This window comes from Paenibacillus sp. FSL R5-0378 (assembly GCF_038009285.1).
In the GTDB taxonomy this organism is placed as follows: Bacteria; Bacillota; Bacilli; order Paenibacillales; family Paenibacillaceae; genus Paenibacillus_AQ; species Paenibacillus_AQ favisporus.
In genome coordinates this window covers 7,100,058-7,157,728 of record NZ_JBBPAY010000001.1, presented here as the reverse complement: position 1 = coordinate 7,157,728, position 57,671 = coordinate 7,100,058, and the positions used below count along the sequence as shown (strand labels likewise).

57 protein-coding genes and 2 pseudogenes (2 of these 59 cut by a window edge) are annotated in these 57,671 nt (G+C 44.0%); 51 read left to right on the top strand and 8 right to left on the bottom strand.

What is annotated here, in order from left to right; all coding sequences use genetic code 11:
- From MKY74_RS33025 to MKY74_RS33010, 4 genes are all read left to right on the top strand, one after another.
- Positions 1–407: the final stretch of an AraC family transcriptional regulator gene (locus MKY74_RS33025; RefSeq protein WP_076177094.1), read on the top strand. 535 nt of this gene lie to the left of the window's left edge; 407 of the gene's 942 nt are visible here — the last part of the coding sequence; the start codon falls outside the window, past its left edge; it ends in the stop codon at positions 405–407.
- Between the two features lie 216 nt (positions 408–623).
- Positions 624–1,592, top strand: coding sequence for an SDR family oxidoreductase (locus tag MKY74_RS33020; protein WP_076177093.1), 969 nt, complete (start codon positions 624–626; stop codon positions 1,590–1,592).
- Positions 1,593–1,738: 146 nt separating this feature from the next.
- Positions 1,739–2,563, top strand: a complete 825-nt coding sequence (locus tag MKY74_RS33015; RefSeq protein WP_076177091.1) for a copper amine oxidase N-terminal domain-containing protein — start codon at positions 1,739–1,741, stop codon at positions 2,561–2,563.
- A 65-nt stretch (positions 2,564–2,628) separates the two neighbouring features.
- Entirely contained in the window at positions 2,629–3,237 is a 609-nt protein-coding gene (locus MKY74_RS33010) for a Type 1 glutamine amidotransferase-like domain-containing protein (RefSeq protein WP_076177090.1), read from the top strand.
- 85 nt (positions 3,238–3,322) lie between these two features.
- Here MKY74_RS33010 and MKY74_RS33005 read toward each other — a convergent pair whose 3' ends face one another.
- Positions 3,323–4,165, bottom strand: coding sequence for an oxidoreductase (locus tag MKY74_RS33005; RefSeq protein WP_076177088.1), 843 nt, complete (start codon positions 4,163–4,165; stop codon positions 3,323–3,325).
- 196 nt (positions 4,166–4,361) lie between these two features.
- Here MKY74_RS33005 and MKY74_RS33000 point away from each other — a divergent pair, with 196 nt between their 5' ends.
- The 19 genes and pseudogenes from MKY74_RS33000 to MKY74_RS32910 all read left to right on the top strand — a co-directional run bounded on the left by MKY74_RS33000 (position 4,362) and on the right by MKY74_RS32910 (position 21,798).
- Positions 4,362–4,865, top strand: coding sequence for a GNAT family N-acetyltransferase (locus tag MKY74_RS33000; RefSeq protein ID WP_076177087.1), 504 nt, complete (start codon positions 4,362–4,364; stop codon positions 4,863–4,865).
- Between the two features lie 254 nt (positions 4,866–5,119).
- Complete coding sequence (locus tag MKY74_RS32995) at positions 5,120–7,441, top strand: helix-turn-helix domain-containing protein (protein ID WP_244169480.1); 2,322 nt, start codon at positions 5,120–5,122, stop codon at positions 7,439–7,441.
- A 295-nt stretch (positions 7,442–7,736) separates the two neighbouring features.
- Positions 7,737–8,594, top strand: coding sequence for an ABC transporter permease (locus MKY74_RS32990; RefSeq protein WP_084204339.1), 858 nt, complete (start codon positions 7,737–7,739; stop codon positions 8,592–8,594).
- A gap of 13 nt (positions 8,595–8,607) precedes the next feature.
- Positions 8,608–9,468 carry a carbohydrate ABC transporter permease gene (locus tag MKY74_RS32985; protein ID WP_076177084.1) on the top strand — a complete coding sequence of 287 codons (861 nt, stop codon included), beginning with the start codon at positions 8,608–8,610 and terminating at the stop codon, positions 9,466–9,468.
- A gap of 65 nt (positions 9,469–9,533) precedes the next feature.
- A complete protein-coding gene (locus MKY74_RS32980; RefSeq protein WP_076177082.1) occupies positions 9,534–11,096 on the top strand; it encodes an extracellular solute-binding protein in 1,563 nt (520 codons plus the stop codon).
- A gap of 32 nt (positions 11,097–11,128) precedes the next feature.
- Complete coding sequence (locus MKY74_RS32975; RefSeq protein ID WP_076177080.1) at positions 11,129–12,223, top strand: amidohydrolase family protein; 1,095 nt, start codon at positions 11,129–11,131, stop codon at positions 12,221–12,223.
- Positions 12,220–12,582 carry a Rieske (2Fe-2S) protein gene (locus MKY74_RS32970; RefSeq protein ID WP_076177079.1) on the top strand — a complete coding sequence of 121 codons (363 nt, stop codon included), beginning with the start codon at positions 12,220–12,222 and terminating at the stop codon, positions 12,580–12,582. Before MKY74_RS32975 ends, MKY74_RS32970 begins: the two co-directional genes overlap by 4 nt.
- A gap of 270 nt (positions 12,583–12,852) precedes the next feature.
- Positions 12,853–13,482 carry a Type 1 glutamine amidotransferase-like domain-containing protein gene (locus tag MKY74_RS32965; protein ID WP_076177078.1) on the top strand — a complete coding sequence of 210 codons (630 nt, stop codon included), beginning with the start codon at positions 12,853–12,855 and terminating at the stop codon, positions 13,480–13,482.
- 68 nt (positions 13,483–13,550) lie between these two features.
- Positions 13,551–13,829: pseudogene (locus MKY74_RS32960) on the top strand (phosphotransferase-like protein); the annotation flags it as partial.
- 91 nt (positions 13,830–13,920) lie between these two features.
- Positions 13,921–14,274, top strand: a complete 354-nt coding sequence (locus MKY74_RS32955) for a hypothetical protein (RefSeq protein ID WP_076177076.1) — start codon at positions 13,921–13,923, stop codon at positions 14,272–14,274.
- 161 nt (positions 14,275–14,435) lie between these two features.
- Positions 14,436–15,386, top strand: a complete 951-nt coding sequence (locus MKY74_RS32950) for a phosphotransferase enzyme family protein (RefSeq protein WP_076177075.1) — start codon at positions 14,436–14,438, stop codon at positions 15,384–15,386.
- A gap of 159 nt (positions 15,387–15,545) precedes the next feature.
- The gene (locus tag MKY74_RS32945; protein ID WP_076177073.1) at positions 15,546–16,247 is read left to right on the top strand and encodes an SDR family NAD(P)-dependent oxidoreductase; all 702 of its coding nucleotides are present in this window, start codon (positions 15,546–15,548) and stop codon (positions 16,245–16,247) included.
- A 243-nt stretch (positions 16,248–16,490) separates the two neighbouring features.
- Positions 16,491–17,060, top strand: a complete 570-nt coding sequence (locus MKY74_RS32940; protein ID WP_076177072.1) for a dihydrofolate reductase family protein — start codon at positions 16,491–16,493, stop codon at positions 17,058–17,060.
- 192 nt (positions 17,061–17,252) lie between these two features.
- Positions 17,253–17,828: a TetR/AcrR family transcriptional regulator gene (locus MKY74_RS32935; protein WP_076177071.1), complete on the top strand. Its 576-nt coding sequence runs from the start codon at positions 17,253–17,255 to the stop codon at positions 17,826–17,828.
- A gap of 267 nt (positions 17,829–18,095) precedes the next feature.
- Entirely contained in the window at positions 18,096–18,947 is an 852-nt protein-coding gene (locus tag MKY74_RS32930) for an SDR family NAD(P)-dependent oxidoreductase (RefSeq protein ID WP_163880773.1), read from the top strand.
- 42 nt (positions 18,948–18,989) lie between these two features.
- Complete coding sequence (locus MKY74_RS32925) at positions 18,990–20,084, top strand: FAD-dependent monooxygenase (RefSeq protein ID WP_341013817.1); 1,095 nt, start codon at positions 18,990–18,992, stop codon at positions 20,082–20,084.
- A 117-nt stretch (positions 20,085–20,201) separates the two neighbouring features.
- Positions 20,202–20,525: a putative quinol monooxygenase gene (locus tag MKY74_RS32920; protein WP_076176551.1), complete on the top strand. Its 324-nt coding sequence runs from the start codon at positions 20,202–20,204 to the stop codon at positions 20,523–20,525.
- 45 nt (positions 20,526–20,570) lie between these two features.
- Positions 20,571–20,903, top strand: a complete 333-nt coding sequence (gene csaA / locus MKY74_RS32915; RefSeq protein WP_076176553.1) for a chaperone CsaA — start codon at positions 20,571–20,573, stop codon at positions 20,901–20,903.
- Between the two features lie 94 nt (positions 20,904–20,997).
- Positions 20,998–21,798, top strand: coding sequence for an SDR family NAD(P)-dependent oxidoreductase (locus MKY74_RS32910; protein WP_076176555.1), 801 nt, complete (start codon positions 20,998–21,000; stop codon positions 21,796–21,798).
- Positions 21,799–22,050: 252 nt separating this feature from the next.
- Here the strand turns inward: MKY74_RS32910 and MKY74_RS32905 are convergent, their stop codons facing one another.
- Positions 22,051–22,635 carry a TetR/AcrR family transcriptional regulator gene (locus tag MKY74_RS32905; protein WP_076176557.1) on the bottom strand — a complete coding sequence of 195 codons (585 nt, stop codon included), beginning with the start codon at positions 22,633–22,635 and terminating at the stop codon, positions 22,051–22,053.
- Between the two features lie 260 nt (positions 22,636–22,895).
- On the opposite strand from MKY74_RS32905, the gene MKY74_RS32900 reads away from it, so the two are divergent.
- The 3 genes from MKY74_RS32900 to MKY74_RS32890 all read left to right on the top strand — a co-directional run bounded on the left by MKY74_RS32900 (position 22,896) and on the right by MKY74_RS32890 (position 25,679).
- Positions 22,896–23,654, top strand: coding sequence for a glucose 1-dehydrogenase (locus MKY74_RS32900; protein WP_076176559.1), 759 nt, complete (start codon positions 22,896–22,898; stop codon positions 23,652–23,654).
- Positions 23,655–23,747: 93 nt separating this feature from the next.
- Positions 23,748–24,647 carry an oxidoreductase gene (locus tag MKY74_RS32895; protein ID WP_076176561.1) on the top strand — a complete coding sequence of 300 codons (900 nt, stop codon included), beginning with the start codon at positions 23,748–23,750 and terminating at the stop codon, positions 24,645–24,647.
- A 99-nt stretch (positions 24,648–24,746) separates the two neighbouring features.
- Complete coding sequence (locus MKY74_RS32890) at positions 24,747–25,679, top strand: NADP-dependent oxidoreductase (protein WP_076176634.1); 933 nt, start codon at positions 24,747–24,749, stop codon at positions 25,677–25,679.
- A gap of 43 nt (positions 25,680–25,722) precedes the next feature.
- On the opposite strand, the gene MKY74_RS32885 is transcribed toward MKY74_RS32890, so the two are convergent.
- A complete protein-coding gene (locus MKY74_RS32885) occupies positions 25,723–25,944 on the bottom strand; it encodes a hypothetical protein (protein WP_341013812.1) in 222 nt (73 codons plus the stop codon).
- Positions 25,945–26,239: 295 nt separating this feature from the next.
- On the opposite strand from MKY74_RS32885, the gene MKY74_RS32880 reads away from it, so the two are divergent.
- The 7 genes from MKY74_RS32880 to MKY74_RS32850 all read left to right on the top strand — a co-directional run bounded on the left by MKY74_RS32880 (position 26,240) and on the right by MKY74_RS32850 (position 30,894).
- Positions 26,240–26,737, top strand: coding sequence for an AAA family ATPase (locus MKY74_RS32880; RefSeq protein WP_076176635.1), 498 nt, complete (start codon positions 26,240–26,242; stop codon positions 26,735–26,737).
- Between the two features lie 110 nt (positions 26,738–26,847).
- Positions 26,848–27,303, top strand: a complete 456-nt coding sequence (locus tag MKY74_RS32875) for a ParB N-terminal domain-containing protein (protein ID WP_076176563.1) — start codon at positions 26,848–26,850, stop codon at positions 27,301–27,303.
- Between the two features lie 151 nt (positions 27,304–27,454).
- Positions 27,455–27,670 carry a hypothetical protein gene (locus MKY74_RS32870; RefSeq protein WP_076176565.1) on the top strand — a complete coding sequence of 72 codons (216 nt, stop codon included), beginning with the start codon at positions 27,455–27,457 and terminating at the stop codon, positions 27,668–27,670.
- A 373-nt stretch (positions 27,671–28,043) separates the two neighbouring features.
- On the top strand, positions 28,044–28,658 hold the full coding sequence (locus tag MKY74_RS32865) for a YdcF family protein (protein ID WP_076176567.1): 615 nt from the start codon (positions 28,044–28,046) through the stop codon (positions 28,656–28,658).
- A gap of 190 nt (positions 28,659–28,848) precedes the next feature.
- Positions 28,849–29,490, top strand: coding sequence for a dihydrofolate reductase family protein (locus tag MKY74_RS32860; RefSeq protein WP_208629402.1), 642 nt, complete (start codon positions 28,849–28,851; stop codon positions 29,488–29,490).
- 24 nt (positions 29,491–29,514) lie between these two features.
- On the top strand, positions 29,515–30,183 hold the full coding sequence (locus MKY74_RS32855) for a Type 1 glutamine amidotransferase-like domain-containing protein (protein WP_076176569.1): 669 nt from the start codon (positions 29,515–29,517) through the stop codon (positions 30,181–30,183).
- A 174-nt stretch (positions 30,184–30,357) separates the two neighbouring features.
- Positions 30,358–30,894: a dihydrofolate reductase family protein gene (locus MKY74_RS32850; RefSeq protein ID WP_076176571.1), complete on the top strand. Its 537-nt coding sequence runs from the start codon at positions 30,358–30,360 to the stop codon at positions 30,892–30,894.
- A 289-nt stretch (positions 30,895–31,183) separates the two neighbouring features.
- On the opposite strand, the gene MKY74_RS32845 is transcribed toward MKY74_RS32850, so the two are convergent.
- On the bottom strand, positions 31,184–31,651 hold the full coding sequence (locus MKY74_RS32845) for a DinB family protein (RefSeq protein WP_076176573.1): 468 nt from the start codon (positions 31,649–31,651) through the stop codon (positions 31,184–31,186).
- Positions 31,652–31,846: 195 nt separating this feature from the next.
- Between MKY74_RS32845 and MKY74_RS32840 the strand changes: the two genes are divergently transcribed.
- From MKY74_RS32840 to MKY74_RS32825, 4 genes are all read left to right on the top strand, one after another.
- Positions 31,847–32,746, top strand: coding sequence for a LysR family transcriptional regulator (locus tag MKY74_RS32840; protein WP_076176575.1), 900 nt, complete (start codon positions 31,847–31,849; stop codon positions 32,744–32,746).
- A gap of 278 nt (positions 32,747–33,024) precedes the next feature.
- The gene (locus MKY74_RS32835) at positions 33,025–34,125 is read left to right on the top strand and encodes a WG repeat-containing protein (protein WP_076176577.1); all 1,101 of its coding nucleotides are present in this window, start codon (positions 33,025–33,027) and stop codon (positions 34,123–34,125) included.
- Between the two features lie 384 nt (positions 34,126–34,509).
- Complete coding sequence (locus MKY74_RS32830) at positions 34,510–35,049, top strand: GNAT family N-acetyltransferase (protein ID WP_076176579.1); 540 nt, start codon at positions 34,510–34,512, stop codon at positions 35,047–35,049.
- Positions 35,050–35,338: 289 nt separating this feature from the next.
- A complete protein-coding gene (locus MKY74_RS32825; RefSeq protein WP_208629403.1) occupies positions 35,339–35,635 on the top strand; it encodes a hypothetical protein in 297 nt (98 codons plus the stop codon).
- A gap of 127 nt (positions 35,636–35,762) precedes the next feature.
- Here MKY74_RS32825 and MKY74_RS32820 read toward each other — a convergent pair whose 3' ends face one another.
- The 3 genes from MKY74_RS32820 to MKY74_RS32810 all read right to left on the bottom strand — a co-directional run bounded on the left by MKY74_RS32820 (position 35,763) and on the right by MKY74_RS32810 (position 37,830).
- Positions 35,763–36,131 carry a hypothetical protein gene (locus tag MKY74_RS32820; protein WP_076176581.1) on the bottom strand — a complete coding sequence of 123 codons (369 nt, stop codon included), beginning with the start codon at positions 36,129–36,131 and terminating at the stop codon, positions 35,763–35,765.
- 23 nt (positions 36,132–36,154) lie between these two features.
- A complete protein-coding gene (locus MKY74_RS32815; RefSeq protein WP_244169460.1) occupies positions 36,155–37,075 on the bottom strand; it encodes a pyridoxamine 5'-phosphate oxidase family protein in 921 nt (306 codons plus the stop codon).
- Positions 37,076–37,206: 131 nt separating this feature from the next.
- Positions 37,207–37,830 carry a CGNR zinc finger domain-containing protein gene (locus MKY74_RS32810; protein WP_076176583.1) on the bottom strand — a complete coding sequence of 208 codons (624 nt, stop codon included), beginning with the start codon at positions 37,828–37,830 and terminating at the stop codon, positions 37,207–37,209.
- A 194-nt stretch (positions 37,831–38,024) separates the two neighbouring features.
- On the opposite strand from MKY74_RS32810, the gene MKY74_RS32805 reads away from it, so the two are divergent.
- The 8 genes and pseudogenes from MKY74_RS32805 to MKY74_RS32775 form a co-directional block, all read left to right on the top strand.
- Positions 38,025–39,005: an aldo/keto reductase gene (locus MKY74_RS32805; protein WP_076176585.1), complete on the top strand. Its 981-nt coding sequence runs from the start codon at positions 38,025–38,027 to the stop codon at positions 39,003–39,005.
- A 200-nt stretch (positions 39,006–39,205) separates the two neighbouring features.
- Positions 39,206–40,144: a phosphotransferase family protein gene (locus MKY74_RS32800; protein ID WP_076176587.1), complete on the top strand. Its 939-nt coding sequence runs from the start codon at positions 39,206–39,208 to the stop codon at positions 40,142–40,144.
- A gap of 347 nt (positions 40,145–40,491) precedes the next feature.
- Entirely contained in the window at positions 40,492–41,427 is a 936-nt protein-coding gene (locus tag MKY74_RS32795) for a copper amine oxidase N-terminal domain-containing protein (protein WP_076176589.1), read from the top strand.
- Positions 41,428–41,676: 249 nt separating this feature from the next.
- Positions 41,677–43,713 carry a DUF5054 domain-containing protein gene (locus MKY74_RS32790; RefSeq protein ID WP_076176592.1) on the top strand — a complete coding sequence of 679 codons (2,037 nt, stop codon included), beginning with the start codon at positions 41,677–41,679 and terminating at the stop codon, positions 43,711–43,713.
- 502 nt (positions 43,714–44,215) lie between these two features.
- Entirely contained in the window at positions 44,216–44,626 is a 411-nt protein-coding gene (locus MKY74_RS32785) for a Mu transposase C-terminal domain-containing protein (protein ID WP_076176594.1), read from the top strand.
- Positions 44,627–44,629: 3 nt separating this feature from the next.
- Positions 44,630–44,980: a TniB family NTP-binding protein gene (locus tag MKY74_RS35755; RefSeq protein WP_076176596.1), complete on the top strand. Its 351-nt coding sequence runs from the start codon at positions 44,630–44,632 to the stop codon at positions 44,978–44,980.
- A 1,135-nt stretch (positions 44,981–46,115) separates the two neighbouring features.
- Positions 46,116–46,910: a hypothetical protein gene (locus MKY74_RS32780; protein WP_076176600.1), complete on the top strand. Its 795-nt coding sequence runs from the start codon at positions 46,116–46,118 to the stop codon at positions 46,908–46,910.
- A 273-nt stretch (positions 46,911–47,183) separates the two neighbouring features.
- Positions 47,184–47,410, top strand: a pseudogene (locus MKY74_RS32775) (3-hydroxyisobutyrate dehydrogenase); the annotation flags it as partial.
- A 1,052-nt stretch (positions 47,411–48,462) separates the two neighbouring features.
- Here MKY74_RS32775 and MKY74_RS32770 read toward each other — a convergent pair.
- Positions 48,463–48,645, bottom strand: coding sequence for a hypothetical protein (locus MKY74_RS32770; RefSeq protein WP_144025542.1), 183 nt, complete (start codon positions 48,643–48,645; stop codon positions 48,463–48,465).
- Positions 48,646–48,792: 147 nt separating this feature from the next.
- Between MKY74_RS32770 and MKY74_RS32765 the strand changes: the two genes are divergently transcribed.
- The 6 genes from MKY74_RS32765 to MKY74_RS32740 form a co-directional block, all read left to right on the top strand.
- Positions 48,793–49,362: an SF0329 family protein gene (locus MKY74_RS32765; protein WP_076176602.1), complete on the top strand. Its 570-nt coding sequence runs from the start codon at positions 48,793–48,795 to the stop codon at positions 49,360–49,362.
- Positions 49,363–49,557: 195 nt separating this feature from the next.
- Positions 49,558–50,739, top strand: a complete 1,182-nt coding sequence (locus tag MKY74_RS32760) for a DUF4317 domain-containing protein (protein WP_076176604.1) — start codon at positions 49,558–49,560, stop codon at positions 50,737–50,739.
- Between the two features lie 230 nt (positions 50,740–50,969).
- Entirely contained in the window at positions 50,970–51,737 is a 768-nt protein-coding gene (locus MKY74_RS32755; RefSeq protein WP_076176607.1) for a DUF262 domain-containing protein, read from the top strand.
- A gap of 545 nt (positions 51,738–52,282) precedes the next feature.
- Positions 52,283–53,845 carry a hypothetical protein gene (locus MKY74_RS32750; RefSeq protein ID WP_144025543.1) on the top strand — a complete coding sequence of 521 codons (1,563 nt, stop codon included), beginning with the start codon at positions 52,283–52,285 and terminating at the stop codon, positions 53,843–53,845.
- An 897-nt stretch (positions 53,846–54,742) separates the two neighbouring features.
- On the top strand, positions 54,743–55,600 hold the full coding sequence (locus tag MKY74_RS32745) for a restriction endonuclease (RefSeq protein ID WP_076176611.1): 858 nt from the start codon (positions 54,743–54,745) through the stop codon (positions 55,598–55,600).
- 91 nt (positions 55,601–55,691) lie between these two features.
- On the top strand, positions 55,692–57,671 hold the 5' portion of the coding sequence (locus tag MKY74_RS32740; RefSeq protein WP_076176612.1) for an McrB family protein. 171 nt of this gene lie beyond the right edge of the window; only the first 1,980 of its 2,151 coding nucleotides appear in the window; its start codon is at positions 55,692–55,694; its stop codon lies off the right edge, out of view.

The following is a 57,671-nucleotide window of genomic DNA, read 5'->3' as shown; positions in this document are numbered from 1 at the left end:
CGCTCGTCATGGACGAGATTTACATCCGGCTTCTCCGCAGCCCCATCGGCGTTAACGTTGCCGAGACGGTTTTTGCAGATTCCGGTGTGCAACGGATTGTGAAAGCAATTGACTGGCTGCAGGCCAACTACTCCCAGCCATTAAAAATCGCAGATTTGGCAGAGATGGTCCATATGAGCGAGTCATCGTTTCGTGAGCATTTTAAGTCGGTTACGGCAATGAGCCCCATACAATACCAGAAAGCTCTGCGCCTTCAAGAAGCAAGACGCCGGATGTTATCCAATAAATTGGATGCGACGACTGCGGCCCGGGCTGTGGGATATGTGAGCGATTCCCAATTCAGCCGGGATTACAGCAGCTTCTTTGGAAGCCCTCCAAGCAGAGATATCGCCAAATGGCGCAAATAAACACAGTATTTGAACGGATCGGGAGGCATCATCGCTTTTTTCCATATATACCCGCGGCCATAAGGCTTAGCGGGTTTTCCCTTCTCTGGAGAGCAGATTTCGTTGAATCAAGCAAAAACTTAAGCGAATAAGGCAAACTTCCGGATGAACAAACTCCTATACTATGGTTAAAGTGAGGTTCAAGAAATCTGTTTATAAATTTGAGGAGGAATTTACATGCATGTTTTTGTTACGGGAGCTGCCGGCTTCATCGGAGCAGAGGTTGTTCGTAAACTAATAGATGCTAACCATCATGTAGTCGGTCTGGTTCGTTCCAAAGAGGCTGGCAGGAGGCTCACTGCTATAGGTGCAAAGGTGCAAATGGGTTCAATAGAGGATATCGAATGCTTGCATAGAGGAGCTGCAGAGGCAGATGGTGTTATTCACTTGGCCTTTTTCCATAAGTTCTCGCATGCCAATCTCCGGACACGCCTTCGAATTTTGCTCGGGGGCAATCCCCGCCTTGCGTCTTTGAGGTTCACAAAGGCTGCTGCAGAGGCTGACAGACGCGCCATTGAGACATTCGGTACTGTGCTTTCGGGCCGCGACTGTCCACTAGTCGTCGCTATTCCAACTATGAGCCTTTCACCGGGTGGACTGGCAACAGAAGAGCATGCACCCGATCCTAACTCCTTAGGAAGCGGACGGGTTCCGTCGGAGATCGCTACACTGGCATTGGCAAAACGGGGAGTCCGCTCCTCAGTTGTTCGTCTTCCTCCGCTTGTACATGATTCTGGCGGTGATAAGAACGGCTTGTTACCGCTTCTGATTCGCACGGCTCGTGATAAAGGCATCTCCGCCTATGTGGGCGAGGGGACCAACCGCTGGCCGGCTGTGCATCGCCTAGATGCGGCTCAATTGTTTAAGCTTGCATTGGAGAAAGCCCCGGCAGGGTCGCGACTCCATGCGGTGAGAGATGAGGGAGTGCCATTTCGAGAAATCGCCGTCACCATCGGCCAACATCTGAACCTCAAGATAGATAGCATTGACGTGGACAAGGCGGGTTCACATTTCGGATGGATAGGAGCCTTCGCGTCGGTGGACAATCCTGTATCAAGCGCAATAACTCAAGAGCGCCTGGGGTGGCGTCCCGTACATCCATCCCTTATTGAGGACATTCATGAGGGACACTACTTCCGCAGATAATTTGATCTTGGCTAGGAGCGGTTTGCCGGCGGCAGCTGCTCCTTTTGTTATTTATCAAGCTCACGAGCAGTTTAGCGCAACATTACTTCACACTTCTCGTCATAATATTAGTTCACTAAAATATGCCAAGAAAGGAATATAATATTATGAAAAAGGTTCTAACAGGAATTTTCGCTGCATTCATTTTAGCTATCTCTTCACCTGCATACGCGGCAGATATGCAAATAAAAGTTGAAGGAATTACTATTGCCTTCGCTGTGAAGCCCGAAATGAAGAACAATCGAACGATGGTGCCTTTGCGTTTTATCAGTGAAAATTTGGGAGCCAAGGTCACCTGGTCGGGTTCGGAAGTTACGCTCGCAAAAAGCGATATGCTGGTAATCTTAAAATTGAAGAGCCGTACGGCGATGAAAAATGGTAAACCTGCGCTACTCGATGCAACCCCATATATCAAGAATGATCGCATCATGGTTCCGCTTCGCTTTATTGCAGAAACGTTTAATTGCAGCGTCGGATTCAGAAATTCGACAGTATCTGTTGAACCTGCCCCATTTGTTCTAGATGGAGTGAAAGTCAAAGCATTGCAATACGAAGTTAACTATACAATGGGCAGCATAGTAAAAGAAATTAATGGGAGTGCTTATATTGAAGCGATTTATCATATTTTTGACAACAAAGGAAGTAAGTCGAATCCCCCTGCCAGTTACACTTCGAGTGTTATAGAGCTTACAAGGGGGGATTATTACATGAGTGGAAAGTTTGATTTTTTGGATCAAAAAGGGAACAGCATGAAACAATTTTATCTCTATACTTTATCTCATTCCGAGGGCAATCCCAGTGTTATGTTATATGATGCGACTGAAAAACAATGGTATTCGTTTACCTACCCAGCATTTCAATCGATTGATCAGTTCATTGAAACTGCAGGGAAGAACGGTTTTCTGACGACGATCAGTGATACAAATCCATAAGGCAACAAATTAGAGGCAGCATTCTCATAGTTCTGAAAATGGCAGTTTTAAGGAGAAGATACAGAATGGACAGAACAATTCTCGCAATTTCTGGCGGTGGTTTTTCCGAAGAAGATCAAGCCTACATTGATGAATACTTGTTAAAAATACCTAGAAAGCAAGAACCATTAAAAATTGCATTTATTGCAACAGCCAGTAATGATGCACAAGGTTATATCGATAAGTTTTATAAGGCTTTTAAAAATGAACAATCAAGCCATCTTACTATTAATGATTTTGACTCACCCCACATTCAAGAAATTGTTAATGATTTAGATATTGTGTATGTAGGCGGCGGGAATACCCAATATATGCTTGAAATTTGGAAAAAAACAGGCTTCGACGTTGTGTTGAGTAATGCTTATCAAAAAGGTGTCATATTAGCAGGTATAAGTGCAGGGGCCATGTGTTGGTTTGAAACTTGTTTTAGTGAGAAAAATGAAGAAGAATTCGGGGAATTTGAAGGTTTAGGATTGTTAAAAGGCAGTCTTTGTCCGCACTATAATGATAAAGAACGTCGTATTGCATTTGATCATTGGGCTTCTACTCAAAAAAACAGCACGCTTTATACTTTATTGGATAATGAGAATTTACACTTTATAAATGAAAAGTTAGTTGCAAAAATAATTACGTGACGCTCTAAAGATCAGTGTAATAACTTAATGTTGAGCAGGCCACAGCAGCCTGCTCATATTAAGCCTGCGGCCATAATCTCCCCTTTTATTCCTCGAAATCGGTACCCATCGTTGTTTCTTTCCAATTTTCAATATCGTTAAGCATGTCACCAAATTTTGCGGTTGCTACCGCATATGCGTCTTTGCCCAGCAATAAACGCAATGGCGGATTAGGGAGCTCGGCAACTTGCATGATCGCTTCCGCCAGCTTGGCCGGATTTCCCATCTCCTGCCCGCTTGGCCTGTTGATCCTTGGTCCGACCGTTTCCATATATGCCGTTATCTCGGTTTTCGTGCGGTTGGCAGATCGTCCGGCCCAATCGGTTCGGAACGCCCCAGGTTCAATAAGCGTAACATGGATTCCAAGCGGCGCTACTTCCTTTGCAAGGCTTTCGGAGATGCCTTCAACCGCGAATTTCGTTGCATTATAATAGCCAACGGACGGGAATGCGGCCAGGCCACCGACGGATGATAAATTAATGATGTGGCCGGAGTTTTGACTTCTGAAATGAGGCAAGACCTCTTGAGTTACCGCCATCAATCCCCAGAAGTTGATCTCGAACATTCTCCGCGCTTCTTCTTCAACGCTTTCTTCAACGGTGCTGAAATAGCCGATGCCGGCATTGTTGACCAGGACATCTATTGTGCCGAATTTCTCCAAAGCCATCTGCACGGTAGCCCGGACTTGAGCTTTGTCCGTCACGTCCAGTTGAAGTATCAATACATGCTCCTGATGCTCTGTGGCCAAATCCTCTATTTGAGCCGGGTTTCTAGCGGTGGCAACGACGTTATATCCTGTAGAAATGGCCTTTTTGGCGATTTCTCGGCCAAATCCGGTGGAACAGCCTGTAATGAACCAGGTCTTTTGTTGCGATTGATTTTCGGTCATTTCACTCCTACTTTCTTATCCGATTTGATCTCTTCGAAAGTCGCGATTACTTTTCTCATTTTATTGGATCAGCAGCTTGATCGGTAGCCTAATACTCGTTCGTTATTGCCTAATCCTACAAAGGTAGATAAAATATTGCGGAACACAAAAATGGTGTTGAATATGGTTTCAAATGTGAGAGGATAGAGGTGAAAAAATGGAGATTCGTATTTTGGATTCACAAGATGCTGAAATATATCGTGAGTTGAGATTAAAGTCTCTGAAGGAAAATCCCGAGGCATTTTTGACTACGTATGAAATTGAAAAAGATAAACCCATTGAGCAGCTACGACGTAATCTCATTGCTTCTGATCATCGATTTACTTTAGGAGCCTTTATCAATGGTGGGCTCATTGGTATCGTAACCTTTGTAAGGGAAAGTAACCCCAAAATCGTACATAAGGGCAATATCTATGCTATGTATGTAACACCTGAATTTCGAGAAAAGGGAATAGGTAAATCCTTGGTTCAAAAATTGATTAATAAGGCGAAACATTGTGAGGGACTTGAACAGATTAACCTCACTGTCATCTCAAATAATAACGCGGCAAAGCGGCTTTATGAGACTATCGGTTTTGTAACTTATGGAACAGAGCAGAATGCCCTAAAGAATGGATATCAATACTGGGATGAAAATTTAATGGTCTTACGGTTGAACTAAAGGGAAAAGGCAGCCAGATTAATCATTTTTAGATAATGAAATATATAAAAAATAGACTGGGGCAAGTGTTCCAGTCTTTTTTTGTTGCAATCATGGCCATGTAACCCAAAAGCGAGGTCCGGCTGCCTTTCAGGCAGAAGCGGTGATATTTTGCAAAGTAAACAAGTACAAATTTAGTGAAAATAGTTTAAGATAGGGGTGAAATAATATTTTGTATTTAAGTTATTTTTATGAAATTTTATTGGAGGGTTGTCATGGTGAACCGTTTCTGGCAAACGTATCGCACAGTGCTGTTTTGTCGGTTATTCGCTAACTACTTCGCACTGATTCTCATCCCAGTCATCGTAGCCGCCGTACTGACCAATTTTTTTGTCGTCCGGTTGATTGAGCATGATGCGGAAAGATTGAACAATACCATCATGCAGCATTTCTCGGAGCAAACCGATGACACCTTCGTCTCTCTCGAACGTGATATGGTGAACATGCTGTCAACTGCAAGCCTCAAGAACTTTCCCGGATCTTCCGGCGATCCGGCCGACCTCACGCAGCACTATGAATGGATTCACTCGCTCATGCAACAAATGAATAAACTGGATTCGGAAGATCTGGTGTACAAATCGTTCCTGTACTTTGCGAGCGAAGATCTTGTCATCGACGGCAATACATACAACAACAAAGACGAGTATTTCCGGGAACAGTATCTGATTAAAGATACGGATATGCCATCCTACTTTGCCAATTTTACTGGCAAGAAATCGATGGTTTTTACAAAACCGCATACCGTATTTGAAAGGCCGCCGTTCACTCGGGACATTGTCTCAACCCACTCGAACACCGCCATGCTGATGAGCTATCCATTCAACAATAGCAATCCCGAAGTCTATTTGGTCGTGAATCTTGATCTTGATAAGCTTCGCGGGCGATTGGGCATTCAGGAGAAGTGGGTAACGGATACGATGCTGGTCAACTCGTCCGGCTCTGTCTTGATCTCGAACGGATCGTCCGAGCTTCAGCCTGATTCATTTGCAGCGATGATCCGTATGAATCCGGAACAGACTTTATTTTTAAACGAGAATAAGAAAGCGCTATCATTTACCAAATCCCGGTTCAACGATACTTGGCATTACGTAAGCATGATCGATCTGCCCACCCTGATGAAGCCGGCAAGCACGATCCGCACGATGACGTTCGTACTGCTTGGCATGTTTATCATCGTAGGCGGCTTGGTTTCTTATTATTTGAGCCGAAAATTGTACAACCCGATTCGCGAAATTAAAACGGGGCTGGAATCGCAGCATCCGCATCTGGACGACGCACCCGGCTCCCACAGCGGCAACGAGTTCGATACGATAAAACGGTTTTCGCATTTGCTAATCTCTAAGAACAAAGAGCTGACACAGACCGTAAACGGCATGTTCCCGATCGTTCAGGAGCAATTTATTGTTCGAGTGTTGTTTGGTCAATACCGCGACAGCTTGTCCATCGAATATTACGCGAAAGAAATTGCCTTCCCGTACAAACCGGTATCATCCGCAACTGTCCTCTGCATTGATATCCAATACTATTCGCCATTCGCGGAACAGCTGTCTGAAACGTCCAAATCATTTATGTTGGCCGAGCTGAAGGAGAAGATTCGCAAGCTGTCCCCGGCGATGATTTGGGTATGTCAAACACGTTCCGAACAATTGTCCTGTGTGTTGCATCACGAAGAGAATGGGCTTTGTGACCTCATGGAAACAGCGAATGTTATAAAGCTGCTCCTGGAACATCCTTATTACAAGGCTTCCATTGGGATCGGGGAAACAATCCATTCCGTCGCCGCCCTCCATCAGTCTTACAACCATGCGCATTCGATGCTCCATTATAAGAGTTTGCACTCTGGTGCGGAAATTTGCAGCGAACAAAGGGTATGGAAGGAGCGATCATCAGGAGACAGTTTCTTGTCTTCTCAAGAAGTGAACCGGATCTTCAATAGGTACAAAGCTGGCGATTACAAAAACTTGCTTCAGTCCGTGTTCGACTTGCTGGACGCAGGAATGCGAAGTAATGCGAACGCAGATCAGATGAAGAACTTGGGCACCGATGTGCTGAATACTTGGGCCAGGGCCATCGAAAGTGAGCAAAACGATTTTGACATCTCGGTCTATTCCGAGTTGTTTGCCTCCATCAACCGCTGTGTAACCTGGGAAGAAATGAGACGAACGTTCCGGGAAATACACGGCGTACTGTTTCGGACGACCGTAGCGCCGGATCGGAAACAACAGTTTGCTGAAATATTGGACTATATTCGGGCCCATTATAACGAAGAGCTCTCCATTGAGCATTTCGCGGAGCAAATGAACATGTCCGCCGGGCATTTCAGCCGCATGTTCAAGGAAGAGGTGGGTGAGAAGTATGTGGAATACATCGCCAAGTACAGGATTTCCAAAGCGAAGCAATTTTTGCTCGAAACGGATATGAAGATCGACGATATTGCCGGGCAAATTGGCTATTGGGGAAGGAATTCATTCATCCGTAATTTTCGTCGTTACGAAGGAATTACCCCGGCTAAATATCGCACGATCCATCAATCATGAGTCTTCTTTTTTTCGAAGTCTCATTTTTTTCACCTGCTTATCATGCGAGTGGCGTTGTCATGCGGTTTGTAAAAATGGAGACATCCCGAAAACATGGTGCTTTACCCGCGGAGTGCCACCACATATAGTCAGAGCAAAGATTCGGCTGGCGTTCAAACGCCTGCCAAAGGAGGTGAAACCGTTGTCATTGGATCGAAGCGACGCCGCGAACGCACAAATACCATCCCGAGATCAAAGTGGAAAGGGCACTTCTCTTCGATTCAAGCTGAAGAAATACAAAACGTTATATTTGCTGATGCTGCCCGGCATCCTGTATTACATCCTCTTCAAGTACGCACCGATGTACGGGGTGATCATCGCGTTTCAGAATTTCTCGATCGGCCGTGGGATCATGGGCAGCAAGTTTGTCGGCCTGCAGCATTTTATTGATTTTTTCCTCAACACGCCGGATGCCTGGAAGTTGGTCCGAAATACGGTCATGCTCAATGTATACGACCTGATATTTCGTTTTCCGGCACCAATCATCCTTGCCTTGCTGTTCCATGAAATCCGAAGCCGGAAGTTCAAATGGTTCGTGCAGAGCGTCAGCTACATGCCTCACTTTTTATCTACCGTCGTGATCGCCGGCATTATGGTTACCTTTTTGTCGCAGCAGACCGGAATCGTCAATCATATCCTCGACTGGCTCGGCTTCGGGCGAATTATGTTTCTCGGCGAGCCAGGTTGGTTCCGTACGATCTACGTAGGCTCGGAAATTTGGCAGACGATCGGCTGGGGGACCATCTTGTACTTGGCGGCTATTGCCGGCGTCGATCCGACGTTGTATGAGGCTGCTAAAATTGATGGCGCCAATCGGTTTCAACAAATGCGTCATGTGACCTTCATCGGCATGATTCCGGTAATGATCGTCCTGTTTGTCCTGACGCTTAGCCACTTTATGGAAACCGGCTTCCAAAAAATTATTTTGCTGTACAATCCGATGACCTATGAAACCGCGGATGTCCTCAACACATACATTTATCGCCGCGGCATCCTATCCGCCGACTTCAGCTTCGCTACGGCTGTCGGTTTGTTCCAGTCGGTGATCGGATTCGTGCTAGTCGTCTCAGCGAACCGTGTCGTCAAGAAATTTTCGGACACTAGTCTCTGGTGAAGGAGGCCGAGAAATGAAAATCAAGGAAAGCTTCGGCTCGAAGTTATTTGACGCTGTGAATATCTTCCTCATGTCCATCCTCATTATCGTCATGGTCTATCCACTCGTATATGTGTTTTCCGCTTCCATCAGTGATAACGCCATGGTCATGAGCGGGCGGGTCGTTCTCTGGCCCAAAGCGATCAACTTGATTGCTTATGAACGGCTCCTCGGCAATCCGGATCTATGGATCAGCTATTGGAACACGATTCGCTATACCGCCGTTCAAACCTTCTTGTCGCTCGCCGTTACATCGGCCATGGCTTATCCGCTTGCCAAAAAGGGGCTCCCTGGCCGTCCGCTGATCCTGTTTCTGGCGGCCTTCACGCTGATGTTCGGAGGAGGGATGATCCCGACCTTCCTTGTTGTACAGAAACTGGGACTGCTTGATACGATGTGGGCGATCGTGCTGCCGTCGCTAGTCAGCACTTGGTATCTGTTCATCATGCGCACCTTTTTCGAAGGATTGCCGGAAGAGCTTGAAGATGCGGCCACCATTGATGGCTGTGGCACGATGCAGGTATTCCTAAAGATTGTACTTCCGCTTTCGCTTCCGGTACTCGTCTCCATTGGTCTGTTCACCGCCGTTAATCAATGGAACTCGTTCTTCGATGCGCTGATCTATTTGAACGATCGGAGCATGTACCCCTTGCAAATCATGCTGCGCAACATTATTATCGCCGGCTCGAATGTCCAGGGCGAAGGTAACACGGACTATATAGAGACGCTGAAATACGCCATGATTACGATTGCTACGGTACCGATATTATGCGTGTATCCGTTCATTCAAAAATATTTCGTACAAGGCACCATGATCGGCGGAATCAAAGGGTAGATGCAGATTCCACCGGAACTTATTCCTATATATATCCGATGTCAATATAAGGAGGGTATAAACAAGTGAGTAAAAGAATGATGGCCATCATCCTTTCTGCCGTTATGCTGAGCGTTCTGACCGCAGGCTGCAGTGGAAAAGGAGGGAAGCAAGAAGGGGCAAATGGAGGAGGGACAGACTCGCAAAAGCCAATTTCGTTCTCCTGGCTAGTTTATGATCGCCCGGAAGGAAAGGTAAAGAATGATTGGGAGATTTTCAAGGAAATCGAAGCGAAAACGGGCGTCAAAGTGGATTGGCAGGTCGTCAGCCAAGAAGGCCTGACAGAGAAGCGGCAGATTATGATCGCTACCAACACGGTCACGGATTTTAGTCAGCCGACAAATCAAGAGGCTAGGGAGAACGGGCCGGAGAACGTGTTCCTGAATTTGAACGATTATTTGGATATCGCGCCCAATCTCAAAAAGTTTTATGAAACTTATCCCGAAGCGAAAGCTGTGGCAACTGGAGCGGATGGCGGTATCTACGACGTTCCTGTACTCGAAGGTGACCCTGCTGGGAAAGGCTTCAATTATATTTGGATGGCGCGCAAAGATTTGATGGATAAATATAACTTGAAAGCCCCGACAAATATTAATGAATTTTATCAATTCCTGAAAGACTTGAAGGCTAAAGAGCCGGACAGTTACCCGCTCAGCTTCAATACTCCGGTCACGGCGGATACCGGAATGTATACCGTATTCGGAAAGATTTTCACAGGTATTACAGGCTTTTTCAATCAAAGTCCGACGGAAGATAAGTATGAGTTCGCGCCGTACAATAGCGGATATAAAGATGCACTTGTATTTATGAATAAGCTGTATACGGAACAGCTGCTCGACCCCGAATTTTATTTGTTGACTCCGGATCAGTGGGAAGAACGGTTCTTAAAAGGGAAATCGTCCGTAACCTACTACTGGAAGGCGGAAGTGAACCCGACGATCGACAAAGCGAAGCAAGCCGGCACGCCCGATTACGATCTGGATGCGCTTCCCGAGTTTGCCGCAGACGGCGTAAAGACCTACCAGTTTTCCCGTCCGGTCGTAGGATCGGTGGGGCGGGCCATTTCGGCGAAAGTCAAAGATAAGGAAAGAGCCGTCAAATATCTTGATTATCTAGTGAGTGAAGAGGGCACCAACTATTTGTCGCTCGGTATTGAAGGCAAATCGTATACCCTTGAGGACGGGAAGCCGGTCTACATGAAAGAGTTCGGAGCTAGCCCCTATGTGCCGCTGCGCCGCGATTTCGGCGTATGGTACGACAACATTTCGCTGAACAACGCATTGGCACGTCAAACGTGGGAGAGAGGTCTCGACGACAAAAGCAAAGCGATCAACAGCAGCTATGAAAAGTTCATCATTCCCGCCCCTAAGGCACTCGTGAAGACTACGGAAGAGCTCGATCTCGAAAAATCAAAGCTGACCCCGCTCACCAAGTTTTTGGAGCAGAAAATTACCGAATTCGTCACAGGCAAGACACCGATTACCGACGCAAACTACCAGCAGTTCTTGGATCAATTGAAGAAGCTCGGCTCCGATGAACTGCTGGAGATGTACAATACGGCATATCAGCGCACGTATGGTTCCAAGTAAGCGGTAAGATTCAAATCAAAGGAGGGCATGGAATGCGATCCGCATCGTTTATCGTTGATGCTGACATCCACAATGCGATCGACAAACTGCAGGACTTGCTGCCTTATTTACCAAAAGTATGGCACCAACAATGGCTCGAAAGTGGTATCGGTGTGCACGGGCAGTATTATTCGCCCGTAGGTGTATTGCGTCAGGATGCAAAGCCCGACAATGGCGCCACGCCCGGAAGCGATCCGCAGTTTGTCCTGCAGCATTATATGGAACCGTTCGGAATCGATTACGGCATACTCACGGGTGGGGGAGAACAGGGCCTGTCTCTTCACGCCGATCCGGACTATGCGAATGCCGTAGCTGCTGCCTTCAATGATTGGCTGGCGGATCATTGGCTGAGCGTCAGCCCGAAATTCAAAGGCTCCATTCAGATTAACCATTCCGATCCGGCCGAAGCCGTCAAAGAGATCGACAGGATGGGGCCGCATCCGGGCATGGTGCAGGTCGTTATGGGAAGCGGAGCGCGTATGCCGTACGGCAACCGCTTTTACCATCCGATCTATGAAGCAGCAGAACGGAATGGACTGCCGGTCGCCATTCATCCGGGCACGGAAGGGAAGGGGATATCCGGCGCCCCGACACCGGCCGGGTACCCGACCCGGTATATGGAATGGCACAATATTCTACCTGCGAATTTTATGACTCATATCAATAGCCTGGTATGCGAAGGGGTGTTCGAAAAATATCGGAAGCTTAAATTTGTAGCGATCGAAGGCGGTATAGCCTGGCTGCCCCATTTGATGTGGCGCATGGACAAAAACTATAAAGCGCTGCGCGATACCACGCCATGGCTCAAGCGTCTACCATCGGAGTATATTGTGGAGCATGTGCGGGTAACAACGCAACCGATCGAAGAACCGAAGCAGCCGGAACATCTGCTGCAAATCTTTCAGATGATGCATGCTGAACAGATCGCCATGTTCTCATCCGACTACCCGCATTGGGACTTCGACAATCCGAAAGTCGTGCTGAGAAACCTTCCTCAGAAGTTGAAAGAGCGTATTCTAGGGGATAACGCGGCAGAGCTGTACGGCTTCCCGATCCCGGAGATGCCTAAGGAGGCGGGTCCCGCATGAGAGTGAAAGTAGCGGAGCCAGATGCGATTAGGGATGGCGGCAAACTTATCGTAAAAGTGAAAGAGGTGGAAATCGGTCTGTTTCGGATCGAAGGTAAATACTATGCATGGCGTAACGTTTGCCCGCATGCAGCGGCGCCGGTATGCGCGGGGGCGATACGAGGGACCCGGCTTCCTTCCGATGTTTACGATTATTGTTACGGATTGGAAGATCGAGTGCTGCGATGCCCATGGCACGGCTGGGAATTTGACCTGAAGAGCGGTCATCACCTGGCTCCAGGCAGCGACGCGAAGCTGCGTGGTTATCCGGTGGAAACCGACGATACCGGGGTATATGTTGTGATACGTAAGAGGAATTGAAGCTTGGTTTGCGGCTAAGGATAGGATTCCTTAGCCGTTTTTTTCTTTTAACAATATAAGTACTTGTCAGAACTAGAAGACATAAAAACAAGCAGAACAAACAAGAAAAATATTTGAAGGCAGCCGACAAAAGCCGGCTGCTTTTTTCATTAACTAATGGGCGGAATGGATAAAAGAGGAAATTTTAATAAGACAGAGAAATAGTAATTGTTTTGAGCAGAAATCATGTTTTATTCGTCTCTACAAAACAAATGACTAAGGAGGGGTATATTGAAATATTATTTATCATCATCCTATAAAATAGGAACTGAAGAAGTTAAATTGAAAGAAATGACAGCAAATGGGAATAAACATGTTGCTTTTATTTATAATGCATTGGACTATGTGACTGATTTGGAAAGAAGAAACAAAAGCGTTGCAATGAACATTTCCGATCTTGAAAAATTGGGCTTTAATGTGGATGTCTTAGACTTAAAACTGTATTTTAATAACTCAAAAGCACTTAAAGATAAACTCGAACATTACGATGTTATATGGGTTAGAGGTGGCAATACATTTGTCTTAGCACAGGCCATGAAATTGAGTGGTTTTGATGAAATTATTAAAGAATACCATAGGGACAGTAAGAGTATTGTTTATGGGGGATATAGTGCAGGTGTATGTATTCTAGGACCAACACTGAGAGGGATTCACTTAGTAGATGACCCCGATCAGAAACCATACGGAGAACAATATCAAACGATTTGGGAAGGTTTAAATATTTTGAATTATGCTATTGCCCCACATTATAAATCGGACCATAAAGAATCTGAAGATATGGATAAAGCAGTTGAATATATGATCAATAATAAAATCCCTTTTAAAGCTTTGAGGGATGGAGAAGTAATTATTATCGAATGAATGTAGTGAACAGGACCCGCTGGCTTTATTCAACGGGCAGGATAGTTCAATTATTTCTCGAATATTTTCTATTTGTAGGTGTAATATACTCGAAAGAAGAACTCACAAGAAGAGAGCAAATCAGTGGAGATCGAAAGATTGGATTAGCAAATTCCCTGTTCGACAGAGTATATTCCTTTAATGAATATGACCTTGAAGTAAATACTGAAGAGTTGAGCCCAACAGAATGTGCGGAAAAGATACTAAGTTCCTCCGTCTGCCCGACGAATGTTGGAATTACGCTAACGGGTAACTCAACACATCATGGAGCAGTTTTGCCGGCGGCAGCTGCTCCTTTTTTTTGTTAAGCTAACGGCAACCATCTTAGCCCCTGTTATTGTTGGAACATTAAATAAATTCTCACATCTATTAGTAAAAGAAATTAAAAGGGGGATTGCAATGCTTACGAAGTTGTTAATGCTCTTGTTTACTGTGAGTGTATTTGTACTATCTGCTTGTCAGGAACAACTTGTATTAACAGATGAAGAACAAGCAAAATATAGAGAAATTGCTTGGAATGCTGTTGATACCGAACAAAGAAAGCATGTTGTAAAGAACTGGACAGAGGCGGATGTTTCAACGTTTAAATACAAAGATCAATGGATTGCACCACAGAAGGATAGGAGCCGTCTAAAGAATCAGGAGTTGGTAATGGTCAGTTTTTCAACTGACCAAGATGGTTTACTGGGTCCAATTGTTGTAGTAATTAATCCAGGAGATAATTCCATTGCGGGTTATTTTCCAAGATACTGAGTGCTAAAGGGAAACGATAACTCAATGAAGACATTAAAGGCATCCGGGTCTTTGGCCGGCTGCTCTAATAAGAATCCCTCGTCAATTTATCTGAGAGTACTGAAGGCAGTAAGCTATCGAGCAACGGTAGTCTCAATCATTTAGTATTTGGGGGTATTGAAATGAGCTCTGAACCAATAAACAACGACGTACTAGTTTCGATCTTAATGGATGATTATGATATCTTGGTAACTCAATGTACTTTTTCTGGTCATAACTTTCATGATAATTATGTTATTCAAACCAATGAAGGAAAGGCATACTTTATAAGAGTTTATAGAAATGGTATTAGGAATCAAAATGAAATACTTTTTGAGTTAGAATTCATTAATTTTTTGAAAAAAAGAGGATTGAATGTTTCCTTTCCAATCCCTCGAAATGATGGTTTGTATATTACAGAAATAACTTGTCCTTCAGGAATAGCAGAATTTGTAGTCTTCTCATTTGCTCTAGGTAATTTTCCTGATCCAACAAAAGAAGTTAGTTATTTATATGGTCAATTTATTGCAACTTTCCAAAAGGCAGCAACTGGGTTTGAAGCAAAGCATCAACGAACATTCGACTTAGATTTGTATCATATTATCGATCGCCCATTAGAGATTATCCGATCATTTTTATCTTATAGATCTGATGATTTAAAATATCTAGAACATTTAGCCCTAGTCATAAGAGATAAAATAACTAAGTTGCCTGTACATCATTTACATAAGGGAACTTGCCACGGAGACCTTCATTTAATGAATGTTTACATAGACAATAATAAATTTACTATATTTGACTTTGATTGTTGTGCTAATGGATTTCTTGCCTATGACTTAGGTAGTGTACGATGGGATTTTGCATTTGAAGATGAATTGTGGAAAGCATTTTTAATAGGGTACACAGAAGTGAGGGAATTAAATGAAATTGAATTGCAGGCCATTCCTTTACTCGCAACAGTAAGAAGTCTATGGATGATAGGACATAACCTCACATATAGAGAAATATACAATGTAGGCGAATGTGATGATGACTTTTGGGACAATAATATTAAATTTATAAAAATGTGGGTTCAAAAGAATAATTATTTCTAGGTAACTTTATAGATCGATATTAGTTCAACAAAATGAAGGAGTAGTTTTTGCCGGTGGCAACTAGCTGCTCCTTTTATATATAAAGCTAACAGGCAGGTATATCTAAGAACGAATCGAAGCAATAGATGATCGCCAAACAAATGGAAAGAGGGAAAATAATTGAGAGCATTTATTATTACAGGTACGTCTCGTGGTTTGGGTTACGAGATCTGTAAACAGCTTATTAACCGTAATCATCTTATCTTCGCAGTTGCAAGGAACCATAATGACTCTCTGAACGAATTTGCAGCTCGACACGATTGTAAATTACATTTTGTGAAATATGATCTAAAAAACACGGATGGCATATCAGAATTAATTAGAGGGATAATGGAACGAGTTCATGACGAAATAGAGTCGATTACATTGATTAATAACGCAGCTCAAGTAACACCTTTAGGGAATATAGACGATTGTAGATCTGAAGACGCAGTAAAAAGTATACAAACAAACTTGTTAGCGCCGATCTTGTTAACCCAGTCTTTAATAAACCAAACGGATGAGAGGAATGTCCATCGAATCATTGTAAACGTATCCTCTGGTTCTGCTAAAGATGCGGCAGCTGGCATGAGCTTGTACTGTGCTTCAAAGGCTGCTTTGAATATGTTCACGTCCTGCATACAATTGGAGGATCATAAATCGTTAACCGTATACAAAGTAGATCCGGGTATGGTTGATACCTCTATGCAGGAGGTGGCACGGAACCAAGAAGGACTAGCAGTTGCGAATTTTTTTAGGGAAGCCAAAGAAACAGGTGCCTTGAAATCTGCGGAAGATGCTGCGAAAAAAATTGTTAGAAGGGTTTTAGCTTCACAATCTTAAAACAAACATTGATGATACATATTAATCTAAGGACAGTTAGCAGCAATGGGTTGAAAATGGCTAAAGAAGTAAGCATTGAAGCTAACGGGCAGTTTTGCGCAACATGGCTGTCTGAAAAAAATTCTGATTCTCCCTTGAACCTTACGTTACGTAATGATTTATAGTGAACCTAACAGCAGAACAAACACAGGACAAGTGCCAAAAATAGAACAACATAAATTCGAAAACGGAGGAGAAACAGACATGAGGAAACTCGTATTGTTCATGCATGTGTCGCTAGACGGGTATGCGTCGGATTCGAACGGAGGACTAGATTGGATTCCGTATAACGAGGAATTCGAGAAGTACGCCGAGGAGGTCGTAGCCGAGGTCGGCTCTCCCGTATACGGACGCACGACGTATCGGATGATGGAGAGCTACTGGCCCACGGTGCTGGATAATCCGAATGCGTCGAGACACGATATGGAGCATGCCAAATGGGTGCAGGATGTTAAGAAGATCGTCATCTCCGGCACGATGGATAAGGCGGAATGGAACAATACGATCCTGATCAAGGACAATATCGCAGAGGAAATTAAGGCGCTCAAGGAGGAGCCTGGCAAAAATCTCGTTATCTTCGGCAGCCCGGGGGCTGCGAAGACGCTGCTTGAGCTCGGCCTGATCGACGAATTTCTACTGACGATTTGTCCGGTTGTCCTGGGCGGTGGAAATTCGGTTTTCGACGGCGGCGTCGAGAAAATCAGGCTCAAGCTGCTGTCCAGCCGAACGTTCAAGTCGGGCATTATCGCGACCCGCTATGAGTTGGAGAAATAGTCGTGCCGTACAATGTGTTCCGCTCTAACGGGGAACGATTGCTTAAAATACAAGTCGGCAGCCGGCCAAGAAGCATGGCTGCTGTCTTTATTTAGCTATAGAGCAGTTTACATATATCGTTAAAACAATAAAAGCCCTAAGCGTACAACCTTCCTTATGGACATTCGTATATAGCACTGCTATAATGGGCGTATGAACACATATGACAAAATATTGGCAGCTGCTCTTAAGGTACTCGAAGAGGAGGGCGGAGCCCAATTTTCGACGCGAGCCGTAACGGCGATCGCACAGGTTACGGCTCCTACGCTCTACCATCATTTCGGCAGTGCCGATGGACTCCTGAGTGCAGCTATAGTGGAAGCGTTCAAACAGTTATTTAAAAGCAAGATTGCCGCTGTGGAGTCGGCCATTCCAGAGATGGCTCTTCGTCAAGGATGGGATGACTATGTCCGCTTTGCGGCAGCCCGTCCTCGGATTTATGCGGCGATGATGGGGCGGTTGCTCGAGGGAGCCCATATCGAGGCGGCAGATCAGTCGCACCAAGCACTGGTGCAAAATGTTCAGAGAGTCGCCGACGAAGGCAAACTGGCAGTGTCAGTCCAGGCTGCGGCAGATCTGGTCTGGGCTTCTGCGAATACGGCCTCTTGGCTGTATGTGACGGCCCAGGTTCGTAAGACACCCCCACCCCAGCCCGACGTCGTTGATCTCATTCGGGAAAGCGTAATGCAGATCATTTTGATCCAAAGGTCGGAAGCCGATTCAAAATGATGTATTCGATGACAGAGCCTGGCGACCCCAGGCAAAGCCCCAATTTAGAGAAGCATAAGAAAGATCGCCTATCCAACCTGGACCTCCAGGAGGATGGCGATCTTTTTTATGTTTGGAGGATGCGAGTCAAACGATGTTCGAACCGCAGGACAATACTTCTAGAAAATATATAGCACCGCTATAGACAGTTCTATATAGCGGTGCTATAATAACCGTATAACAGTGCTATACCGTGATCCACATCTTACCAAACCTAGGAGGGTTACTATGCCATTCAAAACTCAAGAGCTGGTCGTCGTCACAGGTACATCCAGCGGCATCGGCAGGGCTACCGCGGAGCAGCTCGCCGCTGAAGGATTTCACGTTTTGGCGGGGGTTCGTCGTCAGGAAGACGCCGACAAAATCAAACGCAAAAATATCGAACCGGTGATCGTCGATGTTACCAATATCAACACACTGAAGGCGCTGGCCGAACGGGTGGAGCAAGATTCACTTGGTCGCCCTTTGCGGGCAGTGGTCAACAATGCCGGCATCGCCGTTAATGCCCCTCTCGAGATGGTTCCGCTGGATGAATTTCGCCGCCAGATCGAAGTCAGCGTGATCGGGCAGGTCGCGGTTATTCAGGCACTTACCCCGGCCTTGCTGAACAGCGGCGGACGCGTGGTCAATATCGGTTCGCTTGGGGGCAAGGTTTCCATGCCCGGGTTCGGAATTTATTCGGCTGCAAAGTATGCTATGGAAGCGATCAATGACAGTCTCCGCAGGGAGATGTCCTCGTTTGGCCTCAAGGTCATCATGATCACGCCGGGTGGCGTCAGCACAGGCCTGTCGGAGCAAGGGATTACGACGGCAGAGCGGCTGGCGAAATTGATGACGCCGGATCAGCACCGGCGCCATGATCGTCTTTTTGATGCCGTGAAGGCTCAGGCTGAAACATGGGCAACGGACGGTATCCGCCCCGAGAAAGTGGCAGCAGTGGTTTCACGAGCCATCCACGTAAGTAAGCCGCGCACCCGCTATACGGTCGGTCGCGATTCCGCGCTGCTGACCCGACTGGTCCGTATTCTCCCAGACAAACTCCTCGATCGGATGCTCCGCAGCCAGATGAAGCTGCAGTAAGGGATATTTTTACGAATGCCCCATTACAAAACAGGAGAATGAATGATGTCACAAAAACAATTTGAACATGCCATTATTGTAGGTGGATCTTTAGGTGGTCTAATGATGGGGCTTGCGGTATCTCGTTCTGGTTATACAGTGACCATTCTTGAACGTGCAGATTCATCATTAAGAAATGGCGCTTTTATTCGTTTACACACAAAGCCTTATCGTAACAGTGAAATTGAACGTGAATTAAGACACTTGGCATCCAATGGTAGCAACCATGTTGAAGCTTGGTCAGCCATTCAAGAACGTTTGCGCAACGCGGTCGCTAAAGAACCTGGCATTACCCTTCAGCACCAAACACGAATTGTTAGTGTTGGGCAAAATGAATCATCTGCTTGGGCTACCAGTGAAGAGGAGCAGACGTTTAGAGGAGACTTTTTAATTGGCGCAGATGGATATCGCAGTATTGTCCGCCGTTATTTAAGCCCTGACAAACCATTTGCAGATTATGCTGGCTATCTGGCTTGGGTAGGGAAAGTGGATGAACATTTGCTGCCCAAGAAAGACTGGAAAAAACGGCAGCTTTCGAGCGCTTATTTCAACGATAGTGCTGCCGGTAAATTGACAACTGCGGTGATGCCAGGGATAGAGGGGGGGACCCATCTTGGCCAGCGATGGATAGGTTTTTGCTGGTTTGATCATTCGCATAATCAATTACTGTCTGAATTAGGGGTGTTAAAGGACGGGGTTGCCCAGCATTCCTTATACGGTGAAGCTATTCCGGATTCGCTGCTGGAAGAACTATCACAAACGAGCCAAGCCCATTGGAGCAAAGAAGATGATGCCATTTTGCAAATCGCGATTAAAGAACGCAGCTTAATTGGGGCACCTGTTAATGAATACATCCCTAATATATTGTCAAAAGGAAGAATAGCCATGATCGGCGACGCAGCTCATACCATGTCACCAATGACGGGCGCAGGCTTTAATGACTCACTTGATGATACAGTTGCCATTATAGACGCCATTAAAAAGTTTCCGAATTTGATAATCAAGGCTTTGAGTGAATACCAAACACACCGTCTAGATGTGGTTCGTCAAGATGTTCTTGCGGGCCAAGGCTTTAATCGTACTTTTGGACGCTTATAACAGCATTAAGCAAGGCCATTGATGCACTGGAATTTCAAACATAAACGGGGAATTTGCCCATTTGAGAAAACGATAAAGCAAAAAATACGAAGTATCTATAAAATAGGAGGAATTAGCATGAATGATACAAAGAACCGTTACGTTACTGTACTCTGGGAGGCGAGAGCTAAAGCAGGGAGAGAAGCCGAGATGAAGGCATTCATGACTGCTGCTGTCACCCCGTCGCGCAACGACCTGGGCAACATTGACTACGAGGCTCACGAAGTAGAAGGCCAGCCCGGCACATTCATCATCTACGAGCGCTGGGAAAACCGGGATGCTCTCGATCGGCACCTGAACGCCCCCCGGATGCAGGAACTGGTGCCCCAGCTCTTAGAACTGATGGAGGGATCTATTGAGGAAGGGATTCGACTCCTACAGCCGTTTCGGCCAGCGCAGTAAGAGCAACGCCGAGGGGTTAAGGACTCTAGTGGAGGAGGCAAAACATTGGCAACAATCGATGATTTTACAGCACTAGATATTCGTGTCGGAACGATTAAGGAAGCGGAGTTTTTTGAAGAAGCAAAGGTCCCTGCGATAAAGCTTAAGATTGATTTTGGACCGGAGATCGGGATGAAATCCTCAAGTGCACAAATAACTAAGCGTTACAAGGTTGAGGAAATTGTAGGGAAGCAAATTATAGGGATCGTCAATTTTCCTCCTCGGCGCATTGCGGGATTCAAATCGGAGGTATTAGTGTTGGGAGGAGTCCCGGAAAAAGGAGATGTTATTCTATTAAAGCCGGATACTGAAATGCCTAATGGTACGCCTATTGCGTAAAAATAAGGATCTACCTAAATTGTTTTCATCAAAGGAATAATGCTTGGAAATAAAGGAATTTAAATTTTAAAAGCGTTAGCTTTCGGAGGTAAACATGGATCTTAAATTAGCCAACAAAGTAGCTGTCGTTACCGGAGCAAGTAAAGGAATTGGTCTTGCTATCGTTCGGAAATTTATCGAGGAAGGGGCAAGTGTCGTCGCGGTAAGTCGGACTTTAACGGAGGAATTGGCTGATCTTGTTGAAAAAAAATCAGTCAAACATCTACCTATTGATGTCAATATGGAACGCAATACCGAAGAACTTTCTAAAAAACTCGGTGGAGTGTTCGGCAGAGTCGACATTTTAATCAATAGTATCGGGGCGGTAGACAAGAGAAGAGGAGAAGGTTTTTTGGCTACGCCAAATGAGGAATGGGAACAACTTTATGATTTAAACCTGTTTAGCGTTGTTCGTTTTACTCAAGCAGCATTACCGCATATCCTAGAGAACAATGAGGGTGCCATTGTAAATATCTCTTCAGTAAATGCACGGATGCCCGAAATGTTATTGCCTATTTATGGCACCACCAAAGCGGCACTTAATAATTTGACGAAAATGCTGGCTGGTGAGTTTGGACCTCGTCATATTAGAGTTAACTCGATCTCACCTGGACCGGTAGTAACCCCTTTGTGGCAAGACCCTGAAAACGGAATGGCCAAAACGATCGGTTCAGTTGCAGCGATGGATTCCGAAAAAGTTTTTGAAGAGCTGCCTAAAATGGCTGGTATAACATTGGGAAAATTTGCAGAAGCCGAAGATATTGCGAACCTTACAGTGTTCCTTGCTTCGGAGCGAGCTTCAATGATTACCGGAGCGGATTATGTTATTGATGGAAATATGATTAAAACGATTTAAACCAAAATTGACGAAAAACAGGTACTTGCATTCAAGTCAATATAGACAATTAGGAACGAACAATATTTACCCTTTGTGGATCAACACAAAAAGGACAGGTGCGCCGCCTGTCCTTTCTTAATTGTATGAGAAACACGTGATAAATCTACGGTCCAATCAAAGGTTACAGACCAACCTTCAAGGCGCCCCGCATCTTGACGAATATTAGCTTCAGGCACTCTATTGGACCGCTCCGCCTGTACGCGGCACCAATTATTCCCCTATTACGGGTGCTATACCTGCAGCAACGACCACTAAAACTTCTCGCGCCATGTCTTCCGCCGATCGATATTCCGGATGTCTGCTCCACTCAAGAGCTGATCCAAATATGCCCCAGCTTGCTATCCGGGCGGCAGTCTCCACCGTCTCTCGTGAAACGGATGGTTCCGATTGTTCACTTAACCAGGTGAATAATAGGTCATACAGTTCCTTTTGCATCGCGACCTCAAATAACGGTTCATACTGACGATCAGCTAAAGTCATATACGGACGAGTACAGAAAAGAAAATCAAAAACGATTAAAATAAGCGTTCGCAGGCTCCCTATATCGGATAAAGCAGCATTAGGCAGCTCATCCTTCAGCTTCTCTAGAAATTTTTCCCGCATCCAGCTCTCAAGAAATGCGAATTTGTCTTCAAAATGCGCATAGAACGTAGAGCGATTTACGGTCGCGTAAGACGTAATATCTTGTACGGTAATAGAAGTGACATTCCTCTTCTGCTCAAGCAATTCCATAAAAGCTTGCATCAATAGTTGACGCGTCCGTTTCACACGGGGATCGTTTGTGTTAGTCAGCATGCTATGCTCCACCCTTTCTCTCAGGATATATCGGTTATCATGCGTTTAGGAAAACTAAAGGCCGACAAATAAGTACGTGTGTTGGATAACCCACAAAAACGGTTTTTTACTGGTTGTATAACCCAAACCGCTTAGATAAGATTAGCACAGACAGTGTTGCTTTTACTACACTGTTGGGTCATTTTGTTGGTTCAAAGTAAAAGCTTCTTATCCAACATTTGACGTTAGTTTAGCACATAAACCAAGGGAGGACGATGGAGATGGCAAACCATACTGGAAGTAAATACGCAGGCAAGAATGTAGTGATCACAGGAGGCAGCAGCGGGATCGGCCTCGTAACAGCACAGCTGCTGGCGGATGAAGGAGCGCGTGTTCTGATCACTGGTCGTAACCAGGATAAGCTTGACACAGCTCGTGAAAAAATTGGCAGCAACGCGGTGACAGTGCTGAGCGACGCCGCGTCTTTAACGGATATCGATAAATTGGCTGAACGAGTAAAGGCTGAGTTTGGAACGATCGATGCCTTGTTCATAAACGCCGGCATCACGCATTTTATCCCCTTCGAGTCGGTGACCGAGGAAGTGTACGACGAGTTATTTACAATCAACACCAAAGGCCCGTACTTCACCGTGCAGAGACTGACCCCGTTGCTAAACGCAGGAAGCAGCGTGGTGTTCACCACCTCGATCGCGAACGCAGTGGGTATCCCGATGCTTAATGCTTATGGGGCCAGTAAAGCAGCGCTTCGCTCCATGACGCGCAGTCTGGCCCGTGAGCTGTTGCCGAAGCAGATTCGCGTCAACGCGGTCAGCCCAGGCCCTATCGACACCGGCATCATGGAGAAGTCGATGCCGAAGGAAGCTGCAGAACAGACCAAGGCACAGATGAGCCAGCAGATCCCCATGCTGCGTTTTGGTGACCCCATCGAGGTTGCCAAAGCAGCCGCATTCCTTGCGTTCGACGCGACTTACACAACCGGAGCGGAAATTCCCGTGGACGGAGGCGGCTCTCAGATCTAAGTTCGTGTCCAAGCTCGCAGCTGGATAAACATGTTGTTCCTGATCAGAGCATGCCACTAGTTTTTGGATTGAACAGAGGAAGGACGAAACCACATGACAACACCATGGACAGAAGACCACATGCCAGATCAGACCGGTCGAGTGGCCATTGTAACCGGATCAAACAGCGGGATTGGTTGGGAAGCGGCGCGAGTGCTCGCCACCAAAGGGGCGACGGTCATTATGGCCTGCCGCAGTCTCGCTAACGCCAACACGGCCGCTGACCAGATTAAAGCACTTAAGCCGTCGGGCAAGGTCGTAGTCATGAAGCTCGATTTGGGTGATCTGGAGTCCGTCCACGCTTTTGCGGCGGCCTTTCGCCAGGGCTACGATCGGCTGGATCTCCTGATCAACAACGCCGGCGTGGCGAAGCCGCCTTACGGGAAGACAGCGCAGGGCTTCGAGCAGCAGTTTGGGATCAATCACCTTGGGCACTTTGCGCTGACCGGTTTGATGCTGGATATGCTCGACGCGACACCGGGCGCACGCATTGTGACCGTAAGCAGTTTGTCGCATCGCTCGGGAGTGATTCGCTTTGATGATCTGAACTGGGAGCGGAATTACCATCCAGCGCGCGCCTACGCTCAGAGCAAGCTGGCGAATCTGCTGTTCACCTATGAGTTGCAGCGCCGGCTTGTTGCAGCAGGCCAATCAACGCTGGCAGTAGCTTCGCATCCGGGCTGGTCAGCGACCAATGCGCTGCGGCATTCCAGCATGATGCGGAGCCTGAATCCGTTTTTCGCGCAGTCCCCGAAAATGGGTGTTTTGCCGACCCTGTATGCAGCCACTGCGCCAGGCGTCCGAGGTGGAGATTACTACGGGCCAACGAGTCTCGAATTGCGCGGCTACCCCAAGAAGGTCGTTTCGAGTGCGAGCTCGCATGACGAAGCCGTTGCGCGGCGGTTGTGGACGGTTTCCGAGGAGTTGACACAAGTGAAGTATACACTTATGTAAAAACACGATTTGCTATAACAAACGGGAGGGGATATCCAATTGGAGAATTTAGATACGTCAAGCAAAGATGGGAACAATCAGACGTCCAGCCCTGCTACTATGCGGGCGATCCGCCTCCACGACTACGGCGAACCGGCCGATGTCCTGCGCATGGAACAGGTCGAGATCCCTTCCCCAGGCCCGGGACGCATTCGTATAACGGTGCGAGCTTGCGGACTGAATCCGGTCGACTGGGTCTTGTGCAAAGGGTTATATCCTGGTAAGCTGCCCCGCGGTATCGGGCTGGAAGTGTCCGGGATTGTGGAAGCGGTCGGTGAGGGGGTCACCGATGTCGTTATCGGTGACGCCGTCCTGGGCTCCGCCGACTTTGTCGGCGCCCCAAGCGCCGGCGCAGCGGATCGGGCGATCATGGACTATTGGATCCGCATCCCTGCAGGACTCGAGTTCGTGCAAGCTGCGGCGCTTCCAATGGCGGTCACCATTGCATACAACCACCTTAAAGCACTTGGTGTTAAGTCGGGCCACACCCTGCTGGTGCACGGAGCAGGCACAATGATGGGCTTTGCTGCCGTCCAGATCGCCCTCATGGACGGCGCCAACGTGATCGCTACCGCCGGTGACACTTACGCCGACCGGCTCCGTTCGATGGGAGCGGCGGTGACCTCGTACGGTGACGGAATGGTCGAGCGGGTAACCGAGCTCGCTAGACAGCCGGTGGACCTGGTTCTGGACACGGCTCCGGTCAGCGGCATATTGCCCGACCTTATCCGGATCGCCGGTGGTGATCCCCGCCGTGTTCTAACCATCAGCGACTTCGGCGCAGCGGCCAAACTCGGCGCCCGCGCCAGCAGCGGAGAAGACCAGACCTTACGCTATGATGTTCTCGGCGAGTTCGCCCAGTATGCTGCAGAAGGCAAGTTCACCGTTCCGGTCGCCCAGACTTTCGCCCTTGAGGACTGGCGTAGAGCACTCGACATCAGCCAGAGCGGACATGCCCGTGGCAAACTGATCCTCCTGCCTGCCGGCGACTGATGTAGAGAAGATCGGACCACACCTCTGGTTCGGTTGATCGAATTCATGATTGATGGATATAGTCGGTGTGCAATATCTGATGATGTACGAGGAGTTCCCTTATTCCGGCAACAATCGGGACAAAGGACATCCATTGGATGGCCGGAGCAGCATTTTCATTTCCGAATATAAGCGCGGAAAGCTCGTCCGCATGAAAGAACAGGGTCAAGGCAGAGCTTATCCCCCATAACCATCCGATTTCCAGGCAAAAATTCGAGATTTCCATAAAATCTTTCCTGTCGTGACTTTGCCAGCTGGCTGACAGTTTAGGGGTACCGTGTCCCATTCGATTTGGTCTGGGATCGTACGACGAAGTATATTTTGATTCATATTAGGTGGTAGAGGGGCGGGAAGCTCACTGGAGCCGAGGATTAGGCGAATAATATGGTGAATAATGAACCGGAAGGCCCTATTGGGGCTTTCCGGTTTTTTTGCGGCAAAATAAGCATGTGGGAAGTACCACAGCCTTGTTCAGGATTGTTGCTATAATTGAGAAAATAAGCATGGGTGGGGGACAACTAATGGATCATAAAATTCCTTTGTTTATCGTAACAGGTGCAAGTGGGTCAGGGAAAACATATGTCATTAAGGAGCTACGGAGAATGATGCCTGACTTTGATATTTTTGACCCTGATGATCTTGTTGAATTTCTTGGGCATGATTGGGAGAAAATTCGAAATATTTGGCTTCGGGTTGCACGAAATATCGCTCAAAGTGGATGCATGACTATCATATGCGGAACCATGATGCCTTGGGATATTGAAAAATGTGCGGACTATCCTTTTTTTAAGCATGTATATTACCTGAACCTGCATTGTGATGAAGAAACTCGCGAGAAACGTCTACGTGAAAGGAATTGGTCAGAGGAAGAGATCCAAAACCACAAAAACTTTGCTAAACGATTGCTTGAAATCGCTGAGGAGGTCTATGACCCGCCTATGCCTACTATTGATACAACGGATACTGATGTAACCGAAGTTGCTTCTAGGATAAAAGAGTGGGTTCTCCAATACGTTTGAAGTAAGTAACGGACAGTTTAGTTATATCTGTTAAGTACCATTTTGTCCCATTTGGAAGTGAGTGGTATACAATAGGTTGTACTAGCCCAATCAAGGAGAGTGTAAACCTAATGATATACGGCAGTACAAAATGTGCAATTGAATATGCCCAACGTGGTGCCATTGATGAGTGGATTCAGTTATTCCTTAGAAATGAGGGAGTCAATGTTGCATTGGCAGACGGGTTATTGGAGAAGAAGAGATACTATATCGGTCCTGTCGTAACGGATATATCGGAGTTTGGAATTGAAGAGGGAGCTCCATCGTATCTGACTAAGGAGAATGATATAGCATGGTTTTTCCATGTCGTCGATAAAATGAAAATCGCCTATGGTGATTGGGATTTTCCGCCGCTAATCGTCTTTTATTCCGCTGGTAAATATGAAATAGCTGATGGGCGTCACCGCAATGAAGCGTTTCGACAAATGAACATAAAACAAGTACCGGTTATTTTTTGGACCGATACTGAGGAAGATTTTCGTTATATGATCGAGCATACCTCATCTATGGGAATGAACCTTGGATGACTCGCTAACGGAGATCGATAGCTCTATAAGAAAGAAGAGACGGCAGCCGTGAAATGACTGCCGTCTTCTCAGCTAACGGGTAGGATTACGCAACAAAGTTCGAGAATACAGGTAACTGAGGAGGCCTTCTTTAACGAATAGGAGAGTTAAAATGGATCATGCATTGTCAAATAAGTGGTGGGAATTAGTTTTTAGAGTCGTTAAAGACCTTGATGAAGGAAATGTTCCGTATAGCTTCGATGCTTCAACTTCACTTTTTGTACATGGTATTGAAGATTTTGAAATGGATGATCTAGATATTATGATTCAGTGGGATTACTTTGAGATTCCCCCAGGTTATTTCAAAAATATAATCCTAGTCCAATAAATAAAGGCGGGTTTTGGCAATTCAACTTCTTTGTTGACGGAATGGAAGTACATATTATGTCTTCAGAACAAATAACTTGTCTTGAGAAAGATAGAGAACGTACAGCGATCCAAAAGGAAAACAGGATCATATGGTCCAAATAAATTCTTTTTTATCGTCGACATACAAAGAATCCCCATCTAATTGAATTAATTGATGATTTCCTTAACGCAAAGAATAACTGAGATTAATATCATTAAGCTAACGGGCAACGATAAATCAATGAAGACATTCGAAGGCAACAGGCCCTTGATAGGCTGCTAAAATGATCATAGCCATTTCAAAAGGAGCAATGAAATGTGAAATGGCACAGCTTACATGGGGGGTTAGTTCCATGCTTATTTCTAAGATGAACCCGGCAGAATTAACTATAGATCAAATTACCAGAGTGGTGTTTGGTGATGGTAAGTACACCGATGACGGAACTGCGAATGGAGATTGTATATTTGTTTTTGGTGGGTCGTATTTATCAAGAGCGGTAAAGGCGGTTGAATTGTTTAAGAATGGTCGAGCCCCATATATTTTGTTTACTGGCGGGGATAAATTTGGACAAATACATCCGCCAGAGGCAATTGTCCTGCAGAACGAGGCAAGAAGACTGGGCGTGCCTAATGAATCAATTTTAATAGAGACACAGTCTAATCATACGAAAGAAAATATACTGTGTTCACTCACCGTTCTTGATCGAGCAATCGGCTTAGAAAACATCAATCGGTTGTTGTTAGTTAGTTCGCCTGGGCACATGCGCAGATGCCTTCTGATGTTAAAAACATTTATGCCACCATGGTATCAATATGTGTGGTGCCCTGATGATCGAGTTATAGGGCAGGCTAACAACTGGTGGCAGGATGATCAGGAAGTTATCAGGGTTAGAGCTGAACTGCATAAAGTCATCATCGGTGTGAAAGGGAAATATTTCGTAGACGACGAAGTGGAGTTAGATCGTTGATTATTTTGAAGTAACCTAAACGAGTGAGAATTTCACTAACGTAAACGTTAATGTAACTAAATAAAGGAGCAGTTTGCCACCGGCAGCTGCTTCTTTTATTTATCAAGCTAACGGCAGATTAGATTAGCAATCTGTAAGAAACAATCCGAACTGAAATGTCCTAAACTTAGTTTAAGAAGACAACCCACCTGTGAACAGATTTAATATGAAAGGAATGAAAAGCAAAATGGGAAATCTTGTTGTGCACATGTTCATGACTTTGGATGGCGTAGTCCAATCTCCCGGGTCGCCCAATGAAGATCGTGAAGGCGGTTTCGGCTACGGCGGATGGCAGGGACCGTTTCGGGATCCGGTGACAGGACAACGGATCGCGGATGATTATGCGAGCCTCGACGCTATGTTGATCGGACGTAAAACGTATGAAATCTTTGCGTCGTACTGGCCGCAAGCTCCTGACACCAACCCATTCACCAAGCTGATGAACGAGAAACCGAAGTATGTCGCATCCGAGACATTGACCAGCGTCGATTGGAATAATACAAAACTGCTCGACGCGGATGTGACCACAAGTGTGCCTTTGTTGAAGGAGCGTTACGAGGAGGTGCATGTCGTCGGCAGCAGCGACTTGGTCCAGACATTGTTGCGTCACGAGCTGATTGACCGAATGAACATCTGGCAGTTTCCAGTAATACTCGGTGAGGGAAAACGATTCTTCGGCGATGGAACGATACCGACGAATCTGGAATTACTTGAATCCAGAGCGTTCTCCAAAGGCACGGTTCTATTGCGCTACGCGCTTGCGGGAAAACCGTCTTTTGGCACCATGGCGTGAGATGATACACAAAGGAGTGAGGTTATGAAATTTCTGCTCACATCTGCAGGCATCAATAATAAAAGCATACAGGACGCGCTGGTTGACATGTTGGGCAAACCCATTGCCGAGTCTAGCGCCCTGTGCATCCCCACCGCGATGTACGGACACCCCTGGGTCGGCCCCGGCGTCAAAGCCTGGCAGTTCATCAGCGGGAATTCCGAGAATTCCATGGTCGAACTGGGCTGGAAGTCCGTCGGCGTGCTGGAGCTCACAGCGCTGCCAAGCATCGCCGAAGACCGCTGGGTGCCGCTGGTCCGGGAGACGGACGTACTGCTGGTGGCTGGCGGCGACGCCCTCTACCTGTGTCACTGGATGCGGCAATCCGGGCTGGCAGACCTCCTGCCGTCGCTGAACGCAGTCTATGTGGGAATGAGTGCGGGGAGCATGGTGATGGCCCCTAGCATTGGGGAAGACTTCGTTGGCTGGACTCCACCCAACGGTGGTGATGAAACGCTGGGACTGGTTGATTTTGCTATGTTTCCGCACTTGGATCACGAGATGCTGCCGGGAAACACCATGGCTGCTGCTGAGAGATGGGCCGCCGGGATGCAAGGGCCAGCATACGCGATGGATGACCAGACCGCCATCAAAGTGATAGACGGAGCAGTCGAAGTGGTCTCTGAAGGGCATTGGAAACTGTTTTCACCCTGATCCTTCATTAAATTAAATTTGTATTTGGTCAGGCCAGGACCTGTACACATCAGCAATCCATGAGAATCCGGACATGCTGTTGGATGATAAGATGCAGACATAAAGGAGACTGCATATGGAACGTGTAATCTTGATGATGAATGTGCGAGAAAACCAGGGAGGAGAGTCAGTCGCATGGCAAAGATCGTTTTCGCATTGAACCAGTCTCTGGACGGATTCGTCGACCACGACCACCCGGCATTTCAGCCCGACCCCGTGCTATTCCGTCATTTCATCGACGACGTAAGCGGCCTGGCGGGCTGCTTGTACGGGCGCCGCATGTACGAGACCATGCGGTATTGGGACGGAGACGATTTTGAATGGGATGCGCCGGAACGGGAATACGCAGCGGCGTGGCAAAGCAAACCGAAGTGGGTGGTGTCGAGGACATTAAAAACCGTCGGTCCGAACGCTTCTCTGATCGAGGGCGACCTCGCAGCGGCCATACGTGGGCTGAAGGCTCAGCATGAAGGGGAGATTGAAGTTGCCGGGCCGGAGTTGGCCCACAGTCTAACGGAGCTCGGTCTCGTTGATGAGTATCGACTCTATCTCCATCCAGTCGTGCTGGGTCGCGGCAAGCCGTTCTTCGCCGGTCCGCGTCCGCCGCTGCGCCTCGTGGCAAGCGATCGAATTGGCGAGAACGTGATCAGGTTGACCTACGTTCCAGTTTAGTTGTGAGGTTGGCCCAGCGGCCTAAAGGGCACGTTGCTTTAATAGGGATTCTCCGGCTGTAGAGGCAGTCAGAGGATCCTTTATTCTTTAAAATTTGTTCAGTTATGCGAAATGACATAGTTATTTAAGGAATTGACGATTGACCTAACGGGAAACGATAGTTCAATCTGCAAGGAGCATTTCGCTACGGTGAAGTGCTCCTTACATTATTTTCATTCAACAACCTATAGGTTAGCAAAGATAGGGGGGATCCAAAAGTCGGGATACCAATGGCGGAAAAATTCCTTGGTTAGCGCGACAGGACCTTTAACTGGCTCGATATCGTTCCAAGGTGAAAAGCTTCGTGAATCAGAGTGAAGTTTAACAGCTCTCCTGGAGTGCTGAATTGGAACGGCCCCAAGGAAAACGGATTAGAAAGCTTCTCGCCCAGCATTTCAGGCACCAGATCAGATATGCGGGACAGCTGCGCCGTTAACATTTCGATCAACTCTTCCTTCGATGGAGGATCAAACGTCCAGTCCAAGGGTTTTGTTCCTGTGTTAAACAGCGCTTCATACGAGTCCGGTATGGCCGATGGGGAGCCAAAAATCAAAGGAGAATATTTATCCATCCAATAAATCATATGGCCGAGATTCCAACGGATTGTATTGTTGAAACCTGCCGCTTGAATATCGAACAATTCCTCAGGGATTGCTTTTACCTGCTCCAGCACCAATTGACGTCCGGTTTTTGCCGTGTTGATAATCATTTCAGACACGTCGATCCCTCCTTTTATAATGAGACGCTTGATACGTTCCTAGTTTAGGTCTCATGGAGCTTACCATCAATGCAGTGGGCATTACCGAAACGTTAAGTATGAGTTAACGATTATTCATTGACAGACAAATAAGATGGCATGACAATAATCATTGAATATTCATTCAGCCATGCAATGTGAGAGCGGGTGTTAGCCATGGAGTTAAAACAACTACAGTATTTTATGGCGATTTGTGAGGAGCTTCACTTCACGAGGGCAGCCGAAAAGATGGGAGTCAGCCCACCCAACATCAGCCAGCAGATCAGGAGATTGGAAGAAGAGTTAGGGGTGCTGTTATTCGATCGCGTGGGGAAAAAAATAGTACTAACTGAAGCCGGAGCGATTCTTCAAAAACATGCTACTGCCATGTTCGAGCATCTACAACAAGCGACCGACGCTATTGTTGATTTGAAGCATATGCAAGGCGGATCGTTATCCATCGGCGTTTTGCCCGGTGACGCGGAATTCATGTTTAAAGCCTTTATACTGAACTTCCATCAGACCTATCCCACCATCTCACTTTCTCTTCTGGAAACCATGAAAATAACAGAACAAGTTCTGGACCGAAGCATCGATTTCGGCGTAACCGTTGGCCCTGTTATCGATACACGTATCACGTCTATTCCCCTGTATCACGAGGAGTTCTCATTGGCGGTAAGCAAGAATGATCCTCTTGCCACGGAATGCTTCATCCCCTTAAACAAACTGCATACCTTGAAGATGGTCATGTTCCCGCCCGATCATCAATACCGCATGCTGATTGACCGCTTTTGCATGGACCAAGGGTTTACTTTGCAGCCGCATATGGTGACGACAACGTTATCCTCCCTCCTTCAGATGGTGCAGAGCGGAGTTGGCTCCTGCATTCTGCCGAAAATGCTGCTGGACAATCTTCACAATTCAGACATCAAAGTCTTGGACCTGAGGCATCCTACGCCATCTCAGGACTTTTGTCTGATCTACCGCAACGACCGATATGTCGGATACGCCATGCGCACGTTTATCAAGACTTTGAGAGCCTACATCGAGACGGCTATCAATCATTCAAAGTCCTAATGCAGCATAGGGTTTGACCTGATCCGGCCTACGATGAATTACAGCTAAGAGAATGGGTCCGATAAGTAGGGAATCATCATATTTCACCAAATAGCAGCTCCTGTGTCCGTAAGACTGCGGAATGAAACAGCATTTTCTGGTCAGCAGTATGTGGGCGGGCAAAATGTGGGATTAAGCGAATGTTTTGCGACTTATTTCCAATCACTCACAACAAAACCGGTACAAGCGTCGTCAATACTAAAGAATGGAAAATAGTCTCTGAGGAGCGTGGACAACAGTTGCTTAAAAAGATGGCTGTTACTCTTATATTTACGACGATGGTATTCAGTACAAACGTGGCGGAGCAATCTCAAGCTGCCAGTGCGACCGCTATGCAGGCGCAGACAGGCGATCAACTGTACCCGATTGAAGTTAACGGAAAATACGGTTTCATCAACGGCAAAGGCAAGGAGATTATCGAGCCGTTGTACGACGGATACGGATATTCAGGAGTATCCGGAGGGAAGGTGTATGTCGAGGACCATGCGGCTAAAAAGCAATATTACTTCAGTTCGGCGGGCAGCGAGCTGTTCGAATACAAGCTGAGAGGTGCCAGCGTTCTTTTTAATGACCGTGCGCTGTATACGACGCAGGTTCAGAACGCTGACGGAGGTACGGCGACACGGTACGGATATATAGACAGCCATGGCAAGGTGAGCATACAGCCCATCTACGCCAAGGCATATAATTTCTCCGAAGGTCTGGCTCGGGTCAATGTGGGCAAAGCAGCGGGGTACATCAACACGGAGGGCGAGCTGGTCATTCCATACCGGTATAGCTCGACGTCCGATTTCTCCGAAGGTATGGCGGCCGTAATGCTTGCGTACGGCGGCAAATACGGCTATATCGACACCACCGGTAAGCTCCGCATTACACCCCGGTATGATCACGCCGATCCGTTTTCAAACGGGACGGCAGTAGTTTACGTGAACGGAAAATACGGGTACATCGACAAAAACGGCAATTACCTGCTAACACCGCAGTTCAGCATGGCGCAGCCGTTCTCGGAAGGTCTGGCTTTTGTCGAGCGTAATGGAGTCACCTTCTATATCAACAAGAAGGGTAACAAAGTCATCCAGGGCTTTACAGCCGGAGGTTTGTTCAAGGGCGGCCTGGCTCCGGCCAGCCAGGGGCAGAGGTACGGCTATATCAATACATCCGGCCGTTTTGTGATCAAATCGAAATTCTATTGGGCTGACGATTTTAACGGCGAATTGGCTGTGATCAGTTTGCTCGTTCCGAATTCGTCCGAGGAAATCAGAGGGTATGTGAACCGCAGCGGAGCGATCGTCTGGCCGCCGGCTTCCGAACTTCCGAACGGAGTGACAAAACTACAGTAAGGCAGAACAACCGAGCTTCACGGAATGTATCGGAAAAAGAGCGCATTACAGCTAACTTATCGAAACTAACTTGCCGTTGGCGACTGCTTCATTTTTCGTAGAGCTAACGGACAGTATAGTTTAGTTATAAACGTACTTTCCAAAAAAGTGTGTGATAAACTGTTTGAAGCACAAGCCTGACTATACTGCGGATGACTTTTTAAACGATGAAAAGCTCCTTTCTTTACTTCACATGAGTCCAGCAGAATTGAAACAAGAATTGGCGAGGAGACTTGAAGACGAAAGCCGTTAGTGAATGTAAAGTGCCCCCCTGTCAATTGTGTGTATGTTAATAGGTAAACAAATGAGCAGCGAACAAAATTTGTATTAGGAGGAGTATCTGCCATGCGCATAGAAACTCAAAATGTTGTTATAAGAACATTGGAAAAAAAAGATGCTAAAAGATTTTATTCAATAGCCAGGGAATCGGCTGTATACCGCTATATGCCAGATTGGGCTGACGGACGCGCACATCCGAAGGATTATTATGGATTGATTGATCAGTATCAAAAGCAATCGGATAATACGGATATTTCCATTGGCCGTTCCTACGCGATTGCCTTGCCAAACACCGATGAGATGATTGGTAGCATAGGAGTAGGGCTTAAAGAGAAGCTAAATGAAATCGAACTGGGATATTTCATGTCAGAAAAGCACCAAAGGAACGGATATACCAGAGAAGCGATAAGTGCCTTGGCAGAATGGTGCTTTGAGGTATCTGATGTTAAGTATTTAATCCTGACAATTAATTGTGCCAATGTTCCCTCGAACAAATTGGCTGAAAAATGTGGATTTAAATTGCTTGAAAAACGAACGCCTATAGGGGATAACCAATTTTATATGGAAAATGATAGTTACTTTTATTACAGAAGCTACAGAAAATAAGCAATGGTCCACGATCTCCGTGGACCATTTGCAATTGGATATTGTCTCAGGTGATCTGCAGCCGGCTTCTGGACGAGCCTAGTCGCCAGAGGCAATTTGTAGACTAAAACTAACGGGAAACGATAGCTCAATAAATACACAAATACGCGGGCTGCCGTATGATCGGCAGCCGCGTTGTGCTAACGGGAAGGATACTTCCAATTGCTGTATAATGAATATGCGAAATGGTTGGGTATAAGGGATCCAGTTTGCGAAGCTGGATCAAATGCTTCAGGTTGGAGGTGCTCCGGTGAATGAAAAGTCCATTGCTCAGCTTTACGTAATGACGGCAAAGATTCCGGAAGAAGGCATAGAGAAATTTAATGAATATGAAAGTCATGTACTACCTTTACTTCATGAGCACGGCGCGAAAATGGAAAGAAGACTCCAAAGCCCTGATCGTCTCATTGAGATTCATATCATCTGGTTTCCATCTTCCCAATCGTTTGAGAATTATTGTACAGACCCTAGGCGCAACGAGCATATCTATCTTCTTGTTGAATCAGGTGCTGAGATTGAGTTAAGGGTGATGAAAGACTTGAAGTAATAAGCTATCGGGGAACGATAGCTCCATGAAGACATTTGAAGGCAGCGGCCACAAAAGCCGGCTGCCTTTTTCTTAAACTAACAGGCAGAATACTATAAATTTTACGTGTGATCCTTATCCTGCTCATTTACAGAACGATTGGGAAAAAGCCATCCTTTATATATTGTGCGAACGGAATATGTCCCCCGGTCAATTCGTTTCCGACCAAAGAGATCCCAGCTTCCTGGATTTCGTCCTCCACGTCGAAGAATCCCGAACAGGCTTGGCAGCCGCCCTTCACGATCCCCGATTTCAACACCTGCTTATACAAACCGTTAAATGGATGATCCGCCTTGCTGAGTTCGTTTGGCCACTCCGTTCCGGCTCCGTCAAAGAGAACTGCAACCTCAAAGCCCTCTTCGTGCAGCTCCTGCCCGTACAACAAACCATGAACTGCCTTACCGAGATCCTGTTGATTCGCTTGAATGATGATGACAAATTTATTGGAAACTGACATTTTGAATACCTCCAATTTCATTTTTAATAATGGCGTACAAGAGATGGATTTGCAGGGGAAAACTCGTGAAAGTCCCAGATAATCGGCGTGTCATTTTCAATATACAGAACTTCATCGATCTCAAACCGAACCAGCCGCTCTGCCCCAGGATGAAGAGAAATCTGGCACTTATCCCAAATGATATAGGAGCGCCCGGTCAGTTGAAGCGAATGTCCCGCTTGAAAGTCAATAAACAACATACCGGTGTTCGGATTGCTGTGAAGATTGCCAAGCGTATTAAACATGGAATTCCCGAAATAATCCGGAAAAAGAAGGGTACTCTCATCCAACAATTCTACGAACCCAGGATGACCTCCACGATGAGAGGCGTCCATTTTCCCTTCCAAACTTGCGCTGCCAATAAAAAAAGTATCCGCTAGGCGAATCCATTCCTGTTGCTCGGAACTTATCTTGTTGCTGTGTTGTGCATGTCTTTGCGTCCGGCGGAACCCCCCACTCGGTTGGAGCGATCGCTTCTGTATGTATTTGGGGCAATTACCGTATACCTGCTCCGTTGTGACCGTCAATCGTCCGCTCTCATCGATTTCTCCCTTTCCATTTATTCTCATTCGGATTCTTCGGTTGAAATCGATCGCAAGCAATCCGATCTCCGGGTTAGAAAGCAAATTTTTGATGAGGGGATCGCTTGCAGGAGGACAGGCCATGATGGTTACCATAGTCTCCGATGCAGCGCTGATGAACCCTGGTTCACCGGTTAAAAAGGAAATCCATACCTTCCCGTTCTCACCAACAGTGGAAGCAATGATCATGGATTGTGTCTGGATAAATGCCATGGCACCCTTAAAAATAACAGACCTTATGCTTTTACTGTTCTGTTCCGCGAGGAATTCTTCACCCGCCAGCTTTTGAACGGCCAATTCCCCGGCATGATACACACCAATCACGTATTACACCTCCTTTTTTAACCATCATAAACTTCATATGGGTATTATATATTGATTTATTTAACCTGTAAACATTAAATATGGGTATTAATAAATGACTGCAAAAAAAAGAGTCCTAGACAATTATGAATCTAGGACTCCTTGGTATCTTTATTTTTATGCCGCTCCAAATAGGCCGTGACTTTCATGCGGTTGCCGCACGTTTTCTGGCTGCACCATCGGCGGGTGCTGTTCCTGCTATTGTCATAAAAATAAAGTACGCATGCCGGGTTCTCGCACTTCTTGATCAGACGAATATCATAATGACAGAATAGATCGACGGCAGCCTCTGCTACGGGAATGAGTAAATCGCTCGGTTTCCGAAGGGCAACCTGCTTCTCGGCAGCAAATCGGTGATCGGTTCTGATCAGTTTTGTGGTGATGACCTGCTCTTGAAGTACCTTGTTGATACATGACATGTCCTCTTCCGAGACTTCGATATTCCGCGTTCTATTCTGGACCATCGTGAGCATACTTTTTCTAAGCGCTATTGCTTCCTCAACCAGCGATTCTCCTTTCCCGTACTCCCATTTCTGTATCACAGCATCGAGTTGTTCTTTCGTGTAGAAACTCATTAGGGATAACCATTCAAGCACGTCTTCCCAGCTACACAGTAATTCTACGGGTTGTCCGCCCACCGCAATCTTCGTATTGATAAAATCCAGTGCTGGATGATTCCCGATAAATTGAAAAGCAGGGGCAATTTTCTTAGGCATCTTACCGAACTCCTTACAAACTTATTCTTTCATCATTATAGTCTTTCTGCTGTTATTCGCCTAGGACGTCGCCATGGCCCGTCGATAAGGTTGAGATCAAGTGAGGGGAAGATAAATAATGCTTGCCTTAGAGTGTACTTTAAGATGTAAGATGAATATATTCCAATTCTTGGATGGAGAGGTGTGAATGAATAATGAAGCAAAGAACGTTAGGTAACAGCGGCTTAAAGGTATCAGCGCTCGGACTCGGTTGTATGGGCATGTCCGACTTTTACAGCGGTCGTGATGAAGAAGAGGCCATTCGGACCATACATAGAGCTATAGAAGTGGGAGTTACATTTCTGGACACGGCTGATATGTATGGCGTCGGGAAAAACGAAGAGCTAATCGGCAGAGCGGTGAAAGGGCGGCGCAGCGAAGTCATTCTGGCAACGAAATTCGGCAATGTGCGAAGTGAAGATGGTAGATTTCTGGGGATCAACGGCAGTCCGGAATATGTAAAAGCAGCTTGTGACGCCAGCCTTCGGCGCCTTGGCATTGACTATATCGACCTGTACTATCAGCACAGGGTAGACCCAAATACGCCGATCGAAGAGACGGTCGGCGCTATGGCCGAACTTGTGAGTGAGGGCAAAGTCCGCTATATCGGGTTGTCAGAAGCCGCCGCTGCGACTATTCGGCGAGCGCACGCCGTACACCCGATCACGGCGCTGCAGACGGAGTATTCACTCTGGAGCCGCGATGTGGAGGATGAGATTTTGCCGGTTTGTCGCGAACTCGGTATTGGCTTTGTACCATACAGTCCGCTCGGACGCGGATTTCTTACAGGTCAAATCCAAAAGTTTGAAGACTTGGCGGATGATGATTATCGACGGTTCTCACCCCGGTTTCAAGGTGATAATTTCATTAAAAATTTGGAACTCGTAAGACGAGTAAAAGAAATAGCCGCCGAGAAAGGTGTCATGCCGTCCCAATTAGCTTTATCTTGGCTGCTGGCACAAGGAGACGACATCGTACCCATTCCGGGAACCAAACGCAGGAAGTACCTGGAGGAAAATATCGGTGCGATCTCTGTCGAACTGACTCAAGAGGATTTGGTGCGAATTGACGAAACTGCTCCCAAAGGAGCGGCCTTCGGAACCCGATATCCGGATATGAGAAGTGTAAACTTGTAGCAGGGAATATTCGATAGGAAAGTGTTGATTGAAATAAACTAACGGTGAACGTTAGTTGAATAAAACTTGATGTTGAGCAGGCTGCTGCAGCTTGCTCATTTTATTAAGCTAACGGGCAGTATAGTTCATCAAACGATCTCCCAAATAAGTTCGTGGTAAACTATTCAAAGCAGGGTACTTGAGGGAGGATACAACTCACAATGAAAGAGTCTTTAGTTAAACAAGCAGCACGAATTGCAGGCCATTTTCTTCAGGAAGAAGTTAAAACCTCTTATCAGATCGAAGGAAAAGGCATCACAAATCAGGTATGCGTAGTTGAAACAGAGATCAATAAAGTGGTTGTCCGCATGAACGTAAAGGATGAATATCAAAGCTTGATCAAAGAGAAATGGTGTATCGAGCAAGCAGCTGAAGTAGGCGTTCCTGGACCTAAGGTCATGTCCATTGGCATTGTTGATGAGACAGCATATATGATTCAAGGCTTTATTGAGGGAGTCAACGGGGGAGACAGTACTGTACAAAAGTCTATTATTTGGAGAAGACTGGGCGAATATGCCAAGCTTATTGATTCTATTCAAGTGAAGGGATACGGGGAAAATCTGATTGATCCTGTCCAAGGAGAGTTTCAGTCACCACCTCATGCTGGATCAGACGGTACATGGCAAGGGTATGTACAGCATAATATAAATAGTTTGACTGAGCATGATCCCTTGATTGAACTTGGAGTAATCAATCAGGCGGAATCACAGAGAATAAAACAACGGTTTGAGGATATAAAGAGTGAACCGTTCCGTTTCGGATTAATCCATGGTGATATCTCCTTAAAGAATACGATTATCAATCAGGCAAACCAAGTGATCTTGCTGGATTGGAATGCAAAAGTAAGCGTGGTACCACATGCAACTGTTGCTCAATTGATGCATTACCAAATCCTGGGGCTGGATGAAAGCCCAAATGCTGAAGAATTTGAAGCGTTTATAGATGGATACGGAATAAGTGGAGAAGACCTTTCTGGCATAAGGAATTATTTGTTATTACGGGCTTTTGATAACCTTAGGTGGTCTATTGATCAAAGGCCGGATCTAGTCAAACCCTATGCTGCATTCGCGAAACAAGTAGTAGATATTACGATGGATTAGCAGATTGTGCGGAACATGATAGCTTAATGAAGACATTTGAAGGCAGCCGACCCCAAAGCGGCTGCCTTTTTCCTCATCTAACGGGTAGGATAGATCAGTAAAAGGATCGAATAAGGTGTTTAACAAAGGGAGATTGTATAATTTAACATCAATTAATGAGATGATGAGATGTACATATAAGTGCTTCGTAAGAATGAAGGATAAGTTAGAAGATATAATAACAGGGTAAAGATGAACCTGGTCGAAGATCCAAGTGGAATTGAAATTCTTCATTAAATTCCTATCAGAACTTTTTTATTCTGCCGATAATGAAGGAGCATATATTTTTTCTTCAGGAGGAATCTTCAGTGAAAAAAACAGTCATCTTGCTAACCAGTCTGGCATTAATACTTGCGTCCGCAGGCACTACCTCAGCCAAATCGGGAAACACTCCACCCGGGAAAACAAAAAACGAGGTATCGTCAAAAGCACCTGAAAAAAAGGAATCTCAAATTGAGGTGAAACAGACCCAGGAAGTCGAGTCTCCAGTAACGGTGGTCACTGACGATGGCCAAATTAAGGATTCATCAACATCGGAGACCGAGAAGTCAGACAACAACACATCAGAATCTGAGAAGAAGGGTTCCCAAGGATACAAAGGTTTGCTAAATGCTATTCAACATGTGAAAGTTAAACCTGCAGGTGCCGTATTGGCTGACATATTGCTTACAACATATGCGACTGAGCTGACGGAAGAACAAAAAAAGGAACTTGAAGTCATCATAGAAGATGATAAAGCATTGGAAACAGCAGTGAAAATGCTTGAAGAAAATGGTAGCGTGACTGACGCAGTGTATTTGCAGGAAGAAGCCATTAAAGCAAATTTTACAAATTTGGACCTGTACAAAACCATGGCAAAACTTCATGAAAAAGCGGGTGATAAGGATAAAATAAAGCTATATGTGAATGGAGAAGCTTCTGCTACTGAGCCTTTTCTCAAAAAGGGCAATACGTTTGTTCCTTTTCGCTCCATAGCTGAGTCTTTGAATGCGGAAGTAGCATGGAATCCTGAAGAACGCTCCATTATTGTTAAGAAGGATGGGGTGAGCATCAAACTGGTGGTTGACAGTAAGACTGCAACAGTCAATGGCACCAACGTCTCTTTGGATGCGCCAGCCACTATTACAAAAGGCAGTACTTATGTGCCAGTGCGTTTTATAAGTGAGGCATTGAGTGCAACCGTCCAATGGGAAGAAGAAAGTAAAACCGTTGTGGTTTATGATGAACCAAAGGATGAACGTTAAGTGAACCGCCTCGTCTCCAAGATGGCCGTATTTTGATAAGATTAACGGAACTGCCAAGCCATAAGAAAAGAAGCAAGGGACCATTCGAAATGAAATGGGCCCTTTTTTTACTCTGTTCATTTATTCATCATCATGTCCACACCATACAAAATGTTGTCTCGTTCGTTCAAAGAATGATGTCGTTTGGGCGTTTATCATATCAGATAACACGATCAAATTCATGTTCTTGTTAGTAGATATTCACGACGTATGATGACTAAGAAAGGCGTGATGATAGCAATGAAAAAAATCTATGTGGTCAACAAAACTCATTTGGACATTGGTTTTACCGATTTGGCGGAAAATGTCCTGCACAAGTATTGCCATGATTACATTCAAAACGCGATCACTTTAGCGGAAGACTTAAGAAAAGAGGGCAAAGACTTTGTTTGGACAACAGGCAGCTTTCTTATTGAATATTACTTCAAAAACATGGATGAAGAAGCTTGTCAAAAGCTAGACGATGCCATAAAGAAAGGTTACATACGCTGGCACGCGATCCCGTGTACGTTTCACTCTGAAGCGATGACACCTCAAACGTTACATTACATCATCTCCATCTCAAAGAAGTTAGATGCTCGTTATGGGTACACAACAACAAGCGCAAAAATGACGGACGTCCCAGGACATACGATCGGGATTGTTGATGAGTTATATCGTCAAGGAGTAAAATTTCTACACATTGGTGTAAATGGCTCGAGCTCGATTCCAGAGGTACCGGATACATTTCTATGGAAGCATGGCGAAAGTGAGATCATTGTCTCTTATTCAGACGACTATGGCGGCGTCATCGGAGTGGATTGCATGGATAACAAGCTGGCGTTTATGCATACTCATGATAATAGTGGTCCAGGAACACAAGAGAAAATTAACGCGTATTTGTCAAAAATGGCGAATGAGTATCCGGACTATGAGCTTGAAATGACTTCCATGGATCAGTTTGCCAATGAACTTTGGGAAGTACGCGACCAACTGCCAGTGATTACAGAGGAGATTGGGGACACCTGGATTCACGGAACGATGTCTGATCCGAAAATCATTCGGGATTACCGGATTTTAACGAAATACATGTCTGATCACCAAATCGAAAATGATGATGCTAATTTCTACGGGATGTTAGTTCCAGAGCATACTTGGGGAATGGATATCAAACGCTATTTCAGTGACTATATGAATTATGAAAAGAAAGACTTCCAGCGAGCGCGCAGTCTAGACCAAATTACCGATGCTGATTTAACCTACGCTTATGGCATTGTTAAAGATGCAACGGTTGGCGAAATGAAATTCACTTATAATGAGTGGACGGATCGTTCGTACAAATTTTATGAGTCTTCCTGGAAAGAACAACGCAAGAACATTGATCGTGCAATCGCTTGTTTGGAGCCTGAAGATCAACATCACATTAAAAAACTGATCGAAGTTCCATATTATATCTTTGAAAACCAAGGTGTTGAATGTGGTTTGGAAGAATTGATTTCGATAAACGGGTATCAAGTGATGTTTGCTAGCGATGGTTCAATTACCCACTTAGAAAAGGATGGAATCCTTTACTTTGATCAGGACAACAAACTCGGCGTTCTGAGCCATACCATTGCCGGGCAAAATGACTATGATAACCTGCGTTACAACTATTTGCGTGAATTGCAGCATAATTGGTGGGCCATTGACTTCTTAAAGCCAGGAATGGAAATTCAAAAACGCATTCAATGGAATGAACATTTCACACCACATGTTATTAAATTAGTTAAGGAAAATGATTCGATGATTGCCACTTTAAAGTACAGCCAAAGAGCTGTGGAGGAGTATGGTGCTCCAAGAGTGGTAAAGGTTAAATATCAATTTGGAGATAAAGTAGAAATTGCACTTTTATTACAGGATAAAGATGCGATTCGTTATCCGGAAATTTATTCTTTTGACATGACACCACGTTTGAACTCGCCGTACTTAACGAAGATTCGAAAAATGGATACCGTGATTTCACCTTTTGCAGTGGTAGGTCACGGAAATAAGCTGCAGCACATGATTGATGAGTTAATTTACGACGGCAGCGATAAAAAAATCAATATTAAACCTATTGATGCCCCTCTGTTGGGAATCGGAACCAATAACAATCTAAGTTATAACAACAAATACCATCCAGACAACCATGAATTTACGTTTACACTCTTGAACACCACATGGGGAACGAATTTCACGATGTGGTATGAAGAAGATATTTTCGCTCGGTTTGAGTTAGTGCTGGGATAAAAAAGGCTAACAGAAAAGAAGACAACAGGATACTCCTGTGTGTCTTCTTTTTGTCACGTACAGTATTTTTGGGGAAGACCCCGTGCTGAATTGCCTTTCTGACAATATTCTCACTTGGTCCTTCAGCGGACAAAGCCAGGCACCAAGGCTCTCTGGAAAACACACAAATGCCGAGTGTCAACCAAGGCTGTAATATCGTCTACGACAGAAATATCAAGTTGGGTATGATCAATTTTGTATAATATCCCTCATTATGGTGCCATCATTGAGAGTTTATTTGGGACTATTAACCGGGAAGTGATTCATAACATTTGGGGGACAACCAAAAGCAATATTGTTGAAAGAGGGGATTTAGAGCCAGAAAAGGAGGCCTTCTTAACGATTAAACGGGCTAAGGAAGATACTTATTCATTACCTGGTAGATATTTACCCTTACAAACCACACAGAGGGTTACCGCATAATCAAGCTCCTCGGGTTCGGTTTATCGAAAGCCTTAAGGAAATGGGGTATCCACATATTATTTTTGATGACGATAGAGAACATTATGAAATTGATTTCCTTTATACCGATAAGAAACCATACACGAGAGATGGAGTTCGGTGGGATAATCGAATATACAAATCAGACGAATGTCAGGATATCATCGGCACGGGGAAGAAAAAGTATACGGTTAAATATGATATTGATGATATTGGTTCGATTTATCTACTTCACCCTAAACGTGAAAAGTTTATTAAGTTATTTTGTGCGAGTCCTCCGATGGGTAAAAGCCTTGAAATTAGTGTGAGTACTCCTTATTCCGAACAAAAGGCAATGAGTGATAAGAAGGCCAAAGAAGAAATTGATATAGAAGAACAACTGCTAAACGAAGCTCTTGAAGCTGAACAAAACAATAAAAGGATGAGAAGTTAATGAATGAAGAGGTGTCATAATTTTGTTGAACGGATAAACGACCTTTTTATCGAGCATGATGAAGTGCTGAGAATATGGAAGAAATTTGATTCTCTACGCCTTTGTAATGCAGGATCTAAAGATGGTACAGGAAACAGATTGCATAAGGGAGATCCTCGACATTTGTTTCTTATGGGGTTGTCAGGGGTTGGAAAGACCCAAATTGGAGAGCGCTATGCTGAACGAAACCCTGGGTACTGGCTTGAAACCGGGGAAGAGAAAATAAAAATTATGCCTGTTATTTACGTTGAACTACCGTTTCCATTTACCCAACATTCATTCTATACGGAGATCTACGAGCACTTGGCACCCTAAATATAGGCAGATATGCCAGAAAAGCTTACAGAGGGTTCACAAGAAGCCACTAGTCAATCCGAATCTGCGAAAAAAAGTAATGCACCTCAGTGTTAATTAACCCTATATCGAAGAAGCAGCTGAATAATGGGTTTTTTGTGCAGATTTCAACCGAAATCATCAAGTTGCCCCAGATGTGGACTTTTGAATATATTGAGTTTCTCTTGATCGGTTCTTTCGATGCTGGGCTGATGGCACAGAATGCGTGGGCAAATATTTGTTTTCTTCTTAAATCTTCCGCCGCCCTGGTAATTTAAGACATTAATTATGGTAAATCCCGATGAAGAAATGATCTTCTCCAATCTCTATAACAGGCATTATTTCTGCAGAGTTTAAACCCAAACTTAGAGCAATAGCAATTCACGATAACTGCAAGACGTTAAAGAATCAATGGACTCACCTATTAAGTCCACCTGATCGACTCAACAGCCTTTTTTAAATCATCATAACCTGGTGTGGTGTTTATCATGGTCATTTCAATGTTGGGGGGCCGCATTCTTTGAAAATGGCCCATCAGCATAGCGACCACATCCAAAGAAGCCATCCACCTGCCAGATAATTCCGATGCTTATCATCCTTAGTACTCCCCTTCCATATTTAATAATAAGTATGAACATATACATGAGTAAAACGTCTACGAATCCCCACCTGGTAACCTATGAATAATAATTGATACATGCCTCATGATTGACCTTATTCGACAAAATATGACGATTTCCTATTTATGTAATTAGTTCCAAGGGGTGGTTATACCCCGAGAAAACTTCCCGTATAATTTAAATTATCCTGAATTTTTGATAGATCACAGAGACTTCAGGAAAAGTATCAAGAAGGAGGGAGGTTTTCCGTATCCTAACTACCTAAAGTTTTCTCAACGTTGTACGGGCCTGCATAATTTAAGGTTCGATTTGCACTTGTCCCATACCATTTGTGCCTGAAGTATTGCAGTATAATCGATGTCGATGTAGAGATCCCTCAAATCCTTCATTATTTTTCTAGTAAATATTTATATCATTTAGTGGATTTTTTAAAACCTTTTATCCTTAAAGGCGTTCTATTAATAGGTTTCTCAAAAAAAAGGAGTGTGTATGCAATTATGAAGAAAATTTCTGCTTTATTGCTAGCCTTTTTGTTATTTGTATTGCCGGTAGCCGCCCAAGCCGAAGAATCAAATTCAGAAAATTCGTCTCTGCAGTCACTTTCTAGTCAAGAAATTTCATACTTAAAAGATAGCGTTGGTTTAAATGAAGAAGAAATTGCTGCTTTCCCTGCTGAAAAGTTAAGAACTCTTATTGACAATAAAGCTGTAAAGGTAAGTTCTAAGGAGGAATCTTTCGGTGAGAACTCTATAAAAGGCGAAATAACTCCACAACTGAATGGTAACGATATTACTCTTCAAGTTTTAACATTTGTTCAGACTAGTGATAAACCTGGCAACAAGAAGTTCACTCTTTGGGGCTATTTTATTTGGAAAAAGCAACCAACTTTTGTTTTCTCTGATGTCATGACAATAGGAGTACCTCAAAGCGTTGGGTTCTTCTTGCCTACAAATGGAACCAACGTAACTCAACATTCCCATTCATTTGTATGGTATGATGGACAAAATGAGTTCACAGAAAACAAAACTGTTCCGCATGATTTTTCTGCGAATTCGGGAGTTGCCGGTAAATACAATATTAGAAACAATGTAGTGTGGCAAAAAGGATATATTGAACAAAACATCTACATACCAAGTGGAAAATCAGGTACAACAAATGTAGTGTTGGAATATGGACACGCTGTTTATACTCTGGTACCTTCAGTTGGTATTAGTGGTACAACCTTTTCAATCGGAGTAAGCCCTTCTTCGAAAGTGGAAACATACAAAATTATTACCGAACTGAAATATTAATAGCTCAGGAGGATTTTGATTGAAGTATACTGTTCTAGCCTCAATATTAGTCTTTTTAATATCATTGGTTTTATTGTTCTTCCTTTATTTAACAATGGGGGAATATACATTAAGTGATGCTGAAGGATTAATTTTGATTCTTTTATGTTCCGTCATCATATCCTTATTAATCACAAGAAATAATAAAAAAAAGTAAACCGGTGATTTTCCATGTTTCATAAAACAAGCCAGGCGCGTTAAAGCGTCTGGTTTGTTTTATTGCCCTTCTGTTCTGTAGCAGATGAGTTGAGCTTCGACGAAGTAGATAGTGGATCTTTAAGCGAATCGTGGAAACAACAGCCAGGAACTCCTGCATACTAACACAGAAACTTACAAAAGAGGTACTAACCGAAGCACTTAAATAAGCAAATAAGGAAAAAGCCCCATTACTACGGGATAAGGTGAGAGGATATTCCCATAAAGAAGTTGTTCAACTAAATAGAGAAATTTATAATTCCTGAGTTAGGAATTTGTATCGCTTCAAGCGCGGTGCGGCAGACTAAACATGATTAAAGTTTAGACTGCCGCTTTATTAACGTTCCTCATTTGACATCAACTATATTTTATGTACAGTTCAAGTCTGATGTGTTATAAGTGTTAAAAGATAAATGAAAGGGATAACAGAATGTCAAAGAAACAAAGTGAGTTAGAAAACACTCAAAGAGACGTACCGCCCGCCATGCATAACAACAAAGCCAAGAAATTCCACGAGTGCTTAAGCGAAAGTTTCCCGTAATATAATGGTTAATTGATCAGAAGACAAATGATCACATTGGGGTGAAATGTAATTGTTAAACGATAGTGAGAAGATTTGCTTTACTAGTCGAACATTTAGATCTTCATATTAAGAAGCTCTCATATGAAGGGAACATTACAAATTATAGTGACCCGGTTTTCAAAAAGCTGCAATTTCTAATAGTGAATTATATATAGACAACTTGTCTTGCGATGTACGCCTTACCTTCAAACAGGCAGTCGGCTCACTTATAGCAGCATTCGATAAAGTTGGGTATGCTGAGTCGATGGATGCAGCTGATGTCATCCTTAATTTTGAGGAGTTCTTGAAACTACGCCTAAGAAGAAACTGAGAAGATTTATAGGGAAAGTTGGATGATAGATCAATATAAATAGCTAGGAGATATTAAATAGACTTGGCCGATTGGATCTACTAGGAGAATTTTATAAATAGACTTTTAGAAACTTTTGCCTTTGTTCAAATTCTTAAATGACAAAATTTCTTTTAATGCTCGATGGATAACTTGTAGCTCATCAACGGTTAAAGGAATTAATAAAGTATCAATTTTATCTAATATTTCAGATTTTGACTTCCGGGGACGTTCGTTTTTTTCATCTTCAAAAAGTTGAATAGGATTTATTCGAAGAGCGTCTGATATCTTACAGAGTGTTTCTAAAGTGATATTAACTTCTTCTCTTTCAATTCTTCCTATATAGGAAAGTTTAAATCTGAGTCCTACTGAATCAATGGACTGTGGGGGGAGAGAATTATCCGTTGTTAGAGATTGGGGGGGACTTTTGAAAGAGGATCTGCAGGAACCGTAGTCTTTTCTGTACTTGTGGCCTCCTTTTCTTGCGGCGGTGTAGTAGAGGCAACATCATTTTCACTTGACCTTCCAACAATATACCCTACTACGATTACTCCAATAATGGCAGTGATTATTACTTTATTCCGATTCATACTTCCTCCTTAATTAGTACCTTCCACAATTGATCATATCACGAGTTGTTTTTTGGTATGGGGTTATTCATACTGAACAGAGGCACAATGAAACGAGAGCTTACTTTTCAATAAAAGAAAGCTAGGTTTGAGAATATAGGAGGAACCATGTCCTGGAGTAAATTGAAGCAGCAGCTGGAGAGTTTTCTCAGTCCTGCGTTAGTTGGAAGGGTTGAATACCGTGCAACGGGTTATCGTTATTTACCGGATAAAGCAGGGCTTTGTTATATTTCGGTAGATAAAAAGGACGTCCTCCGAATGAATGATAAAGCGAGTCCAATAAGGTGGTATCAGACGGAGCTGGAAATTAAGAATGACCCGGATATCCAGATTCCGATCAGCGCTGAAGAAATGGAAGCGGTCCGAAAGGATACCCAGGGAAACGTTCCAGAGGATCGTCTAAAAGTTATTGCGAGAAACCGAAAGATAACAGGATATGCCAAGGAGCTTATGTCAGCCCAGGCTTCATTAAGCAAATCCAATTTTGTCGCTCTAGCTAATCAATTTTTATCTACTTCTATAGAAGAAAACATCGAGAGCAAAGATATTTTATTGAATATTCTAGCTTTGGTGGACAGACGCGTTGGGAAAAAGCGGATTTTGAACATGTCCGAGAAAATGAAGTTAAAGCATCCTGTTGTGCAGTATTTTTATGATCTGCGGCGCAGTACATGTTGAGAATCTATAACTTTCGTATTTGACGAGAACCCCGTCTATATCGATTTGAACTAGAGTTGTGTATCGGAACTTCCTGTTATAACCGTTTAATCGCGGACTATAACATGGCTTTAGTTCATTCGATATAGCGAAGGGTTTTTGTTTCGTTTATACTGATAAAGCCAATTTTACTTTCTAGGAGTTGTCTGACGAACTATGAACAAGAAAGAAATCGCGCACATTCGCAAGCAGTTTAAGATGGATAATGAATTGATGAAGATTTTCGATATTCTGAACGTGTACATTATGAAAGAAACGAACGAAGTTTATCATTGGGAGCGGAATCCCTTTGAGTTAGTGGACCGGGAGAAGCAGGAGCTGTACATGGGCAATTTCAAAAAGCTGCTGACCGGTGAGTTGGATCATAAGCTGTTCGAGCTCAAGTTTCAGGAGGAAGCGGAGGACCCTTCGAAGGTGCTGCTTCATCAAGCGATCCAGACGGGAGATCCCGAGGAGTGGCAGGATCTGATGATGCTGCTCGTGAACAAAATGTTGGCGGATACGACGTATGAACGGGATACGGTCATCACGTTCGTACGCGGACAATACTACCGGCCGACCAAGGCGAGGAATGATGCAGCGGAGGAGACCGGGAACGACGAGGTGTTCGGACATCCGTTCATTCTATGCAGTGTGAACTCAACGGAGAAGCAGCGGAAGGCGCTCTTGTTCGACTATGTGGAGAGAGAGTTTAAGTACAATGTCATCGTAGATCCGATTATCAAGCTCAGCACACCGGAGCAAGGATTCTTCTATCCCAGTGTGACAGACAATTATTCCGACGTGAACCGGGTTCTCTATGCTACGGGAAAATCGAATGATCCGAATGAGCGTTTTATCTCGGATGTGTTGAATGCGGAGCGGTCTGTGACGGCCATGGAAGAGAGAGAGATCTTTGAAGACATCGTGAAGGAAGTGGCGGGTGAACAGCTGGACTCCGCCACGATCGCACACGTGTACGAGGAGATTCATCAAGTGATTGAATCCCACCAGGATGAGGAAGAACCGGCGAAGCTGGATTATACCGATGTGGAACGCGTGCTGACCGCAAGCGGCGTGGATAACGTGACCAAGGAAGCCGTGGAACGGGCGTTCGAGACGATCGTTGACGATAAGAACTATGAACTGAAGGCGAACAGCGTGATCCCGAAATTCACGTCCAAATCGATCAAGATCGATACCAAGGTAGCCACGATTACGATCAGTCCACAGGATTTAAGGTATATTAAACAGGTGAGCTTTCAAGGCAAACGCTGCATTATGATTGAGGTTGATGAAGATGCTGTTATTGAGGGCTTTACGCTCACTACAGAGACATTATTGGAGAAAGCGGATTGAAGGTAAAACGGCGTTTGAATTGGATTTTGTATATGAAACACGAGTGTGAGATGCTCCCCCTACGGAGACAGGTTTTATGATTCACCTGTCTACCGTTAGGGGGCTTTTTTTGTAGTTGGTTTATTGGGTCTAATATATAAGAGGAGAAATCATTCATGATCCCATTTAAACCATGTCAGTGACTCGGGCAAATGAAAAACGCTCCTCACAAACGATGGAGTGAAGCTCGTTTGGAGAATGTCCCCGGTAATTACGAAGGTCGTGCCGTCATCCAGCAGTTTCGTCTGAAGCAACAACTTACAGACACATCAAGGACTGTAGGCGATGTTCGTACTGTAATCGACGGCCAGCAGAGGCTCACTACGTTGAGTATTCTGCTTAAAGTGCTGTGCCTTAAGAATAACAGCTTAAAGAAGTTCGTCGACAAACGTTTTGATGATGAAAGCAATGTCTTAAAGCACAGCCACAACGATATTGAAGCGTATAACACGATTATGGATTTGAATAGTATTCAGACAACTAACCGTAAACACATTATCTCCTTCGCATATCAATACTTTGTGGACAACCTAGACCCGGGCAAGATAGATTTCGATATAGTATGCCATGCTATTTTGTTTGTCGGCATTGATCTTGCTTCTGATGAAGATGAGCAACAGATTTTTGATACTATCAACTCGCTCGGAGTTCGTCTGACTACAGCTGAGCTGTTGAAGAATTACTTCCTTGGCCGAAACGACATTGTCGAGTACGAGAAGTACTGGCTTAATGTTTTTGAGAAAGACGACGAAACAAAGGAATATTGGGATAGAGATGTTACAACCGGTAGACTGAAGAGGACATTTATTGATCTGTTTTTCTTCTCATTTCTCCAAATAAAAATACAAGACTCTACGTTTAAAGTTAATACTGATGACAAATTGGCGTTCTCGAAAGTGGATAAATTGTTCGATTCCTATAAACGTTACATTAAAGACTACTGTGGAGGTGACAATTGATCTGGACGAAGTAATTAAGCTACTAGAGCAGGACAAACAAGAAATTGCTAATCTTGAGGCTAAGATAAATGAGCAGTTGAGAATCTTGGGTGTTAATGTGTAAGAATTGACGGAAAAGGGTCAAGGATAATATTTCTTGACTCCTTTTTAGGTTTCCTTGGGAACAGCGTACCAAGGTACATGAGAAAGACAACTTTATATTTTTCACCTTTGGCTTTCTATTTCTTTAAAAGGTATAATTCAAACACTTAATAAAAATGATAAGCATAAAAGTGCTCATATTAGATGAGGACCTTCAATGTCAACAATATTTTTAGTAGAAGACTTTAGGTGGGTAACCTAAAGTTTTTTTTCTTTATAAGACGTTACAGGACGTAATGTTATTTCGAAAATACCAGATTAGTTTAAACATTAAAACTCAATCTTCAAATAATTTTAATTCTAGGTTACTAGTCTTTAAAGATAGAAAATGGTAATTTAATATAATCAAAAGTATTTGACCAAAATATTATTTACTTAAAACAAAAATCATGAAAGAGGATTTTATGATGGAGCGGGATTTTAATTATTTCATTGAGAAGTATGGAGAGTCAGGAGCTAGAGAAAAATTTGAAGATGCATGTTATACAATGTTAAAAAGAAAATTCCAAGATCATGTGTATAAAATTAAAGGAAATCCTGGAGATGAAGGCATTGATATCTATGTAGGAAATATCACTAAAAAAATTGATGTTTTTCAGTGTAAGTTTTTTATGAAGAATATAGATTATAACCAAATTAAGAAATCTTTTTTACGGGCTGCAAACAACAGCAAATTCTCCATGAAATCCTGGACGTTACTAATACCACAAGATTTTACCTTTCCAGAGAGATGTAAATGGGATAAATGGCAAACTCAAATGGAAACAGAATATAATATTGAAATAAAATTAATGGATAAAAGCGCAATAATGAATTGTATGAAGCAATTTGATATTTATAATCAAATATTTAATATCAAACCTCTAATGCAATTGGAGGAATTATACAACATAATTAAATACAATTCTGACCATGGTAAAATAGGTAAGAATTTCAATTTTGTAATAGAAAAAATAAGAGAGTATATCTCACACCGAATTGCTGTATTCAAAAAACTCTTTTACAATTCCTATGATATAAACGAGTATTTCAAAGAAAAACAGATCACATCATTTTTGGAGTTATTTCAACAATCCGAAATACATATTCAATTTTTATTTAATGATATAGATAACTTAATTAAAGATATTCGGAAAATTGATAATGAAATAGGATTCTTGTGTGAAAGATTTGTTTTCATGCAAGGGGTGTTTATAAATAAAATTGAAGAAGACCTTCAATATACAGATGAGTATTTATTTAACCTAAAGTCGTACACTTTTCAAGTGTCGCTTCAAAAAATCATCTGGGATTTATCCGTAGAGGAACAGAATATTAAAAAAATAATAAATGAAAGCCAATCAAACGATATTTTGTTAAATGAATTCGATATGAGAGATACCATCGTGACTTATAAAAATAAGCAGGATATATTAAGATTACTAGCTCTTCATGTAATAAAAATACATGAACACTTGTGTCGTGAGGATTTTGACATTTTCTATGGACGAGAAGACAAAAAACAGCTATGTTTTTCGTTGATTTACCCTGATATGGTGTGTTCAGGCGCAAATATGCCTTATCCAACCAGCATCTCAAAAATGATAAAATATATAAACCTCTCTAATTCTAAATTCAATGAAGAAGGTGAGTTTACATTTCATTTAGAATCTAATAATACAATTTTTCTTGAAGAATTAGATATAAAAACACTTCAAAAACTGCATAAAATCAAGAAAACCGCAAACATTAAATACCATCATTTCATTAATGAAAATAGAATAGATAAAATCATAAAGAAATTTAATGAAAGCAAAATTGACTATAAAATAGTTTCTTTAGTTGAAGAACCTAAATATTTTGATAAATTAGAAAAACTTTTGAGCAATTTAAGTGAGCTAAGTAGTGAATTAATTACTGGTAAAATGTACGACGGAAATCTTGTAATTTCTAATGGAACAAATTTCAGAATCAGAAAATTAAAATAATAAAATATCAGATAATTCATTTTTGCTCCTTAATGACAAGTTAGGTGATAACATTAACAAATGGGTGTCGACTCAATCATAATTATTCGTTATTACATTTAGTTTAAAAGACGAGCAAATAAGCATCGGCTGCACTCAATAAGCAGGCTATAATTTATAGAACCATAAAAGAATAAATTATCTTTTATTTTTTTCTAGATTCAATTCTCTTATTCAGTATTTTCTCTGGAAAAGACGTCTATGTAAAAATTAAATTACACCCATTCGTCCAACGGGTGGGTATGATTGGGCAGCCTGCTTTTTTATGTTCCGATGACCCACTTTTCACTTCGTGTTGCTGATGCAGTTTTACTATACAGCTCATTTGCAGGGGAAAATTGTCAGTAATTTTACACATTTTTGCTAACAGGCGATTTTTTTGATTTTCAGCAGATGGGAATGTAGCGGCTAAGAATTAGGAGATATATACCAATTGTCCTGATTTGATTAGCCAGGTCAATAAGCTGGAGAACCTGGTTGCTTGAGTGTAGCCATGAGGCAAATGAGAATACGGATTCGGAAACCGAAATGCTAGATCCTCTTACGAGTTGGGTTCGACAGCTGCTGCAGAATAAATACTTGGAAAACTATATTCGTTCTTTGACTAATGAAGAGGCTCGGAATAAAGTGAAATATTATTTTTCGGACCTGGTTCATGAACAAACACAAATTCCAGTATCTATACCTTACTTACCAACTCTTAAATTACAGATGTATAAGTTGATAGATCCATTGAACCATATGAGTAGTTCTAATGCACCCATTGAAAGGGTGCATTTCTTTTTACCTAAATTAGAGGGAATATAGGAGCAATTGTCGAAAAATGGATATATACATAACCGGAAGGATGAGTAATGAATGGCTAGGACATACAAAGCAGAAGGCAGGCAGATTGCATACGTTTTGAGAGGTTTATTTATTATCGGTGGACTCGCGCTTTATTTTAGTATTCCAGGATTACATTGGGGTTTCTTCTTTGGCATTATTCTTATTGCTGTTCTAGCAGCAGAAATTCTTGGTGCGATGTGGACACGGAAGAGACGTACGAATAAAAAGCAATACTCTGCTAAACCAAATCAAAAGAAAAGCTCAACCGCAACAAGACGTGCCAGCAACTCAGTGAGATCAGACGAGATTATCCTTACAAGCCTACTAGACGATTTAACTGGAGCTGAATTCGAAAGATTACTTGCTCTTTATTTCCGGGATCAAGGTTATACCGTTAAGGAGGTCGGTGTGGGAGGAAGCGACGGTGGAGTGGATTTAGTCATTATTGACCGTCGCGGTGAAAAGACCGCAGTGCAGGCCAAATGTTATGCGGACCATAACCTGGTTCCCGTCACGACCATACGCGAACTAGTTGCAGCAAAAAGAAATCATGATTGTATTTTGTCCTTGCTTGTCACCACCTCCGACCTGACTCCTCCTGCGAAGAAGGAAGCGGAACAGTTTAAAGTGGATTATTGGCATGGCGGTCTTATAGAGCATAAGCTCAGAGCTTGGGGAAAGTGGCAGCCTAGTAAAAAACGAAGCCCAATTGAAAAAAATGTAGCCACGGCTAAATCCGAAATAGCTAAGACAAAAAGAAAGGTAGCGGCAACCAGCAGTATAACATGCAAATGTGGTGCCCCAATGGTTAGAAGAAAAGGAAAACAAGGTACGGAAATTTGGGGTTGTAGTAACTTCCCGAAGTGCCGAAATACCAAAGCAATATAAACAAAACAGTATTGCAGGATCAGAAACTACATAACTTATTCAGTCAGTAAATTTTATACCATCACGAAGCTATTCGCTCTAAGGAGGCACTATGATCAAAACTCTCAGAAGCTGGTGGAAAGATTCCGAAATCTCGAATCTGATCGGACGTAAAAAGGTCGATTCTTCTATTTTTGAATATGGTACGCAAATTCCTGTTGAATTTCATGTTGATTTTAGTGAAGCTAACCAGGGCAAAGCTCCGGCATTAGGCACAAGTCAAAAGATTGTATTAATCTATAAAAATCAAACGTTCGAGGCTAGGCTGCAAAATGTGGATCAAAAATCAGCAGATCGTGAAGCCCTTCAAATCCGTTATGATTCTAATAAAGAACTCAAGCAGTTCATGATCTCTCAGTTCCAAGCTACATACCAGTATATTACAGCCAAGAAAGCGGAGAACAGTGGGAAGAAGAATATAGTTGTTCCTGATGCTCAAGCCGAATATATCGAGTTCTATGCCACCAGAACACCGTTCGAATATCGAATTGAGCTAATCACCCAACAAGGGTCACCTAATGTCTGGTGGGTAAATCAAGGTAACACGATCAATGCAGGAAAAACCGAAGGTGTCATATGGGCCCCTTTGAAAAATTCCAATGGTAACCCCGTCCACCATTGGGAAACCATGAGAGAAGTAAAGAGGGGAGATATTATTCTCCATTATGCCAATAAGCATTTAAGATACGTTAGCCGAGTTATAGACCCAGCCCAAATTGCTCCAAGACCTAGCAGTTTTGCCAACTCGAATTGGGAAGAAGAGGGACGGTTGGTTAGAACGGATTATTTTGAAGTTTCGCCAGCTATTCCATTAGAGCTATTCAATCAACAATTAATGAAACTGAATATTACTCAAGGCCCTTTAAATTCTATAGGTGGAGTGAACCAAGGTTATTTGTACCGGTTTACGATTCCTGGACTTCAGCTCATTCAACACTTGTCTAAAGACGTCAATTGGCCTGCTTTTACTCAATTTGAAGTCGCGAACCCTGTTATAGAGGAGACAATTACTTTGCCTGAAATCAAGGATGAAAATGTCAGAAAGACGGTTTATCAAGTAAAAGCTTATATAAAACAAAACGGATTCCACTACACCGACCCTCTCATCGAAAACTTCTACCTCTCCCTAAAAACCAAACCTTTCGTCATCCTGGCAGGTATTTCGGGAACAGGTAAAACTAAACTCGTAAAGCTTTTCGCAGAGAGTGTAGGAGCTACAGGGGAAAACGGTCAATTTACGCTGATTCCGGTACGTCCGGATTGGAACGATCCTACGGATCTCATTGGTTATCAGGATTTATCCGGCCGCTTTAAGCCAGGCAGGTTAACGGAAGTTATGGTCACCGCTTCGCTGCCTGAGAACCGGAATAGGCCGTATTTTATATGTCTAGATGAAATGAATTTGGCTCGGGTGGAGCATTATTTCAGCGACCTCCTTAGCTTGCTGGAGAGTCAGCGTTGGATGGATGGCCAAATCGTAACCGAACCGCTTATTCCGTATGCCTCTCTGGATCGGGTTGAAGATCAAGAGCTCTATGGGGACCTTGGCATTCCTGAAAATGTCTATCTCATTGGCACGGTGAACATGGATGAGACGACCTACCCGTTCAGCAAAAAGGTGCTCGATCGAGCCAATACCTTGGAATTTAATCATATCGACTTAACTCAATTGCCATGGTCAGAAGGCGATGAAGAACAGGAAATCGTGGAAATCGGGCCTGTTTCTCAACGTTTTTTTCGTGCCGATTATTTGAATCTAGTGAACGTTGGTGCCGAAAATAAAGAATTGGTAAAGCGTACAACCAACAAGCTGGTCGCGATAAACCAAATACTTGAAGAAATTCATGCCCAGGTTGGGTTTAGAATCCGGGATACGATCAGCTTCTATAGCATTTATGCGGAGCGTTTTGGGTTGCTGACGGAGGATGAAGCTTTTGATTTGCAGCTGCTTCAGAAGATTCTACCTCGTATCCAAGGCAGTCATACGTCTGTAAAAAGAGTGCTCCTAAAACTTCTAAAAGTTTGTTTGGAA

Coding starts and splice junctions, on each gene's coding strand:
- MKY74_RS33020 (WP_076177093.1), top strand. CDS start 624: ATGCATGTTTTTGTTACGGGAGCTGCCGGCTTCATCGGAGCAGAGGTT.
- MKY74_RS33015 (WP_076177091.1), top strand. CDS start 1,739: ATGAAAAAGGTTCTAACAGGAATTTTCGCTGCATTCATTTTAGCTATC.
- MKY74_RS33010 (WP_076177090.1), top strand. CDS start 2,629: ATGGACAGAACAATTCTCGCAATTTCTGGCGGTGGTTTTTCCGAAGAA.
- MKY74_RS33005 (WP_076177088.1), bottom strand. CDS start 4,165: ATGACCGAAAATCAATCGCAACAAAAGACCTGGTTCATTACAGGCTGT.
- MKY74_RS33000 (WP_076177087.1), top strand. CDS start 4,362: ATGGAGATTCGTATTTTGGATTCACAAGATGCTGAAATATATCGTGAG.
- MKY74_RS32995 (WP_244169480.1), top strand. CDS start 5,120: ATGGTGAACCGTTTCTGGCAAACGTATCGCACAGTGCTGTTTTGTCGG.
- MKY74_RS32990 (WP_084204339.1), top strand. CDS start 7,737: ATGCTGCCCGGCATCCTGTATTACATCCTCTTCAAGTACGCACCGATG.
- MKY74_RS32985 (WP_076177084.1), top strand. CDS start 8,608: ATGAAAATCAAGGAAAGCTTCGGCTCGAAGTTATTTGACGCTGTGAAT.
- MKY74_RS32975 (WP_076177080.1), top strand. CDS start 11,129: ATGCGATCCGCATCGTTTATCGTTGATGCTGACATCCACAATGCGATC.
- MKY74_RS32970 (WP_076177079.1), top strand. CDS start 12,220: ATGAGAGTGAAAGTAGCGGAGCCAGATGCGATTAGGGATGGCGGCAAA.
- MKY74_RS32955 (WP_076177076.1), top strand. CDS start 13,921: ATGCTTACGAAGTTGTTAATGCTCTTGTTTACTGTGAGTGTATTTGTA.
- MKY74_RS32950 (WP_076177075.1), top strand. CDS start 14,436: ATGAGCTCTGAACCAATAAACAACGACGTACTAGTTTCGATCTTAATG.
- MKY74_RS32940 (WP_076177072.1), top strand. CDS start 16,491: ATGAGGAAACTCGTATTGTTCATGCATGTGTCGCTAGACGGGTATGCG.
- MKY74_RS32935 (WP_076177071.1), top strand. CDS start 17,253: ATGAACACATATGACAAAATATTGGCAGCTGCTCTTAAGGTACTCGAA.
- MKY74_RS32930 (WP_163880773.1), top strand. CDS start 18,096: ATGCCATTCAAAACTCAAGAGCTGGTCGTCGTCACAGGTACATCCAGC.
- MKY74_RS32925 (WP_341013817.1), top strand. CDS start 18,990: ATGATGTCACAAAAACAATTTGAACATGCCATTATTGTAGGTGGATCT.
- MKY74_RS32920 (WP_076176551.1), top strand. CDS start 20,202: ATGAATGATACAAAGAACCGTTACGTTACTGTACTCTGGGAGGCGAGA.
- MKY74_RS32910 (WP_076176555.1), top strand. CDS start 20,998: ATGGATCTTAAATTAGCCAACAAAGTAGCTGTCGTTACCGGAGCAAGT.
- MKY74_RS32905 (WP_076176557.1), bottom strand. CDS start 22,635: ATGCTGACTAACACAAACGATCCCCGTGTGAAACGGACGCGTCAACTA.
- MKY74_RS32900 (WP_076176559.1), top strand. CDS start 22,896: ATGGCAAACCATACTGGAAGTAAATACGCAGGCAAGAATGTAGTGATC.
- MKY74_RS32895 (WP_076176561.1), top strand. CDS start 23,748: ATGACAACACCATGGACAGAAGACCACATGCCAGATCAGACCGGTCGA.
- MKY74_RS32890 (WP_076176634.1), top strand. CDS start 24,747: ATGCGGGCGATCCGCCTCCACGACTACGGCGAACCGGCCGATGTCCTG.
- MKY74_RS32885 (WP_341013812.1), bottom strand. CDS start 25,944: ATGGAAATCTCGAATTTTTGCCTGGAAATCGGATGGTTATGGGGGATA.
- MKY74_RS32880 (WP_076176635.1), top strand. CDS start 26,240: ATGGATCATAAAATTCCTTTGTTTATCGTAACAGGTGCAAGTGGGTCA.
- MKY74_RS32875 (WP_076176563.1), top strand. CDS start 26,848: ATGATATACGGCAGTACAAAATGTGCAATTGAATATGCCCAACGTGGT.
- MKY74_RS32870 (WP_076176565.1), top strand. CDS start 27,455: ATGGATCATGCATTGTCAAATAAGTGGTGGGAATTAGTTTTTAGAGTC.
- MKY74_RS32865 (WP_076176567.1), top strand. CDS start 28,044: ATGCTTATTTCTAAGATGAACCCGGCAGAATTAACTATAGATCAAATT.
- MKY74_RS32855 (WP_076176569.1), top strand. CDS start 29,515: ATGAAATTTCTGCTCACATCTGCAGGCATCAATAATAAAAGCATACAG.
- MKY74_RS32850 (WP_076176571.1), top strand. CDS start 30,358: ATGGCAAAGATCGTTTTCGCATTGAACCAGTCTCTGGACGGATTCGTC.
- MKY74_RS32840 (WP_076176575.1), top strand. CDS start 31,847: ATGGAGTTAAAACAACTACAGTATTTTATGGCGATTTGTGAGGAGCTT.
- MKY74_RS32830 (WP_076176579.1), top strand. CDS start 34,510: ATGCGCATAGAAACTCAAAATGTTGTTATAAGAACATTGGAAAAAAAA.
- MKY74_RS32820 (WP_076176581.1), bottom strand. CDS start 36,131: ATGTCAGTTTCCAATAAATTTGTCATCATCATTCAAGCGAATCAACAG.
- MKY74_RS32810 (WP_076176583.1), bottom strand. CDS start 37,830: ATGCCTAAGAAAATTGCCCCTGCTTTTCAATTTATCGGGAATCATCCA.
- MKY74_RS32805 (WP_076176585.1), top strand. CDS start 38,025: ATGAAGCAAAGAACGTTAGGTAACAGCGGCTTAAAGGTATCAGCGCTC.
- MKY74_RS32800 (WP_076176587.1), top strand. CDS start 39,206: ATGAAAGAGTCTTTAGTTAAACAAGCAGCACGAATTGCAGGCCATTTT.
- MKY74_RS32790 (WP_076176592.1), top strand. CDS start 41,677: ATGATGACTAAGAAAGGCGTGATGATAGCAATGAAAAAAATCTATGTG.
- MKY74_RS32785 (WP_076176594.1), top strand. CDS start 44,216: ATGGGGTATCCACATATTATTTTTGATGACGATAGAGAACATTATGAA.
- MKY74_RS35755 (WP_076176596.1), top strand. CDS start 44,630: ATGAAGAGGTGTCATAATTTTGTTGAACGGATAAACGACCTTTTTATC.
- MKY74_RS32780 (WP_076176600.1), top strand. CDS start 46,116: ATGAAGAAAATTTCTGCTTTATTGCTAGCCTTTTTGTTATTTGTATTG.
- MKY74_RS32770 (WP_144025542.1), bottom strand. CDS start 48,645: ATGAATCGGAATAAAGTAATAATCACTGCCATTATTGGAGTAATCGTA.
- MKY74_RS32765 (WP_076176602.1), top strand. CDS start 48,793: ATGTCCTGGAGTAAATTGAAGCAGCAGCTGGAGAGTTTTCTCAGTCCT.
- MKY74_RS32760 (WP_076176604.1), top strand. CDS start 49,558: ATGAACAAGAAAGAAATCGCGCACATTCGCAAGCAGTTTAAGATGGAT.
- MKY74_RS32750 (WP_144025543.1), top strand. CDS start 52,283: ATGATGGAGCGGGATTTTAATTATTTCATTGAGAAGTATGGAGAGTCA.
- MKY74_RS32745 (WP_076176611.1), top strand. CDS start 54,743: ATGGCTAGGACATACAAAGCAGAAGGCAGGCAGATTGCATACGTTTTG.